General features: G+C 67.9%; 53 protein-coding genes and 1 pseudogene (2 of these 54 only partly in view). 24 read left to right on the forward strand and 30 right to left on the reverse strand.

Annotated features, from left to right (window positions below; translation table 11 throughout):
• The 3 genes from HMJ39_RS03475 to aceF form a co-directional block, all read left to right on the forward strand.
• Positions 1-529: the 3' portion of a CobD/CbiB family protein gene (locus HMJ39_RS03475; RefSeq protein WP_194296283.1), read on the forward strand. The gene continues 299 nt to the left of window position 1, outside the view; 529 of the gene's 828 nt are visible here — the last part of the coding sequence; its start codon lies beyond the left edge, outside the window; it ends in the stop codon at positions 527-529.
• 177 nt (positions 530-706) lie between these two features.
• Positions 707-3,376, forward strand: a complete 2,670-nt coding sequence (gene aceE, locus HMJ39_RS03480; RefSeq protein ID WP_194296284.1) for a pyruvate dehydrogenase (acetyl-transferring), homodimeric type — start codon at positions 707-709, stop codon at positions 3,374-3,376.
• Positions 3,377-3,396: 20 nt separating this feature from the next.
• A complete protein-coding gene (gene aceF / locus HMJ39_RS03485; protein ID WP_194296285.1) occupies positions 3,397-5,118 on the forward strand; it encodes a dihydrolipoyllysine-residue acetyltransferase in 1,722 nt (573 codons plus the stop codon).
• A 156-nt stretch (positions 5,119-5,274) separates the two neighbouring features.
• On the opposite strand, the gene HMJ39_RS03490 is transcribed toward aceF, so the two are convergent.
• The 3 genes from HMJ39_RS03490 to HMJ39_RS03500 all read right to left on the reverse strand — a co-directional run bounded on the left by HMJ39_RS03490 (position 5,275) and on the right by HMJ39_RS03500 (position 7,904).
• Positions 5,275-5,610: a periplasmic heavy metal sensor gene (locus HMJ39_RS03490; protein WP_194296286.1), complete on the reverse strand. Its 336-nt coding sequence runs from the start codon at positions 5,608-5,610 to the stop codon at positions 5,275-5,277.
• Positions 5,611-5,762: 152 nt separating this feature from the next.
• Positions 5,763-6,446, reverse strand: coding sequence for a response regulator (locus HMJ39_RS03495; protein WP_161383454.1), 684 nt, complete (start codon positions 6,444-6,446; stop codon positions 5,763-5,765).
• A gap of 24 nt (positions 6,447-6,470) precedes the next feature.
• On the reverse strand, positions 6,471-7,904 hold the full coding sequence (locus tag HMJ39_RS03500) for an ATP-binding protein (RefSeq protein WP_256245254.1): 1,434 nt from the start codon (positions 7,902-7,904) through the stop codon (positions 6,471-6,473).
• 127 nt (positions 7,905-8,031) lie between these two features.
• Here HMJ39_RS03500 and HMJ39_RS03505 point away from each other — a divergent pair, with 127 nt between their 5' ends.
• On the forward strand, positions 8,032-8,607 hold the full coding sequence (locus HMJ39_RS03505) for a cob(I)yrinic acid a,c-diamide adenosyltransferase (protein WP_194296287.1): 576 nt from the start codon (positions 8,032-8,034) through the stop codon (positions 8,605-8,607).
• Between the two features lie 6 nt (positions 8,608-8,613).
• Here the strand turns inward: HMJ39_RS03505 and HMJ39_RS03510 are convergent, their stop codons facing one another.
• Entirely contained in the window at positions 8,614-9,486 is an 873-nt protein-coding gene (locus tag HMJ39_RS03510; RefSeq protein ID WP_194296288.1) for a ketopantoate reductase family protein, read from the reverse strand.
• A 111-nt stretch (positions 9,487-9,597) separates the two neighbouring features.
• On the opposite strand from HMJ39_RS03510, the gene HMJ39_RS03515 reads away from it, so the two are divergent.
• Positions 9,598-10,935, forward strand: a complete 1,338-nt coding sequence (locus tag HMJ39_RS03515; protein ID WP_228462134.1) for an AmpG family muropeptide MFS transporter — start codon at positions 9,598-9,600, stop codon at positions 10,933-10,935.
• Positions 10,936-10,971: 36 nt separating this feature from the next.
• Here the strand turns inward: HMJ39_RS03515 and HMJ39_RS03520 are convergent, their stop codons facing one another.
• Both HMJ39_RS03520 and HMJ39_RS03525 read right to left on the reverse strand, forming a co-directional pair.
• Positions 10,972-11,292, reverse strand: a complete 321-nt coding sequence (locus tag HMJ39_RS03520) for an MGMT family protein (RefSeq protein ID WP_194296289.1) — start codon at positions 11,290-11,292, stop codon at positions 10,972-10,974.
• Positions 11,293-11,373: 81 nt separating this feature from the next.
• Positions 11,374-12,135, reverse strand: coding sequence for an SDR family oxidoreductase (locus HMJ39_RS03525; RefSeq protein WP_194296290.1), 762 nt, complete (start codon positions 12,133-12,135; stop codon positions 11,374-11,376).
• Positions 12,136-12,386: 251 nt separating this feature from the next.
• Here HMJ39_RS03525 and HMJ39_RS03530 point away from each other — a divergent pair, with 251 nt between their 5' ends.
• Positions 12,387-12,677: a co-chaperone GroES gene (locus HMJ39_RS03530; RefSeq protein ID WP_161383459.1), complete on the forward strand. Its 291-nt coding sequence runs from the start codon at positions 12,387-12,389 to the stop codon at positions 12,675-12,677.
• An 89-nt stretch (positions 12,678-12,766) separates the two neighbouring features.
• Positions 12,767-14,416, forward strand: a complete 1,650-nt coding sequence (groL, locus tag HMJ39_RS03535; protein ID WP_194296291.1) for a chaperonin GroEL — start codon at positions 12,767-12,769, stop codon at positions 14,414-14,416.
• Positions 14,417-14,505: 89 nt separating this feature from the next.
• Here groL and HMJ39_RS03540 read toward each other — a convergent pair whose 3' ends face one another.
• A complete protein-coding gene (locus HMJ39_RS03540; RefSeq protein ID WP_194296292.1) occupies positions 14,506-15,963 on the reverse strand; it encodes an SLC13 family permease in 1,458 nt (485 codons plus the stop codon).
• A gap of 117 nt (positions 15,964-16,080) precedes the next feature.
• Here HMJ39_RS03540 and rrtA point away from each other — a divergent pair, with 117 nt between their 5' ends.
• From rrtA to rimI, 3 genes are read left to right on the forward strand one after another with little or no spacing between them, the layout of a single operon-like run.
• The gene (gene rrtA, locus HMJ39_RS03545) at positions 16,081-16,686 is read left to right on the forward strand and encodes a rhombosortase (protein WP_194296293.1); all 606 of its coding nucleotides are present in this window, start codon (positions 16,081-16,083) and stop codon (positions 16,684-16,686) included.
• Between the two features lie 43 nt (positions 16,687-16,729).
• Positions 16,730-17,590 carry a hypothetical protein gene (locus tag HMJ39_RS03550; protein ID WP_194296294.1) on the forward strand — a complete coding sequence of 287 codons (861 nt, stop codon included), beginning with the start codon at positions 16,730-16,732 and terminating at the stop codon, positions 17,588-17,590.
• Positions 17,590-18,090, forward strand: coding sequence for a ribosomal protein S18-alanine N-acetyltransferase (gene rimI / locus HMJ39_RS03555; RefSeq protein ID WP_161386077.1), 501 nt, complete (start codon positions 17,590-17,592; stop codon positions 18,088-18,090). The genes HMJ39_RS03550 and rimI overlap by 1 nt, the downstream gene beginning before the upstream one ends.
• Positions 18,091-18,357: 267 nt before the next feature.
• Here the strand turns inward: rimI and HMJ39_RS03560 are convergent, their stop codons facing one another.
• From HMJ39_RS03560 to flgA, 5 genes are all read right to left on the reverse strand, one after another.
• Complete coding sequence (locus HMJ39_RS03560; protein ID WP_194296295.1) at positions 18,358-18,783, reverse strand: hypothetical protein; 426 nt, start codon at positions 18,781-18,783, stop codon at positions 18,358-18,360.
• A 75-nt stretch (positions 18,784-18,858) separates the two neighbouring features.
• Positions 18,859-20,103, reverse strand: coding sequence for an EAL and HDOD domain-containing protein (locus tag HMJ39_RS03565; RefSeq protein ID WP_194296296.1), 1,245 nt, complete (start codon positions 20,101-20,103; stop codon positions 18,859-18,861).
• A 48-nt stretch (positions 20,104-20,151) separates the two neighbouring features.
• Positions 20,152-20,601 (reverse strand): flagella synthesis protein FlgN, encoded by a 450-nt coding sequence (locus HMJ39_RS03570; RefSeq protein ID WP_194296297.1) that lies wholly within the window; start codon positions 20,599-20,601, stop codon positions 20,152-20,154.
• A 1-nt stretch (position 20,602) separates the two neighbouring features.
• The gene (gene flgM / locus HMJ39_RS03575) at positions 20,603-20,881 is read right to left on the reverse strand and encodes a flagellar biosynthesis anti-sigma factor FlgM (protein ID WP_161386073.1); all 279 of its coding nucleotides are present in this window, start codon (positions 20,879-20,881) and stop codon (positions 20,603-20,605) included.
• A gap of 86 nt (positions 20,882-20,967) precedes the next feature.
• Positions 20,968-21,687, reverse strand: a complete 720-nt coding sequence (flgA, locus tag HMJ39_RS03580; RefSeq protein WP_194296298.1) for a flagellar basal body P-ring formation chaperone FlgA — start codon at positions 21,685-21,687, stop codon at positions 20,968-20,970.
• A 172-nt stretch (positions 21,688-21,859) separates the two neighbouring features.
• Here flgA and flgB point away from each other — a divergent pair, with 172 nt between their 5' ends.
• The 11 genes from flgB to flgL all read left to right on the forward strand — a co-directional run bounded on the left by flgB (position 21,860) and on the right by flgL (position 32,023).
• Positions 21,860-22,267, forward strand: coding sequence for a flagellar basal body rod protein FlgB (gene flgB / locus HMJ39_RS03585; protein ID WP_194296299.1), 408 nt, complete (start codon positions 21,860-21,862; stop codon positions 22,265-22,267).
• An 18-nt stretch (positions 22,268-22,285) separates the two neighbouring features.
• Entirely contained in the window at positions 22,286-22,690 is a 405-nt protein-coding gene (gene flgC / locus HMJ39_RS03590) for a flagellar basal body rod protein FlgC (protein WP_161386070.1), read from the forward strand.
• The gene (flgD, locus tag HMJ39_RS03595) at positions 22,690-23,376 is read left to right on the forward strand and encodes a flagellar hook assembly protein FlgD (protein ID WP_194296300.1); all 687 of its coding nucleotides are present in this window, start codon (positions 22,690-22,692) and stop codon (positions 23,374-23,376) included. Before flgC ends, flgD begins: the two co-directional genes overlap by 1 nt.
• A gap of 26 nt (positions 23,377-23,402) precedes the next feature.
• A complete protein-coding gene (gene flgE, locus HMJ39_RS03600; RefSeq protein WP_194296301.1) occupies positions 23,403-24,593 on the forward strand; it encodes a flagellar hook protein FlgE in 1,191 nt (396 codons plus the stop codon).
• A 15-nt stretch (positions 24,594-24,608) separates the two neighbouring features.
• The gene (locus HMJ39_RS03605) at positions 24,609-25,349 is read left to right on the forward strand and encodes a flagellar basal body rod protein FlgF (protein WP_194296302.1); all 741 of its coding nucleotides are present in this window, start codon (positions 24,609-24,611) and stop codon (positions 25,347-25,349) included.
• Positions 25,350-25,358: 9 nt separating this feature from the next.
• Positions 25,359-26,141, forward strand: coding sequence for a flagellar basal-body rod protein FlgG (gene flgG / locus HMJ39_RS03610; RefSeq protein ID WP_194296303.1), 783 nt, complete (start codon positions 25,359-25,361; stop codon positions 26,139-26,141).
• Between the two features lie 19 nt (positions 26,142-26,160).
• Positions 26,161-26,838, forward strand: a complete 678-nt coding sequence (locus HMJ39_RS03615) for a flagellar basal body L-ring protein FlgH (protein WP_194296304.1) — start codon at positions 26,161-26,163, stop codon at positions 26,836-26,838.
• A gap of 18 nt (positions 26,839-26,856) precedes the next feature.
• Positions 26,857-27,978: a flagellar basal body P-ring protein FlgI gene (locus tag HMJ39_RS03620; RefSeq protein WP_194296305.1), complete on the forward strand. Its 1,122-nt coding sequence runs from the start codon at positions 26,857-26,859 to the stop codon at positions 27,976-27,978.
• Positions 27,978-28,976: a flagellar assembly peptidoglycan hydrolase FlgJ gene (gene flgJ, locus HMJ39_RS03625; RefSeq protein ID WP_194296306.1), complete on the forward strand. Its 999-nt coding sequence runs from the start codon at positions 27,978-27,980 to the stop codon at positions 28,974-28,976. Before HMJ39_RS03620 ends, flgJ begins: the two co-directional genes overlap by 1 nt.
• A gap of 192 nt (positions 28,977-29,168) precedes the next feature.
• On the forward strand, positions 29,169-30,788 hold the full coding sequence (gene flgK, locus HMJ39_RS03630) for a flagellar hook-associated protein FlgK (RefSeq protein ID WP_194296307.1): 1,620 nt from the start codon (positions 29,169-29,171) through the stop codon (positions 30,786-30,788).
• Between the two features lie 23 nt (positions 30,789-30,811).
• A complete protein-coding gene (flgL, locus tag HMJ39_RS03635) occupies positions 30,812-32,023 on the forward strand; it encodes a flagellar hook-associated protein FlgL (RefSeq protein WP_194296308.1) in 1,212 nt (403 codons plus the stop codon).
• 21 nt (positions 32,024-32,044) lie between these two features.
• On the opposite strand, the gene fliR is transcribed toward flgL, so the two are convergent.
• The 13 genes from fliR to fliF all read right to left on the reverse strand — a co-directional run bounded on the left by fliR (position 32,045) and on the right by fliF (position 42,990).
• The gene (gene fliR / locus HMJ39_RS03640; protein ID WP_194296309.1) at positions 32,045-32,824 is read right to left on the reverse strand and encodes a flagellar biosynthetic protein FliR; all 780 of its coding nucleotides are present in this window, start codon (positions 32,822-32,824) and stop codon (positions 32,045-32,047) included.
• The gene (gene fliQ / locus HMJ39_RS03645) at positions 32,821-33,090 is read right to left on the reverse strand and encodes a flagellar biosynthesis protein FliQ (RefSeq protein ID WP_194296310.1); all 270 of its coding nucleotides are present in this window, start codon (positions 33,088-33,090) and stop codon (positions 32,821-32,823) included. Before fliQ ends, fliR begins: the two co-directional genes overlap by 4 nt.
• Positions 33,087-33,791 (reverse strand): flagellar type III secretion system pore protein FliP, encoded by a 705-nt coding sequence (gene fliP, locus HMJ39_RS03650; RefSeq protein WP_407645790.1) that lies wholly within the window; start codon positions 33,789-33,791, stop codon positions 33,087-33,089. The genes fliQ and fliP overlap by 4 nt, the downstream gene beginning before the upstream one ends.
• A gap of 44 nt (positions 33,792-33,835) precedes the next feature.
• Positions 33,836-34,243 carry a flagellar biosynthetic protein FliO gene (gene fliO / locus HMJ39_RS03655; protein WP_194296311.1) on the reverse strand — a complete coding sequence of 136 codons (408 nt, stop codon included), beginning with the start codon at positions 34,241-34,243 and terminating at the stop codon, positions 33,836-33,838.
• The gene (gene fliN, locus HMJ39_RS03660) at positions 34,240-34,707 is read right to left on the reverse strand and encodes a flagellar motor switch protein FliN (RefSeq protein ID WP_194296312.1); all 468 of its coding nucleotides are present in this window, start codon (positions 34,705-34,707) and stop codon (positions 34,240-34,242) included. Before fliN ends, fliO begins: the two co-directional genes overlap by 4 nt.
• On the reverse strand, positions 34,700-35,722 hold the full coding sequence (gene fliM, locus HMJ39_RS03665) for a flagellar motor switch protein FliM (protein WP_194296313.1): 1,023 nt from the start codon (positions 35,720-35,722) through the stop codon (positions 34,700-34,702). Before fliM ends, fliN begins: the two co-directional genes overlap by 8 nt.
• 12 nt (positions 35,723-35,734) lie before the next feature.
• Positions 35,735-36,217, reverse strand: a complete 483-nt coding sequence (locus HMJ39_RS03670; RefSeq protein ID WP_194296314.1) for a flagellar basal body-associated FliL family protein — start codon at positions 36,215-36,217, stop codon at positions 35,735-35,737.
• Between the two features lie 332 nt (positions 36,218-36,549).
• Entirely contained in the window at positions 36,550-37,719 is a 1,170-nt protein-coding gene (locus tag HMJ39_RS19015) for a flagellar hook-length control protein FliK (RefSeq protein WP_194296315.1), read from the reverse strand.
• Between the two features lie 22 nt (positions 37,720-37,741).
• A complete protein-coding gene (gene fliJ / locus HMJ39_RS03680; RefSeq protein WP_194296316.1) occupies positions 37,742-38,191 on the reverse strand; it encodes a flagellar export protein FliJ in 450 nt (149 codons plus the stop codon).
• 1 nt (position 38,192) lies between these two features.
• Positions 38,193-39,566, reverse strand: coding sequence for a flagellar protein export ATPase FliI (gene fliI, locus HMJ39_RS03685; RefSeq protein WP_194296317.1), 1,374 nt, complete (start codon positions 39,564-39,566; stop codon positions 38,193-38,195).
• Positions 39,563-40,303, reverse strand: a complete 741-nt coding sequence (gene fliH, locus HMJ39_RS03690; RefSeq protein ID WP_194296318.1) for a flagellar assembly protein FliH — start codon at positions 40,301-40,303, stop codon at positions 39,563-39,565. The genes fliI and fliH overlap by 4 nt, the downstream gene beginning before the upstream one ends.
• Entirely contained in the window at positions 40,296-41,291 is a 996-nt protein-coding gene (gene fliG, locus HMJ39_RS03695; protein WP_194296319.1) for a flagellar motor switch protein FliG, read from the reverse strand. Before fliG ends, fliH begins: the two co-directional genes overlap by 8 nt.
• Positions 41,284-42,990: a flagellar basal-body MS-ring/collar protein FliF gene (gene fliF / locus HMJ39_RS03700; protein ID WP_194296320.1), complete on the reverse strand. Its 1,707-nt coding sequence runs from the start codon at positions 42,988-42,990 to the stop codon at positions 41,284-41,286. Before fliF ends, fliG begins: the two co-directional genes overlap by 8 nt.
• 241 nt (positions 42,991-43,231) lie before the next feature.
• Between fliF and fliE the strand changes: the two genes are divergently transcribed.
• Complete coding sequence (fliE, locus tag HMJ39_RS03705; RefSeq protein WP_194296321.1) at positions 43,232-43,570, forward strand: flagellar hook-basal body complex protein FliE; 339 nt, start codon at positions 43,232-43,234, stop codon at positions 43,568-43,570.
• A 24-nt stretch (positions 43,571-43,594) separates the two neighbouring features.
• Here fliE and HMJ39_RS03710 read toward each other — a convergent pair whose 3' ends face one another.
• The 5 genes and pseudogenes from HMJ39_RS03710 to HMJ39_RS03725 form a co-directional block, all read right to left on the reverse strand.
• The gene (locus HMJ39_RS03710; RefSeq protein WP_194296322.1) at positions 43,595-43,963 is read right to left on the reverse strand and encodes a flagellar protein FlaG; all 369 of its coding nucleotides are present in this window, start codon (positions 43,961-43,963) and stop codon (positions 43,595-43,597) included.
• Positions 43,964-44,040: 77 nt separating this feature from the next.
• Positions 44,041-47,463 (reverse strand): O-linked N-acetylglucosamine transferase family protein, encoded by a 3,423-nt coding sequence (locus HMJ39_RS03715; RefSeq protein WP_194296323.1) that lies wholly within the window; start codon positions 47,461-47,463, stop codon positions 44,041-44,043.
• Between the two features lie 51 nt (positions 47,464-47,514).
• Positions 47,515-50,592 (reverse strand): sulfotransferase, encoded by a 3,078-nt coding sequence (locus HMJ39_RS03720; protein ID WP_228462136.1) that lies wholly within the window; start codon positions 50,590-50,592, stop codon positions 47,515-47,517.
• Positions 50,593-50,697: 105 nt separating this feature from the next.
• Positions 50,698-51,078: pseudogene (locus tag HMJ39_RS19190) on the reverse strand (tetratricopeptide repeat protein); the annotation flags it as partial.
• 177 nt (positions 51,079-51,255) lie between these two features.
• The gene (locus HMJ39_RS03725) at positions 51,256-52,386 is read right to left on the reverse strand and encodes a FliC/FljB family flagellin (protein ID WP_194296325.1); all 1,131 of its coding nucleotides are present in this window, start codon (positions 52,384-52,386) and stop codon (positions 51,256-51,258) included.
• Between the two features lie 220 nt (positions 52,387-52,606).
• Between HMJ39_RS03725 and HMJ39_RS03730 the strand changes: the two genes are divergently transcribed.
• Both HMJ39_RS03730 and fliD read left to right on the forward strand, forming a co-directional pair.
• A complete protein-coding gene (locus tag HMJ39_RS03730; protein ID WP_194296326.1) occupies positions 52,607-54,271 on the forward strand; it encodes an HD domain-containing phosphohydrolase in 1,665 nt (554 codons plus the stop codon).
• Between the two features lie 180 nt (positions 54,272-54,451).
• Positions 54,452-55,385, forward strand: partial view of a flagellar filament capping protein FliD gene (gene fliD / locus HMJ39_RS03735; RefSeq protein ID WP_194296327.1) — the 5' portion only. 416 nt of this gene lie beyond the right edge of the window; 934 of the gene's 1,350 nt are visible here — the first part of the coding sequence; its start codon is at positions 54,452-54,454; its stop codon lies beyond the right edge, outside the window.

The raw sequence follows: 55,385 nt of genomic DNA on the forward strand, positions 1-55,385 counted from the left end.
CCGCATGAACGACCGCGAGGCCCTGGCCCGGGGCGCCGACGACGCCTTCGGCCTGGCCGCCGGGGAATGCGACGCGGCCTGGTTCGCCGACCTGGAGCGATGCGTGCTAAGGCGCGCCGCCCTGCTGTTCGCGGTGGTGTTCTGGGTCTCGGTGCTGGGGTTCGGCGCGGCGTTGCTGCTGGTACTGAACCGGGCCTGGCTGGCGCGCAATCCGGACGGCGGCGATTGGGCGCGCAGCCTGGACGCCGCCCTGTGCTGGATTCCGGCGCGCCTGACCACCCTGGCCCTGGCGCTGGTGGGGCATTTCGGCGCGGTGATCGACGCCGCCGGCGGCCGCCTGTGGCGCCTGGACGACGGCGGCGCTCTGCTGGCGGCGGTGGCGGAAGCGGGCCTGGAGCGGGAAACCGCCCCGGACGAGGACCGCTTCCAACACGGCGTGGACCGGCTGGAGGCCCTGCAGGGCCTGCTGCTGCGGGCCCTGGCCGTGTGGCTGATCCTGTCCGCCCTGTGGACTCTGCTGGCGGCCTGAAGTGAGCCGCCGGGCGGAGCCATCCTGTTGCAATTTCCCGCCCCTGGCCGCGTGGCCGGTCAGTCACACTAGCTGTTAGTATAGCGAAACGGCCTATTTACCCCGGCCGTTTTTCTTACCCATGTCGGCGTGGCGATCCCGCGCCGGCCTTGGCAACGCGATAAAGGACGCACGCCCATGCAGAAAAGAAACTTCTTCGACGATGTCGATCCGGCGGAAACGCGGGAGTGGCTCGAGGCACTGGAGTCGGTGCTCGAGCGGGAGGGGCCGGAGCGGGCCACCTGGCTGCTGGAAACCCTCACCAACGAAGCCCAGGAACAGGGCGCGATCCGGACCCACCTGAACACCCCCTACCTGAACACCATCGCCCCCAAGGACGAAGCGCCGATTCCCGGTGATATCTACATGGAACGCCGTATCCGTTCCCTGATTCGCTGGAACGCGCTGGCCATGGTGGCCAAGGCCAACATGAACGACGACGAACTGGGCGGGCACATCGCCAGCTTCGCGTCCTCGGCCACGCTCTACGACATCGGTTTCAGCCATTTCTTCCACGCCCCCCACGACGACAACCCCGGTGACCTGGTCTACTACCAGGGCCACTCGGCGCCGGGTATCTATGCGCGGGCCTATTTGGAAGGGCGCATCAGCGAGGACCAGATGGACAACTTCCGCCGCGAAGTGGACGGCGAGGGTTTGTCCTCCTACCCCCACCCCTGGCTGATGCCGGATTTCTGGCAGTTCCCCACCGTATCCATGGGGCTCGGCCCGATGCAGGCCATCTACCAGGCCTACGTCATGAAGTATCTGCAGAACCGGGAGCTGATCCCCGACCGCAAACGCAAGGTCTGGGCGTTCCTCGGCGACGGCGAGATGGACGAGCCGGAATCCCTGGGCGCGCTGTCCATGGCCGGCCGCGAGCAGCTCGACAACCTGGTGTTCGTGGTCAACTGCAACCTGCAGCGCCTGGATGGTCCGGTGCGCGGCAACGGCAAGATCATCCAGGAGCTGGAAAGCCTGTTCCGAGGCGCCGGCTGGAACGTGATCAAGGTGGTCTGGGGCCGGCTCTGGGACCCGCTGCTGGAGAAGGATTCCGAGGGCCTGCTGCGCCGCCGCATGGAAGAAGCGGTGGACGGTGAATACCAGGCCTACAAGAAAGAGGGCGGCGCCTACACCCGCGAGCACTTCTTCGGCAAATACCCGGAGCTGAAGAAGATGGTCGAGCACATGAGCGACGAGGACGTGTACCGCCTCAACCGGGGCGGCCACGACCCGTTCAAGGTGTACGCGGCGTACCATCAGGCGGTGAACAGCGACAAGCCCACGGTGATCCTGGCGAAAACCGTGAAGGGCTACGCCACCGGCGCCGGCGAGGCGGTCAACAAGGCGCACCAGATGAAGAAAATGGATCTGGACAGCCTCAAGGAATTCCGCGACCGCTTCGATATTCCCCTCGACGACGAGCAGCTCAAGGAGCTGCCGTATTACCACCCGGGCGCCGATTCCCCGGAAATGCGCTACATGAACGAGCAGCGCGAGAAACTGGGCGGCTACATGCCGGTGCGCCGGCGCGAGGCCAGCCAGTCGCTGACCGTGCCGGAGCTGGACATCTTCCAGAACTTCCTGGAAGGCAGCGGCGAGCGCGAACTGTCCACCACCATGGCGTTCGTGCGCATGCTCAGCGCCCTGATCAAGGACAAGAACGTGGGCAAGCGCGTGGTGCCCATCGTCCCCGACGAAGCCCGCACCTTCGGCATGGAAGGCATGTTCCGGCAGCTCGGCATCTACTCTTCTAAGGGCCAGCAGTACGAGCCCGAGGACTCCGGTCAGATGATGTTCTACCGGGAAGACAAGAAAGGGCAGATCCTCGAGGAAGGCATCAACGAGGCCGGCGCCATGAGCGCCTGGATCGCCGCCGCCACCAGCTACAGCGTGCACGATTTCACGCTGATCCCGTTCTTCATCTACTACTCCATGTTCGGCTTCCAGCGCACCGGCGACTTCTGGTGGGCCGCCGGCGACAGCCAGGCGCGCGGCTTCCTGCTGGGCGGCACCGCCGGGCGCACCACGCTCAACGGCGAGGGCCTGCAGCACCAGGACGGCCACAGCCACGTACTGGCCAGCACCGTGCCCAACTGCGTGAGCTACGATCCCACCTACGCCTACGAGCTGGCGGTGATCCTGCAGGACGGTCTGCGCCGCATGTATCAGGACCATGAGAACGTCTACTACTACCTCACCCTGATGAACGAGAACTACCAGCACGGGGCCATGCCCAAGGGCGCCGAGGAAGGCATCCGCAAGGGCATGTACCTGCTGCGCGAAGGCAAGGGCAAGAGTGGCAAGAAGGCCAAGCGCGTGCAGCTGCTCGGTTCCGGCACCATCCTGCGCGAAGTGGAAGCGGCCGCCGAGCTGCTGCGCGAGGACTTCGGCGTGGCCGCCGACGTGTGGAGCGTGACCAGCTTCAACGAACTGCGCCGCGAGGGCCTGCGCGCCGACCGCGACCGCATGCTCAAGCCGGACATGAAGGTGGCTCCCACCTGGGTGGAACAGTGCCTGGACAAGCGCCAGGGCCCGGTAATCGCCTCCACCGACTACATCAAGGCCTACGCCGACCAGATCCGTCCCTGGGTAAAAGCGCCCTACACGGTGCTCGGCACCGACGGGTACGGCCGCAGCGATTCCCGCGCCAAGCTGCGCAGCTTCTTCGAAGTGGATCGCTACTTCGTGACCCTGGCGGCGCTCAGCGCGCTGCGCGATCAGGGCGAAGTGGACGCCGCCACCGTCAAGGAGGCGATCAAGAAATACGGCATTGATCCGGAAAAACCCTATCCGGTGACGCACTGAACTCTCAGAAGGAGTGACCTGTGAGCAAGGAAACCATCCGGGTACCCGATGTCGGCAGCAGTGATCCTGTTGACGTCATCGAGGTATCCGTCAAGAAAGGCGACACCGTCGAGGCCGAAGACACCATCGTGGTGCTGGAATCCGACAAGGCGTCGCTGGAAGTGCCCTGCCCGAAGGCGGGCACGGTGCTGGAATTGAAAGTGAAAGCCGGGGATCAGGTAAAGGAGGGCGACCCGCTCCTGGACCTGGACGTGGCCGGTGACGACGCCGCCGACGACGACGGCACGCCATCCGACGAGGCCGACAGCGACACCGCTGATAATGCCTCCACCGATGACGCCGTCGAAGACGAGGCCGCCGACCAGGCCACCGACCAAGCCGCCGACAATGCCCCGGCCGCCAAGGGCGGTACCCGCACCGTGCCGGCGCCGGACCTGGGCGACATCGACGAAGCGGAGATCATCGAGATCAACGTGGCCGAGGGCGACAGCGTCGAGGCCGAGCAGACCATCCTGGTGATCGAATCCGACAAGGCGTCCCTGGAAGTCCCCTGCCCGGAAGCAGGCACGGTGAAGAAGCTGCTGGTGAAGGTGGGCGACAAGATCGGCACCGGCACCGACCTGATGGAGCTGGAAACCGCCGGCGGCGGTGAAGGCGCCTCCGACCAGGGCTCTGCCAGCAAGGGGGCCTCCAACAAGGGCTCGTCGGAGAAATCCGCCTCGAAGGAGCAGGGTGACTCGAAACCAGCCCGTTCCCGGCAATCCGACCTGGACCAGAAACCCTCGCAAGCCGACCGGCAGAGCGCCGCGCCGGAAACGCCGGAGCGGGTAGAAGGCAAGCCCTCCAGTTCCGTGCACGCCGGTCCGGCGGTGCGCAAGCTGGCCCGGGAAACCGGCATCGACCTGGCCGACGTGGCGCCCAGCGGGCCCAAGGACCGCATCCTCAAGGAAGACGTGCACGCGCTGATCAAGCAGCGGCTGGAGAACCCGCCCGCCGCCGGCGGCGCCGGCATGCCGGACCTGCCGGAGATCGACTTCAGCGAGTTCGGTCCGGTGGAGCGCCAGGAGCTCAACAAGCTGCGCAAGGTGGCGGCGAAAAACCTGCACCGCAGTTGGGTCACCATCCCCCACGTGACCCAGTTCGACGAGGCGGACATCACCGAGCTGGAAGCCTTCCGCAAGAGCCAGAACAAGGCGCTGGAGAAGGAGGGCGTCAAGCTCACCATGCTGGCCTTCCTGGTCAAGGCCTGCGCCAACGCGCTGCGGGAATTCCCGCGCTTCAACAGCTCCCTGGAAGTGAGCGGCGAAGCCCTGATCATGAAGGACTACGTGCACATCGGCATCGCCGTGGACACGCCCAATGGTCTGGTGGTGCCGGTGATCCGCGACGCCGACAAGAAGGGGCTCAAGGACATCGCCCTGGAAATGGGCGAGCTGGCCGCCAAGGCCCGGGACCGCAAGCTGTCACCGGCGGACATGAAGGGCGCCACCTTCAGCATCTCGTCGCTGGGCGGTATCGGCGGCACCGCCTTTACCCCCATCGTCAACTGGCCGGAAGTGGCGATTCTGGGCGTCAGCCGCTCCGACACCAAACCGGTGTGGGACGGCCAGGCGTTCCAGCCGCGCCTGACGCTGCCGCTGTCGCTGTCCTACGATCACCGCGTGATCGACGGCGCTGATGCGGCGCGTTTCACCAGCTACCTGAGCCAGCTGTTGAGCGATATGCGGCGCGCGTTGCTGTAAACCCCAATCGCGACTGAAGTCGCTCCTACGGAGCCATGTAGGAGCGACTGGGCGGCACCCCGCTTCAGTCGCGAAAAGGCACCCGCGAGGTACCCGCCACAAAAAAGCCCCGGCCTTTTTAGGTCGGGGCTTTTTCGTTCCGCGCGGGGGGGGGAATCAGCGCTGGTCGCGGCGCTCCTTCCACTTGTCCTTGCGGGCTTCCCATTTTTCCTGGCGCTGCTCGCGCAGCTGTTCCGCCTTGGCGCGCTGCTCCTCGGTGAGCACGCCGTCGATGCGTTGGCGGGTTTCGTCGTGCAGGTCACGCATCTTCTCGCCCTGTTCCTCGAAGATGGTTTCCAGCCGCGCACGCTGGTCGTCGGTGAGATCCAGTTGGCGGCTCATGTGCTCCACCATCCGCTCCGGCTGCGGGCCGCGGGGCGGCTCGGCGGCGGCGGTACCGGCCAGGGTGGCGCCGGTGAGCAGAACCAGGGCGAGGGTCGTGGCTTTCTTCATGGTCAACCTCCTTGAGGGTCGCTGTTCCAGGCCGGCCGTTTGCCGGCGTTGAAACCAGTGTCGCCCGGGAATGTGCACCCAGGATGCACGAACCATGGAAACATCGCCGTTGAGGTGCCTATCATCAGATCGCGACTGGGCGGCACCCCGCTTCAGTCGCGATCCTCAGGCGTCTGCAACCGGTACCCCACCCCGTAGACGCTGCCGATCCAGTCATGGTCGCCGTCCAGCCCCTCGCTGAGTTTGCGGCGCAGCTTGCGGATATGGCTGTCGATGGTGCGGTCGGACACCACCCGGTGATCCGGGTAGATCACGTCCATGAGCTGGTCCCGGCTCCAGATCCGCCCGGGCTGGCGGGCCAGGGTGGCGAGCAGCTCGAACTCGATGGCGGTGAGCGCCACCCGGGTTTCGCCGTGTACCGCTTCGAAGCGGTGGCGGTCCAGGGTCAGGCCGGCCTCCCGATCCCGGGGTTCGCCCCGGGCGCGGCGCAGCACCGCCTTGACCCGGGCCACCACCTCCCGGGGGCTGAACGGCTTGCAGATGTAGTCGTCGGCGCCGATTTCCAGGCCCAGCAGGCGGTCCACTTCCTCCACCCGGGCGGTGATCATCAGCACCGGTACCTCGGAGAAGCGGCGGATCGCCTTGCACACCTCCATGCCGTCGCCGTCCGGCAGCATCAGGTCCAGCAGCACGGCGTCGAAGTGCCCCTCGCGCACCCGCCGTTCCGCCTCCACCGCGCTGGCGGTGTGCTCCGGCTGGAAATGGCTGTGGCGCAGGTAGTCGGCCAGCAGCTCGGCAAGCCGGGGCTCGTCCTCCACGATCAGAATGTTCGCCATAGGGCCTTCCTCCGGTTGATGCCGCTATGTCCGGCGTGGCAGGCGCACGATGATGCGCAGGCCACCGAGCGGGCTGTGCAGCGCCTCGATCGTGCCGCCATGGGCCTCCACGATGCGCTGGCCAATGGCCAGCCCCAGCCCCGCGCCGCCGGTGTCCCGGTTGCGTGAGCTTTCCACCCGGTAAAGGTGATCGAACAGGCGCGGCAGCGCCTCGTCGGGCACGCCGGGGGCGCTGTCGTCCAGGGTCAGCCGCCACTGGTCGCCGTCGGCGTCCAGCACCAGCCGCGCCCGGCCGCCTTCATCGGTGTATTTGAGGCTGTTCTGCAGCAGGTTGTCCAACAACTGCCGCAACCGCACCGGGTCGCCGCTGATCGGCGCCGGCGGCAGGGTGGTGTCCAGCGTCACGCCGCGCCGTTCCAGGGCCGGGCGCACCGCGTCCAGGGCGTCCTCGCAGAGGCTGTCCAGATCCAGCGGGCGGAAGTGATAGCGCAGATTGCCGGCGTCGGCCAGGGCCAGGTCGTGCAGGTCGTTGACCAGGTGGGTGAGCTGGCGCACCTGGGCTTCCAGGGCCGCCACGCCTTCCTGGTTGAGCGGGCGCACGCCGTCCACCATGGCTTCCAGCTCGCCCTGCAGCACCGACAACGGCGTGCGCAGCTCGTGGGCGATGTCCGAGAACCAGCGCTGGCGGGCCTGGCGGCCCTGATCGAGACGCTCGCCCAGGCTGTTCACGTGATGAATCAGCTCGCCCAGCTCGTCGCGGCGCTGGCTGGTCAGCCGCGCCTGGTACTCGCCCTCGCGCAGGCGCCGGGTATGGCGGGTGAGGGCGGTCACCGGCGCCACCAGGTGGCGCGCCAGCAACCAGGACACCAGCAGCGACAGCACCAGGCCGACCACCGCCATGGTCGCCATGAAGCGCAGCAGGCGCTCCTGGAAGCGGCGGTCCAGCTTGTCGCGGATCGCCTCCTGATCCGGGTAGGCCAGCCAGCCCACCAGGTCGCCGCCGGCGTGGATCGGCACCCGCTGGCTCAGGCGCGAGGGCGGCGGCGGACCCAGCAGCGGGCGCTTGTCCGGGGCCAGCAGGGTGAGGTGGCGGGGCGCGTCCGGGCGCTTGCCCTCGCCGCGCTCGCGGCGTGTCTCGCGGTCCCCGGCCAGCCAGTACAGCCGGCCCAGCAGGCGTGGCTCCTCAAGCAGGAAACGCCAGCTGCCGCGCTGGGCGTAGAGCACGCCCAGGTGCTCCGCCAGGCGCTCCACCTGGGCCTGCTGGCGCTCGTCGATGTATTTGCTGAGGCTGCGCTCGAAGGCGAAGAAAAAGAACCCGCTGGCCGCCAGGATCAGAACCAGGAAGGTGGCCAGGAAGGTCACGAAGAGTTTGTTGCGGATGCCCATGGCGGCGGCGGCCTCACCGGGAGTGAAGCGCCAGTTTACGGGCCCGGCGCCGGCGGACCCAGTGTCTTGCACATTCTTTCAAGATCGGCGCGCGCCGGGTTCGTGGACGGTCCGTCATCGTTGCAACTTTTGACTTTCAACCGCCGCGTCCCCCGGTTCTAATGAGGCCCTGACTGCAAGCCAATCCGGACGGTGACCCATGAGCGACCAAAGCGACAACGGCAAGACCCGCATCAACCGGGTGATCACGCGCAGCGGCGATGACGGCCGCACCGGCCTGGCGGACGGCTCCCGGGTGGCCAAGGACCACCCCCGGATCCGGGCCCTGGGCAGCCTGGACGAGCTCAACAGCGCCCTGGGCGTGCTGCGCGCCCGGGACCTGGATCCGGACCTGGACGGCCTGCTGGAAACCGTGCAGCAGCTGATGTTCGATCTGGGCGGCGAGCTGGCGGTGCCGGGCACCGTGACCCTCACCGAGGAAGACCTGGTGGAGGTGGAGTCCCAGGCCGATACCCTCAACGCGGAGCTGCCGCCGCTGCGCGAATTCGTGTTGCCCGGTGGCCATCCGTCGGCGGCCTGGTGCCACCACTGCCGCACCCTGGCGCGCCGCGCCGAGCGCGACCTGGTGGCCCTGGCCGCCACCGATGACGGCGTCAATCCGGAGAGCCGGGCGGTGCTCAACCGCCTCGGCGACCTGCTGTTCGTGATGGCCAGGCTGATCAACCAGCGCACCGAAACCCCGGAACCTCAATGGGTGCGGCGCGGCGAGCGGTAGCAACCGCTAGGGTTGGCGGGCGCGGACGGCGGCGACGATGGCCCGGTGGGCGGGCAGGTCCAGGCCCAGCGCATCCGCCTGGCGCAGCAGCCAGCCGTTGATCGCCTCGATCTCGGTGATCGCGCCGCGCTGCATGTCGGCGCGCATGGACGAGGTGTTGCCGGCGGTGGCGCGCATCACCGCCGCCACCTGGGCCCGGGAATCGCCGGGCCAGGCCGGGTCCAGGGCGCGCAGCAGGGTGTCCGCCTCGTCCGCCAGCCGTGCCGCCCGGGCCGCCAGATCCGGATCGTCCAGCAGAAGCCCGTTGGCCACGTCATGGAGCCCGGTGAGCGGGTTGATCACCGCGTTGGCCACCAGCTTGCGCCACTGCCGCGGGCGGATCGGCGCCGCCCACTCCAGGCCCGGCCAGGCCGCCGCCAGAGCCGGAAACCAGGCCGGCGCCGGCCCCGCCGTGGCGCGGCCCATCCAGGTGTCGTTCTCCGCCACCACCCGATGTTCCGGGTGACGCCCCTTCACCGCCGAGGTGGTCACCACCTCGATCAGATCGGCGCCGGCGGGCAGCAGGCCGTCCAGGCTGCCCAGGCCGTTCTGCAGGCGCAGCACGGTAACGTCCGGCGCCAGCGACAGGCCTTCCAGGGCGGCGGCGGACCAGGGCGCCTTGCAGGCCACCACCAGGTGGCGGATCGGCGTCGCCGGGGCGGCCGGGATGTCCAGGTCGCGCGGCGCGCGCCCGTCCTCGAAGGTGAGCGTCTTGCGCCGTCCGTCGCCGCGCGCCAGCGCCACCGGAAAACCGGCGGCGCGCAGGTAGAAGGCGGCCAGGGTGCCCATGTTGCCGGCCCCGGTGAGGTGCCAGGCGGGAGTGTCGTGGTGGCTGGTCATGGCGACATGCTAGGCGTTGCCGGGCGGCGGCGCCATTCCGGTTGTGCGCGGGCCGGTTGTGCGCGGGCGGCGAAACCCGGACCATGAGCGCTTTGATGGGACGGAGCCCCGATGCCTGATTTGCGTGATTCCCTGTGGACCGCCTGGCGGCTGTACAGCCACCCCCGGGTGGTGGTCATGCTGTTCCTGGGCTTCTCCGCCGGGTTGCCCTATCTGCTGGTGTTTTCCACCCTGTCCGCCTGGCTGGCGGACGCGGACGTGGACCGGGCCGCCATCGGCTATTTCAGCTGGGTGGGCATCATGTTTTCCATCAAGGTGTTCTGGGCACCGGTGGTGGACCGCCTCAAGCTGCCCCTGCTGGGGCGCGCCCTGGGCCAGCGGCGCAGCTGGCTGCTGCTCGCCCAGATCGGCATCGGCCTGTCCCTGGCGGCCATGGCGCTGGTGGAACCGGTGGGGCACCTGGAGCGCTTCGCGCAACTGGCCCTGCTGGTGGCGTTCTGCTCCGCCACCCAGGACATCTGCATCGACGCCTACCGCATCGATTCCGCCGACGACTCCTTCCAGGGCGCCATGGCGGCCACCTACATCCTCGGCTACCGGGTGGCCATGCTGGTGGCCGGCGCCGGCGCCTTCTACATCGCCAGCTACGATTCCTGGAACGGTGCCTACCACGTCATGGCCTGGCTGATGGCCGTGGGCGTGGTCACCACCCTGATCATCCGCGAACCGGACACGCCGCCGCGCCAGAGCTTTGGCCGGCATCCGGCGCAATGGCTGGAAACCGCCCTGATCGCGCCGTTCCGGGATCTCCTCAAGCGCTACGGCACCCTGGCCCTGGGGTTGCTGGCCCTGGTGGCGATCTACCGCATCAGCGACATCACCATGGGGGTGATGGCCAACCCCTTCTACCTGGACATCGGCTACACCAAGAACGAAATCGCCACGGTGGCCAAGTTCTTCGGCTTCTTCATGACCATTCTGGGTTCCGCCGTGGGCGGCCTGGCGGTGCTGCGCTGGGGGCTGGGACGCTCGATGCTGGTGGGGGCGGTGGGCGTGGCGCTCACCAACCTGCTGTTCGCGGTGATGGCCACCTATTCGCCGGTGACCCAGGTGGTGGTGGAGCCCGAGCAGGTGCGCTGGGCGGCCCTGGCCTGGCTGGCGGCGGTGATCAGCGCCGACAATTTGTTCGGCGGCTTCGCCAACGTGGCGCTGATCGCCTTCATGTCCAGCCTCACCAACCGCAACTTCAGCGCCACCCAGTTCGCCCTGTTCAGCTCCCTGATGACCCTGCCGGGCAAGTTCATCGGTGGCTTCTCCGGGGAGGTGGTGAAGGCCGCCGGCTATCCGCTGTTCTTCAACTACGCGGCATTGCTCGGCGTGCCCGGCATTCTGCTGGTGCTGTGGTGGTTGCGGCGGGGGCGCGCGGCGCCGGACCAGGATCGCGGCTGAAGGGAATCGCGATGCTGGAGGCGGCGTTCGCCACCGTCAGCGCCGGCGATCCTCTCCGGGCGCCCAGAAGCAACGCTTCGGCACCCGGTTGCCGACCACCGCCACTCCTTCCTCGGCGAGCCGGCGCAGCTGGACCTCGCCGCTGGGCGTGCCCGCCAGGGGCAGGCCGCCGTCGCCGCGAATCACCCGGTGCCAGGGCAGGGCGGAGCCCGCCGGCAGCGTGCTCATCAGCCGCCCCACGAACCTCGCGTGGCGGGGCCAGCCCGCCTGCCGCGCCACCTGGCCATAGCTGGCCACACGGCCCGCCGGGATGGCGCCGACGATCTGGTACACCGCGTCTCGGAATTCGGCGTTCATAACACCCGCTCCAATGCGCGAGCCGCTCCCCGGCGCTTGGCCGTGGCAGCGGCTTCAGCCGCGATCACGCACGGCGCGCCGTTAGCGCAGGCCGCCGTCGGTCTCGATCACGCGGCCGGTGAAGTAGTCGTTCTCGAAGATGAAGCGCACCGAGCGGGCGATGTGCTCCGGCTCGCCGAGGCGCTTGAGCGGCACGCCGGCCACCAGGCGGTCCCGGGCTTCCGGCTTCATGGCGGCGATCATGTCGGTATTGATGGTGCCCGGTGCCACCACCCCGGTGCGGATATTGTGGCGGGCCAGTTCCCGGGCCCACACCTCGGCCATGGCCACCACCCCGGCCTTGGCGGCGGCGTAGTTGGTCTGCCCGAAGCTGCCCTGGCGGGCGATGGAGGAGATGTTGACGATCACACCCTCGTCCACGCCGCCTTCCAGCATGCGGCGCGCCGCCTCCCGGCCGCACAGGAACACGCCGGTCAGGTTCACGTCGATCACCGCCTGCCACTGCTGCAGGCTCATGGTGGATTGCACCTCGCCGTCCTTGTACTTGATCAGCAGGCCGTCGCGGGTGATGCCGGCGTTGTTGACCAGGCCGTGAACGGCGCTGAAGTCCGCCGCCACCTCGTCGAACAGGGCGGTCACCTCGTCCTCCCGGGCCACGTTGGCCAGGTAGCTCTTGGCCTCGCCGCCGGCGCCCTCGCAGCGGGCCACGGTGTCGCGCAGGTCCTCTTCGTTGAGGTCCACGCAGGCGATGCGCGCGCCCTGGCCGGCCAGATTCTCGGCGATGGCGCGGCCCAGCCCGCGGCCGGCGCCGGTGACCACCACTACTTTGTCATTGAGATCCATGGGTCGCTCCTTGTCGAAGAAAACCCGGAGTATGCCCACCGGACCGGGCCGGGCCAATGACACAAGCTTCCCTTGAAACCCGCCTTCACGTCCCCATCTCGCTGGACACGGTGCTAGGGCGGCATTTCCCGCCCGCGCCTATTGACTGACAAGTCGCGGTAACTATGATTAGCACTCAAACCGTGAGAGTGCTAATCCGGTTCTCGGGTAATCCCGCTAACCTTTGATTACGACCTTGGAGAATGGAGACCATGAAAATCCGTCCTTTGCATGATCGCGTGCTGGTGCGCCGCGAGGAGGAAGAAACCAAGACCGCCGGCGGTATCGTGCTGCCGGGTTCCGCCGCCGAGAAGCCGTCCCGTGGCGAAGTGATCGCCGCCGGCAACGGCAAGATCCAGGACAGCGGCGAAGTGCGCCCCCTGGATGTGAAGGTAGGCGACAAGGTGATCTTCGGTCAGTACTCCGGCAACACCGTCAAGGTGGAAGGCGAAGAGCTGCTGATCATGAGCGAAGCCGAGATTCTGGCCGTTATTGAAGGCTGATCGGCCGCCAAGGCAAGGCCGCCGGGCTCGTTCCGGTCGTGCCGTAACCATTGGCACCGGTAACAACGAATTTGCAGAGGTAACACACAATGGCGAAAGAAGTATTGTTCCGTGACTCCGCCCGCCAGCGCATGGCCAAGGGCGTGAACACCCTGGCCGACGCGGTCAAGGTGACCCTGGGCCCGAAAGGCCGCAACGTGGTGCTGGAGAAATCCTTCGGCGCGCCCACCATCACCAAGGACGGCGTGTCCGTGGCCAAGGAAATCGAACTGGAAGACAAGTTCGAGAACATGGGCGCCCAGCTGGTGAAGGAAGTGGCTTCCAAGGCCAACGACGAAGCCGGTGACGGCACCACCACCGCCACCGTGCTGGCCCAGTCCATCGTCAACGAAGGTCTGAAGGCGGTCGCCGCCGGCATGAACCCGATGGACCTCAAGCGCGGCATCGACAAAGCCACCGACGCCGTGGTCGAGCAGCTCAAGTCCCTGTCCACCCCGTGTGACAACACCAAGAGCATCGAGCAGGTGGGCACCATCTCCGCCAACTCCGACAAGTCCGTGGGTGAAATCATCGCCCAGGCAATGGAGAAGGTCGGTCAGGAAGGCGTGATCACCGTCGAGGAAGGCCAGGCGCTGATCAACGAGCTGGAAGTCGTGGAAGGCATGCAGTTCGACCGCGGCTACCTGAGCCCGTACTTCATCAACAACAACGAGAAGATGCAGGTGGAACTCGAGGACCCCTACATCCTGCTCGTTGACAAAAAGATCTCCAACATCCGCGAACTGCTGCCGGTGCTGGAGAACGTGGCCAAGGCCGGTCGTCCGCTGATGATCATCGCCGAGGACATCGAAGGCGAAGCGCTGGCCACCCTGGTGGTCAACAACATGCGCGGCATCATCAAGTGCGCCGCCGTGAAAGCGCCGGGCTTCGGTGACCGCCGCAAGGCCATGCTGCAGGACATCGCCATCCTCACCGGCGGTACCGTGATTTCCGAGGAAGTGGGCCTGAGCCTGGAGAACGTGTCCCTGGAGGACCTGGGCTCCGCCAAGAAGGTCAACATCGACAAGGAAAACACCACCGTGGTGGGCGGTAAAGGCGAGCAGGGCGACATCGACGCCCGCGTCGAGCAGATCCGCAAGGAAATCGACAACTCCTCCTCCGACTACGACCGCGAGAAGCTGCAAGAGCGCGTGGCCAAGCTGGCCGGCGGCGTGGCCGTGATCAAGATCGGCGCCGCCACCGAAGTGGAGATGAAGGAGAAGAAAGCCCGCGTCGATGACGCCCTGCACGCCACCCGCGCGGCCGTTGAAGAAGGCGTGGTGCCCGGCGGCGGCGTCGCCCTGGTGCGCGCCCTGACCAGCATCGGCGACCTGAAAGGCGACAACGAAGAGCAGAACGCCGGCATCGCGCTGGTGATCCGCGCTCTCGAAGCGCCGCTGCGTCAGATCGTCCACAACGCCGGCGGCGAGCCGTCCGTGGTGGTGCAGGAAGTGCGCAACGGTTCCGGCAACTACGGCTACAACGCCGCCAGCGGCGAGTATGGCGACATGCTGGAAATGGGTATCCTGGACCCCGCCAAGGTAACCCGCTCCGCGCTGCAGGCGGCGGCGTCCATCGCCGGCCTGATGATCACCACCGAAGCCATGGTGGCCGACAAGCCGGAAGAAAACGGCGGCGCCGGTGGCGCTCCGGACATGGGCGGCATGGGCGGTATGGGTGGCATGGGCGGCATGATGTAAGCCTCCCGGTCATACCGACCCCCTATAAAAAAACCCCGCTTCGGCGGGGTTTTTTTATGTCTGCCCGCTCGTGCGGGGGAGGCCGGTGTCTACATCAGCTTCATCAGGGGCAGCGCCAGCAGGGTGATCAGCACCACGCCGATCAGGTTGAGCACCAGGCCGGCGCGGATCATCGACTGGATGCGCATGTGGCCGGCGGCGAACACGATGGCGTTGGGCGGCGTGGCCACCGGCATCATGAAGGCGCAGCTGGCGGCCACCGCCGCCGGGATGGTGGTGAGCAGCGGCGAGATGTCCTGGGACACCGCCAGGGCGCCCAGCAGCGGCAGGAAGGCCGCCGCCGTGGCGGTGTTGGAGGTCACCTCGGTGAGGAACAGGATCACCAGCACCACCAGGCCCACGATCATCAGGATCGGGAAGCCCTGCAGCACCTGCAACTGCTCGGCGATCCATTTCGCCAGGCCGGAACCGGAAATCGCCGCCGCCAGGGACAGGCCGCCGCCGAACAGCAGCAGCACGCCCCAGGGCAGATCCCGGGCGCTTTCCCAGGTGAGCAGCCGCTCCCCCTTGCCGTCGCCGCTGGGCGCCAGGAACATGAGCAGGCCGGCGGTGATGGCGATGCCGGTGTCGCTGAGCCAGGTCAGACCCAGGTGGCTGCTCAGGAACGGCCGGCCGATCCAGGCCAGGGCGGCGAGCACGAAGATCGCCGCCACCCGTTTCTCGGCGCTGGAAATGGTGCCCATCTTCGCCAGCTCCTGGTCGATCAGCGCGCCGCTGTCGCCGCCGTTGTCCAGCTTGAAGCCGCCGCGCGTCAGCCACCACCAGGCCACCAGCATCATGGAAACACTGATCGGCACGCCCACGATCATCCACTGGGCGAAGCCCAGTTCGATGCCCTGGTTGTCGTGCAGGTACCCGGCCAGCAGGGAATTGGGCGGCGTGCCGATCAGGGTGGCCACGCCGCCGATGCTGGCGGAGTAGGCGATGGCCAGCAGCAGGGCGGTGGCGTAGCGGTTCACCTCGCGGCGGTCGCCGCCGCCGTCGTCCAGCAGGCTGATCACCGACATGCCGATGGGCAGCATCATGATCGCCGTGGCGGTGTTCGACACCCACATGCTGAGGAAACCGGTGGCGATCATGAAGCCGCCGATCTGGCGGCGCGGTTGCGTCCCCACCACGCGCAGCACGTGCAGGGCCAGCCGCCGGTGCAGATGCCAGTGCTGCATGGCCAGACCCAGCAGGAAACCGCCGAAGAACAGGAACACCACCGGGTTGGCGTAGGCGGCGGCGGTGGTGGACATGTCGGTGATGCCCAGCGCCGGCGACAGCGCCAGCGGCAGCAGGGCGGTGGCGGGAATCGGCAGCGCCTCGGTGGCCCACCAGGTGGCCATCAACAGGGCCAGTCCCACGCAGGCCCAGGCCGGATCCGGCAGGCCCGCCGGCGGCGGCGCCACCAGGGTGATGATCAGCCACAGGGGGCCGAGCCACAGGCCGATCACGGCGGCGCGCCCGGGTCGGGTAACGGAGGAGGAAGACGGAGAGGACATGGCGTCTCGGCGATTGTTGTGCGTGGATGGCGCGGGGCACCGGGAAGGGCGCTATTTTAACCAAGGTGGGGCCGGCGCGCAGTGGGCAATTCCGGGCCGCCGGCGTATGCTGCGCCCATGAAAGCCCGCGACCCCAAGCTGTTCATCCACGCCGCCGCCTTTGCCGCCCTGGTCCTGATCCTGGGCCTGGCCCATGCCTGGGTCAATGCGACCTTGCGCTATGATCGCGCGGCGCTTGAGGCGGGTCAGATTTGGCGTCTGTTCAGCGCCCACCTGGTCCATCTGAACCACTGGCACACCCTGATGAACCTGGCCGGCCTGGGGCTGATCCTGTTCTTCTTCCGTGACTTGCTGGACCGCCGCCGGTTCTGGCTGTGGTTCCTGGTCAGCGCGCCCCTGGTGAGCCTGGCCATGTTCGTGCTGGACCCGGGGCTGGACTGGTACGTGGGTCTGTCCGGCCTGCTGCAGGGGCTGCTGGTGTACTGCCTGGTGATCGGCTGGCGCGGCAACCCGGTGCTGCATTCCGTGGTGCTGGCGCTGGTGGTGGGCCGCCTGATCTGGGAGCAGATGCCGGGCTATGATCTGGATTACCTGCGCGCCTGGATCCACGGCCGGGTCTACGTGAACGCCCATCTGTACGGCGCCCTTGCCGGGGCCTTGTTGGCCGTGGCCCAGGGGCTGGCGGCCCGGTTTGGTCGTCCCGCGATACAGCCGCGGGCGTGAATTTGCTAAGCTGCGCGTCATCCGTGTTTTCACCGAGCCGACCATGAACGAAGCGCAACGCCAAAGCTATTTGCGGGCCCTGGGACTGACCCCCTGGGTGGCGCTGACGCCCCTGCCCGGCGCGGCGCCCAGCGAAACGCTGGACTGGGACGCGGAAACCGACGGCCAGCCGGCGCCAGTGGCCGACGCGGTGCCCGCCTCCGTGGTGCCCAGGCCGGCCACGGCCCCTTCGGCGCCGCCGGGGGAAGAGCCCTCAGCGGTAGGTGAAGGTAAAAAGCCCTCAGCGGGAGGTGAAGGTAGAGAGCCCTCAGCGGGGGGTAGAGAGCCCTCAGCGCGCGAGGAACAGCCTTCGCGGCCGGTGCAAGAACCGCCGCCCGGGCAGGCGTCACCGCCCCGGGAAGAGGCGCGGGTGGCGGAGACTCAGGGGACGTTCACGGAGGGCGGCGGTCGAGCGGATGTTCTGGTATTCACCCTGGAAGTGCACCTGGCCGGCGACACCTGGGTGGTGTTCCAGCAGGAGGACCCCAGTGCCCCGGAACTGGGGCGTCACGCCGGCACCCTGGCCGGTTCCCTGCTGGCGGTATTCGGCGCCGGCCGGGAGCGGCCGCGCCGTTTCTATTGCCCGCTGGCCGGGCAGCCCACCGGCGCCGGAGAAGCGGCCCAGGCGCTGCGCGCCTTCGTCGCCGGCCTGGCCCGCCGACAGGGCGGCGAGCGGGTGCTGATGTGCCTGGACGACAACCTGGCCGGCGCGCTGTTCGAGCAACCGCGCTATCAACCGTTCCAGCTCGGTGACCTGCCGGCGCTGGTGGTGAGCAGCCTGGAGGAAATGCTCGCCGAGCCGGTGCGCCACAAGCGTGACAGCTGGCGGGCCATGGTGACCGAGGGGTTCGGCGGGCGCGGCTGATGGTGGGAGCGGTGAGCAATGCCCGGGCGGACGGCCCGGCCGGCGCCCGGCTGCGCGCCCTGACCAGCGCCGACCTGGACCGGGTGCAGGCCATCGAGGAGGCCAGCCAGGTCACTCCCTGGAGCCCGGGCAATTTCCGCGACTGCCTGCGTAGCGGTTATCGCTGCCAGGTGGCCACCGTGGACGGCGTGCCGGTGGCCTTCATGATTCTTTCCAGCGTGCTCGACGAATGTCACCTGCTCAACATTGCCGTGGCCCCGGCCTGGCAGCGCCGCGGGCTGGCCCGCTGGATGCTGCGCCGGGCCCTGGCGGCCGCCGAGGCGGAGGACATGTCGGTGATGTTCCTGGAGGTGCGTGCCGGCAACCATGGCGCCCAGCGTCTGTATCGGGAGCTGGGGTTCGAGGAAACGGGGCGCCGCAAGGGCTACTACCGTACCCGGGCGGAGGCCCGGGAGGACGCGGTGCTGATGATGGTGGAGATCGCCGGCTGCCATAAGTAAGGCTGTTCGCGCGTTAGTGGAGAACCCTCCATCGTGGCCGCGTCCCGGTGTGGTCCCCCTTTCCGGGAACGCCGCGAGTACGTCCCTGTAGGCTCCCTTTCGAACGTCCTGTTCTCAAGGGTCCCGGAAAGGGGGACCACACCGGGACGCTCCGAGGTAGCGTCTCGCGCGGCTCCGTAGGTGGGGGTTGGGTAGGAGCGACTTCAGTCGCGATGAAGGTGGTACGGCGGTTGATCGCGACTGAAGCGGAACGCCGGCCGGGCGGCGCTACCGTTCCGGGCGCGGGATGCGCCAGCCTTCGTCGGTGCGGCGCAGGTCCAGGCGGCGTTCCTGGTTGAAGGTGTCGCCTTCCTCGAAATCGCCGAATTCCACCCGGACCGCCGCCAGCGCCATGACCATGGCGAAGCGGTCCATGGCGTCGCGCTCCTCGTCGTTTTTCACCGTCTGACTGTATTCGGACAGGCCCTGGCGGGCTTCCATGGTGTAGCGCACGTCCAGGGTGAGCTGGTCGTCGTTGTCCTGGGGGTAGGCCTCGAGGATCTCCACCTCGGTGACGGTGAACAGCCCGTCCAGGTGGGCCCGTTGCAGTTCCTGCTCCAGGGCGTCACGGATCACGCCGTCGTCGGGTGTGTCGCCGCAGGCGACCAGCAGGGCGGACAGGATCAGCAGAGGGGCGAGAAAAAGCGCGCGCATGGGGCATCCTTGTTATCGATTATTGGATTCCGGTGGCGCGCTACTGTAGCACGGGCGTTCACCGCCCGTCCCCGGTCAGTCCGGGGACATGGCCTGCTGCACCTGGCGGGCCCAGGCGACGCTGTGCCGGTAGGCCACTTCGTAATAGCGGCGGTCGCCGAGCAGGCGCAGGGCGTCGAAGCGGCCCGCCTGGTAGGCTTCCACCTCGGTGAGGATTTCGCCGAGGCCGCCGGCGCGTTGCAGCAGGGCGGCCTTGACGTCCTGGCTCAGGGGCACCTGTTCCATCAGTTCCGGCATGCCGATGTCGAGCAGGGCGTCCAGCTGCGAGAGCAGCCCGACGATGAAGTGGTCCACCGGGTTGGCCCGGTCGCACAGTTCCGAGAGCGCCTCGCACATGCGCCCGCGCACCAGCATGTCCCGGGTCAGGGCCTCGGGTTTTTCCGGGGCGCCCTCCACCAGGAACAGGTTCGCCCAGCGGCGGATTTCGTCCAGCCCGAGCAGGGCGATGGCGTGGGAAATGGAGTTCACCTCCCGGCGCAGGCCCATGGCGGCGGAGTTCACCGTGCGCAGGATGCGCCAGGTGAGCTGGGCGTCCTTGATGGCGATTTCCTCCAGCCGCGCCGGGGAGGCGTCCGGGCTGTGCAGCTCCGAGAGCAGTTGCAGCAAAAGGAGCTTGTTGCCGGCGATTTTCTTGCCTTTCACCGGCTCCGGGGCGCGCAGGAAGTCGCCCTGGTAATAGTCGAAACCCAGCTCCACGCAATGGCGGAAGGCGCCCCGATCGTCGAGCCGGTCGGCGAGCATTTCCACGCCATGGCGGCGCAGCCGCTCGGCGGCGCGGCGCACGCCGTCACGGTCCAGCTGGCGGGTGTTGACCTTGACGATGTGCACCACGTCCAGCAGCACGTCCAGTTCGTCATCGTCCGGGTCGTAATCTGCCAGGGCCAGGCGGTAGCCGCGTCGGGCCAGGCCGCGCAGGCGTTCCACCAGGTCCGAGGTCAGCAGCAGGTCGCCGGGAATTTCCAGGATGTACTGTTTCTTCGGCAGGGCGGTGAGCTGGGGCGCCAGCACCACTTCCTCGGACACCCGCAGGAAGGTGGGCACCGCTTCCACGCGGCCGTTCTGGAACAGCGACGCATAGGTGCCCAGGATCACCGGCGAGGAGTGTTCCAGGTCGGACAGGGAGGCGCCCTGGTCGCCGCCGTTCTGCTCCAGCAGCAGTTGGATGGCGGCCACGTCCTGGCCTCGGTTGTACACCGGCCGGCAGGCCAGCAAGACGTCGATTTTTTCGTCCTCGTCGAGGATATCCCGGGTTTTCGTCACGGATTGGTGTTCCTGTGATGAATGTGGCTTGCCGCGGGGCGGCGCGGTTCAGGCGCGCTGGTCAACGCGCCCGCCGCCGGCCCTTGCCTGGCCGTCGGGGCCGTACAGGCCGCGTCCGGCCCATTCCCGCAGCCCGTTTAGAAGGCGCTGGTTGCTTTCCATGCGCACTCCGATCAGTACGCCGTTGGTGCGATTCAGTTCGGCGGCCCGTTGCGCGGTGGCCTGGAGGGTCGCCCACAGGTCGGCGCAACCGGCCTGGCGGGCGGCCCGGCGGTCGCCTTCCCGGTCATCGCGGTAGCCCAGGCGGCGCTGCACTTCCCGGCGGCGGCGCTCGAAATCGTCCAGCGCCGCCAGGCAGGCCTGCTTGCGTTCCGCCAGGCGGCCCAGTTCGGCGCCGTCCACCTCCCCGGCGGCCAGCAGCGCCCGTTCGCGCTCCAGCAAATCCACCAGTTCGTCGAGGCGCTCACCGTGGCGCTGCAAATGGGCCGCCAGGCTCATTTCAGCGGTCCTCGCCAAGCAGGTCCTGGACGCTCTGGATCAGGCCGTCGGCGATGCGGTCGGCGCGGATTTCCAGGCGGCCTTCGGCGATCGCCTGGCGCACTTCCTCCACCCGGGCCTGGTCGATGTCCTGGCCGTCGCCGGTGGGCGCGCGCAGATGCGCCACTTCACCGGCGCTGGCGGCGTCCGGTCGCTGGCCGTCGGTGCCGACCTTTTCGCCGGCCTTGCCCTGATTCACCGTTCCCGGCGGATACAGGTGGGAAACGTTATCGATTTTCAAGGGAAACCCTCCATCACGCTGTCATCCCGGAGTATCGGCCCCGCCATGGGGAACTTTAGTCCCAATCCGTGATGACGGTCCCATTTTCAATAGCTTACCCGCGCCTCGCCGGGGCCGGTGACCCGCGCCGTGACCACCTCACGGTTGGGCAGGCGCACCCGCACCGGGCCGCCCAGGGCCGCTTCGTCCAGGGCGTGGCCCTCCCGGGTAATGCGGAAGCCGTCACCGCCGGCCACCAGGGTCACGGTCTGGCGCCGCGCCACCAGGGGCGGCTTGCGAATCTGATGGGCGCGGGGCACCTGGCCGGCGGCCAGGGCGCGGCGCGCCTCGCGGCCCAGCAGGGCCTGTTTGTCCAGCACCGCCTGGTCCGGCAGCGCCGCCAGGTCGCCGTGGCGGCGTTCCAGGGCGCCGTCGTCGATCACGGTGCCGGCTTCCAGGCGCCGGGCGGTGACCCAGTAATCGCCGATCACCGACACCCGGGCGCGCCGGTAGCGCACCGTGGCGCCCCCGTCATCGCAATGAACCCCCACCGTGACCCGACCCGCCAGGGGCTGTTCCCGGCCCGGCATGAACGGGCGCGGCGAAGGGCAGGGTGGCATGGCGGCGGTGGCCGGCGCCACGGTGACCGAGACCCGGCCGTCCAGCCCGGCGGCGCGCTCTTCCAGATAGGCCTGGACCCGCGTCGCCACGGCGTCGTCCGCCGGGGCATCGTCCAGCGGGGCGCCCGGGGCGGCGGGCACCAGCAGCAGGCCGGCGAGCAGCGCGGCGAGCCGGCGCGGGCCCCGTTGAAGGCATCGGGCGTTCATGATCCGGGTGCTCCCTTCGCGTTTCCGTATCGCGTTTTCATACCGGCATTCTAAGGAGCCCGTCACCCGGGCGATGAATCGAAATGGGGCCGAAACCGTGTCCTGTTCACGCCTTTGCCGTGACCCCATCCTGGTTAGTCTGCCATCGACCGTATTTTCGTGGAGTTTCGGCATGATCGACCGGCTCGCCGCCGCCCTGAACTACGACCAGGAGGCGCTTGGACTGCGCCACCAGCGTCAACAGGTGCTGGCCAACAACATCGCCAACGCGGATACCCCCCACTACAAGGCCCGCGATTTTGACTTCGGCCGGGAGTTGTCCCGCGCCATGGACAATGGCGCCAGCGGCGGCCTGGCCTTGCGCACCACCGCCGCCGGGCATATTCCCGCCCAGAGCCACGGCCGCGACGTGGGGGATCTGCTCTACCGGGTACCGGCCCAGCCCAGCCTGGACGGCAACACTGTGGACATGGATGTGGAACGGGTGCAATTCGCCGACAACGCGGTGCGCTACCAGGCCGCGCTCACCATGCTCAACGGCCGTATTCAGGGCCTTAAATCCGCCATGCAGTCCGAATAAGGGCGCCAGGAGATTCTCATGTCCATGTTTTCGCTTTTCGATATTTCCGGCTCCGCCATGGCGGCCCAGTCGCAACGCATGAACGTCACCGCCAGCAACCTGGCCAACGCCGACAGCGTGGCCGGCCCGGATGGCGAGGCCTACCGCGCCAAGCAGGTGATGTTCGAGGCGCGCGGGCAGGAAGGCGGCATCGGCGGGGTGTCGGTGCGCGGCGTGGTGGAGGACGACGCCCCCATGCGCCAGGAATACCGCCCCCACCATCCGCTCGCCGATGACCAGGGCTACGTGACCATGCCCAACGTGGAGCCGGTCCACGAGATGGTCAACATGATCTCCGCGTCGCGTTCCTACCAGGCCAACGTGGAAGTGCTGAACACCGGCAAGCAACTGATGATCAAGACCCTGACCCTGGGAGAAAACTGATGCCCTCGACCATTGATTCCGGCGTTATGAACGCGATCAACGGCAGCGCCGGCGCCGCTCGCGCGGCGGCCGCCTCCGGCGGCGGCGCCGATCTGCAGGACAGCTTCATGACCCTGCTGGTGACCCAGCTGCGCAACCAGGACCCCATGAACCCCATGGAAAACGCCGAGATGACCTCGCAGCTGGCGCAGATCAACACCGTCAGCGGCATTCAGGACCTCAACGCCACCCTGGAATCGATCACCGGCCAGATCGACGCCGGCCAGGCGATCCAGGCCTCCGGCCTGATCGGCAAGGGCGTGCTGGTGCCCGGCCAGCGGGTGCTGGTGGGCGAGGACGGCAGCACCACGCCGTTCGGCGTGGAACTGGAGCAATCCGCCGACGAAGTGAACATCACCATCCGCAACGAAAGCGGCGAGGTGGTGCGTCGCTTCGAGAGCTTCGCCATGGACGCCGGGGTGGAATCCTTCACCTGGAACGGCGAGATGGACAACGGTGAAACCGCGCCCAAGGGCGCCTACACCGTGTCGGTGGAGGCCAGCGCCGATGGCGAGAGCCTGGACACCGTGCAACTCAACTATGCCCTGGTGAACGGCGTCAGCCTGGACCAGGAAGGGGCGCCGCGTCTGGATCTGGGCGGCATTTCCGAACAAGTGACTCTGGCGGATATCCGCCAGATTCTCTGACCCGAACAACCTCGAGGAGCAATCAGATGGGTTTTTCACAGGCACTCAGTGGTCTTAATTCCGCCGCCATCAACCTGGACGTGGTGGGCAACAACATCGCCAACTCCCAGACCGTGGGTTTCAAGGGTGCCAGCACCCAGTTCGCCGACGTCTACACCGGCGCCATGGCCGGCCAGGGCGTGCGCGTGGCCGCGGTGTTGCAGGACTTCTCCAACGGCACCCTGGAATCCACCGGCCGCAACCTGGACCTGGCCATTAACGGCGGCGGGTTCTTCCGCTTTCAGCAAGGCGAGGAGATCGTCTATTCCCGCAACGGCCAGCTCAGCCTGACGAGCGACGGCTATCTGGAAAACGCCCAGGGCGCGCGCCTCACCGGCTTCCCCGCCGGCGTCGGCACCGGCGGCCAGCCGGAAACCCTGCAGGTGCCGGCCGGCGCCATGGCCGCCGTGGCCACCACCGCGGTGCAGGGCTCCTTCCAGATGGACGCCACCGCCGACACCATCGACCGTGGCACCACGCCCTTCGACGCCACCGACGGCGACACCTACTCCTACGCCAACACCGGCACCGCCTACGATTCCCTGGGCGTGCAGCACACCATGACCACCTACTTCACCAAGACCGCCGACAACACCTGGGAAGTGCGCGTGGCCCTGGACGGCAGCGCCGACGCCACCAACGTCGGTGAGCTGGTGTTCGACGGCAACGGCGTGCTCGACGAAACGGCCAGTACCTTGCCGACCTATGCCTTCACCCCGGGTGGCGGCGCCGACCCGATGAACTTCGACATCGACTTCGACGGCACCACCCAGTTCGGCAATGGCTTCGCCATGGACACCCTGACCCAGAACGGCTCCGCCGCCGGCTCCCTGGTGGGCATCACCTTCGATGAAACCGGCAACATCATCGGCAACTATTCCAACGAGAAATCCCAGGCGCTGGGCACCATCGCCCTGGCCAACTTCCGCAACCCGGAAGGTCTGGAGATGGCCGGCGACAACGCCTGGGTGGAAACCGGCACCTCCGGTCAGCCGTTGCTGGGCCTGGCCGGGGAAGGTCAGTTCGGTGGCCTGGAATCCGGCACCATCGAGAAATCCAACGTGGACCTGACCTCGGAACTGGTGGACCTGATCGTCGCCCAGCGCAACTACCAGGCCAACACCCAGACCATCAAGGTGCAGGACGAGGTGCTGCAAAGCGCCGTGAACCTGCGCTGATAGGGAGCCGCCACGATGGATCGCATCCTCTACACCGCCATGAGCGGCGCCAAGCAGACCATGGACCGCCAGGCGGTGGTCAGCAACAACCTGGCCAACGTCTCCACCGCCGGCTTCCGGGGCCAGTTGCACGCCCTGCGCGCGGTGCCGGTGCAGGGTGACGCGGCGCTGCCCACCCGCGCCTCGGTGGTCGCCGCCACCCCGGGGTCGGACTTCTCCGCCGGCCCCATGAACGCCACCGGCCGCGACCTGGACGTGGCCCTGCAGGGCAATGCCTGGCTGGCGGTGCAGAGCGAGGACGGCGGCGAGGCCTACACCCGGCGCGGCGATCTGCAGGTGGACGGCGACGGCGTGCTCAACAGCGCCGGCCGCCCGGTGATTGGCGAGGGCGGCCCGATCGTGGTGCCCCTGGGCGCCCAGGTGTCCATGGGCGCCGACGGCACCCTGAGCGCCATTGGCCCCGGCCAGGATCCGGACGCCCTGGTGCGCGTTGGCCGGGTGAAGATGGTGGACGGCACCGACGCCGGCCTGACCCGGGGGCAGGACGGCCTGTTCCGTCCCGCCGACGGCGGCCAGCTGGCCCTGGATGAGGAAGCGCGAATGATCTCCGGCGCCCTGGAGGGCAGCAACGTGAGCGCCATCGACAGCATGGTGGCGATGATCGACAACGGTCGCCGCTACGAAATGCAGATGAAGGTGATCCAAAGCGCCGATGAAAACGACCAGCGGGCCAACAGCCTGCTGTCGATCAACTGAGGAAATCTCATGATCAAATCACTCTGGACCGCGAAAACCGGCCTTGAATCCCAGCAGGTGAAGATGGACGTGATCGCCAACAACCTGGCGAACGTCAGCACCAATGGCTTCAAGAAATCCCGCGCCGTGTTCGAGGACCTGCTGTACCAGAACCTGCGGCAACCCGGCGGCGCCAACGACGTACAGAACTCGCTGCCCTCGGGCATGCAGGTGGGCTCCGGCGTGCGCCCGGTGGCCACCGAGCGTCTGCACAGCCAGGGCGGGCTGGAGAACACCGGCAACTCCCGGGATCTGGCCATCAACGGCAAGGGCTTCTTCCAGGTGCGCATGCCCGACGGCAACGTGGCCTTCACCCGGGACGGCAGCTTCCAGCTCGACCAGAACGGCCAGATGGTCACCTCCAGCGGCTACCCCCTGGAACCGGCGGTGATGATTCCGGAGAACGCCCTGGAAATCACCGTCGGCAAGGACGGCCTGGTGTCGGTCACCGAACCGGGCTCCAGCGAAAGCGTGGAGGTGGGCCAGCTCACCGTGTCCACCTTCGTCAATCCGGCCGGCCTGGAAAGCATCGGCGAGAACCTCTACCTGGAGACCACCAGCTCCGGCCTGCGCACCGAAAGCATGCCCGGCATGAACGGCGCCGGCAGCCTGTACCACAAGTACGTGGAGACCTCCAACGTCAACGTGGTGGAGGAAATGGTCAACATGATCCAGACCCAGCGCGCCTACGAAATCAACAGCAAGGCGGTGCAAACCTCCGACGAAATGCTGTCGCGGCTGACGCAGCTGTAACGGACCCCGGGAGAGCCTGATGAACGTCGTGCCGCGCCGTGCCGTGACCGCCCTGGTTGCCGCCGTCCTGTCCCTGGCCGGCTGCGCCCAGCTGCCGCAACCCTCGGTGGTGGGCGAGCAGGAGAAGGTGGCGATTGCGCAACCGCCGCCGCCGGAACCCAATGGCTCGCTGTTCCAGGCCCGGCGCGGCTACCGGCCGCTGTTCGAGGACCGGCGCCCGGTGATGGTGGGCGATGTGCTCACCGTGCTGGTCGACGAACAGGTCAGCGCCTCGAAAAGCTCGCAGAGCAATGCCGACCGCAACGGCTCCGCCACGCTCACCCCCACGGCGGTGCCCAAGGGGCTGGAGGATCTCAGTGACTACGGCTTCGACCTGGCCGGGGAGAACACCTTCCAGGGCGGCGGCGGTTCCCAGGCGCGCAACACCTTCACCGGCACCATCACGGTGACGGTGCTGGAGATCCTCGGCAACGGCAACCTGCGGGTGCGCGGCGAGAAGCAGATCCTGATCAACCAGGGCACCGAATTCATCCGCTTCTCCGGCGTGGTGGACCCCCGGGAGATCAGCGTCGGCAACCGGGTCACCTCCACCCAGGTGGCGGACGCGCGCATCGAGTACGTGGGCGACGGCTACATCAACGAAGCGCAGCACATGGGCTGGCTGCAGCGCTTCTTCCTGAACATTTCCCCCTTCTGACGGCGAGGCGCAGGGACCATGGCATCTTTCCCGGAATTCGTGCGGCGCGCCGCCCTCCTGCTGGCGCTGGCGGCCCTGTCGGTGGCGGCGCCGCTGCGCGCCGAGCCGCTCCGCGAGCTGGCGGATTTCGCCGGCGTGCGCGACAACGTGCTGGTGGGCTACGGCCTGGTGGTGGGGCTCGACGGCAGCGGTGACCAGACCATGCAGACGCCGTTCACCACCCAGAGCCTGCGCAACATGTTCAGCCAGCTCGGCATCACCATTCCCGAGGGCACCAACATGCAGCTGCGCAACGTGGCCGGGGTGATGGTGACCGCCAACCTGCCGCCTTTCGCCGCCCCGGGCCAGCGCCTGGATGTGGTGGTGTCGTCCATCGGCAACGCCCGCAGCCTGCGCGGCGGCACCCTGCTGATGACCCCGCTCAAGGGCGCCGACGGCGCCACCTACGCCCTGGCCCAGGGCAACCTGCTGGTGGGCGGCGCCGGCGCGGAGGCCGGCGGCAGCAGCGTGCAGATCAACCAGCAGGCCAGCGGCCGCATCGCCAACGGCGCCCTGGTGGAGCGGGAAGTGCCCCTGGCCCTGGGCGAAGCCAACGGCGTGCTGGAACTGCAGCTCAAGGAGGCCGACTTCGGCACCGCCGAGCGGGCGGTGCGCGCCATCAACAGCGAATTCGGCCGGCCCGTGGCCAGCGCCGCCAACGGCCGCACCATCCGCCTGCAAGGGCCCACCACCGCCAATGACCGGGTCAGCTTCATGGCGCGGGTGGAGCGGGTCTACGTGACGCCCACGGAAGCACCGGCCAAGGTGGTGATCAACGCCCGCACCGGGTCCGTGGTGCTCAACGGTCGCGTCACCCTGAAACCGGCGGCGGTGGCCCACGGCAACCTGTCCGTGGTGATCGACACCAGCTTCGGTGTCAGCCAGCCGGCCCCGTTCGGTGACGGCGACACCGCCGTGGTGCCGGACAGCGACATCTCCATCAGCCAGCAGCGCGGCGTTCTGCGCGTGGTGGAAGGCGCCGACCTGATGCAGGTGGTGGACGCCCTCAATGCCCTGGGCGCCACCCCCCAGGACCTGATGTCCATTCTCGAAGCGCTCAAGGCCGCCGGCGCCCTGCGCGCGGAACTGGAGATTCTGTGATGAACGGCGACGTCACGCGGGGCGACTTCGCCCTCGATGTACAGGGCCTGGACCGGCTCAAGCGCGGCGCCGCCCGGGACCCCGGCGGCGCCCTGCGGGAAACCGCCGAGCAGTTCGAATCGTTGTTTCTGCACCGCATGATCAAGGCCATGCGCGACGCCGTGCCCCGCGCCGACCTGCTCGACAGCAGCCAGACCCGCTTCTATGAATCCCTGTTCGACCAGCAGCTCTCCCAGCATCTGGCCGGGCGCGGCGTGGGTCTGGCGGACCAGCTGGTGGCCCAGCTTTCCGATCGCGCCGGCATTCCCAGGGGCACGCCCCGGGCGCTGCCCGGCGTGTCGCGGGCCGAGAACGGCGCGGCCACGGCGCCGGCCACCGACGGGGCAGCGACCGGGCGCGACACCGGCGCCAGCGACCGCGCCGATCGCTCCACGCGCGCCGAAGCACCCCGGCCGCCGCTGCTGGCGGCGGCCAACCCGCCGGCCACCCCGAAAGCCTTCGTCGACCAGCTGGCCGGCCCGGCCCGGGACGCCGAGCGCCGCACCGGCGTCCCGGCGCCGCTGATCCTGGCCCAGGCGGCCCTGGAAACCGGCTGGGGCCGCCACCGCATCACCACCGAGGACGGCGCCGACAGCCATAACCTGTTCGCCATCAAGGCCGGCGCCGGCTGGCAAGGCAAGACCACCGACGTTACCACACACGAATACATCGACGGCCAGAGGGTCAAGCGCGTGGAACGCTTCCGGGTCTACGATTCCTATCAGGAGGCGTTCGCCGACCATGGTCGTCTGCTTACCGGCAACGGCCGCTACGCCGGCGTGCTGCGTGCCGGCAGCGCCGACCAGGCCGCCCGCGCCCTGCAGGACGGCGGCTACGCCACCGACCCGGCCTACGCGGACAAGCTGGTGGCGGTGATGGACCGCATCGGGGGCATCACCACGCAGCGGCTGGCCAGCATGCCGCCCGGTCGCTCCCGCCATGATCGATTGGCACCGTAGGAGCGACTTTAGTCGCGATCATCGCCGTGCCAGCTTCATCGCGACTGAAGCGCAACGCCGCCACCGCTACGGAGCCGCCCGTGACGCTACCTCGAAGCGTCCCGGCTGGAGAGCACGCACTAAAAGCCCGATGAACCTAAAGAAAACCCGCCCGCCGCCGATAACGGGCATAACGGTTAAAGGAAGGCGACCATGAGTCTTTTCTCCATCGGTCTGAGCGGCCTGAACGCCGCCCAGAACGCGCTCAACACCACCAGCAACAACATCAGCAACGTCTACACGCCCGGCTACAACCGGGAGCTGACCCTGCTCGGCGAGCGCAACGTGAGCGGCGGCGTCCAGGTTAACGACATCCAGCGCCAGTACGACCAGTACGTGGCCGGCCAGCTCAACGCCGCCAACAGCAAGGCCAGCGCCCTGGCCAGCTACCACACCCAGATCAGCCAGATCGACAACCTGCTGGCGGACCGGGAAGCGGGCCTGGCGCCGCTGATGCAGAACTTCTTCTCCTCCCTGGAGGATCTGGCCTCCACGCCCTCGGACCCGGCCGCCCGCCAGGGCGTGATGGGCTCCGCCGATACCCTGGCGGCCCAGTTCCGCGCCTTCGATGGCTATTTGCAGGACATGCAGGACGGTCTGGACGGCAAGCTCCGCGACGAGGTTACCCAGATCAACAACGGCGCCGAGCAGATCGCCAACCTGAACCGGGAAATCGCCCTGGCCAAGGCCAAGAACGGCGAAGCCCCGAACAGCATGCTCAACCAGCGCGACAAGCTGGTGGCGGACCTCAACGAACGGCTCGACGTCACCCTGACGATCCAGGAAAGCGGCACCTACAACCTGTCCATCGGCAATGGCCAGCCCATCGTCGCCGGCTCGCGCAGCTTCTCGCTGACCACCCAGCCCTCCGCCGAGGACCCCACCCGCACGGTGATCGGTTACAACGATTCCGCCGGCAACCAGGTGGAGCTGGATCAGGATTCCCTGAGCGGCGGTGCCCTGGGCGGCATGCTCACCTTCCGCAACGAGAGCCTGGACAAAACCCAGAACCAGCTGGGCCGCCTGGCGGTGTCCCTGGCCACCGCCCTGAACGACCAGCACCAGGCCGGCACCGACCTGAACGGCGATCCCGGCCAGGCCCTGTTCGACGTGGGCCAGCCCCGTGCCTTCGTGAATGACCGCAACACCGGTGGCGCCAGCATCAGCGCCGCCTACGGCGACGTGGACCAGCTCACCGCCAGCGACTACGACCTGGTGGTGACCGACGCCGGCGCCGGGGAATTCAAGGTCACCCGCCGCGACACCGGCGAGAGCTTCACCGCCACCCTGGACGCCAGCGGCGAGATGGCCATCGGCGGTACCGTGGTCAGCATCGGCAACGCCGGCACCCTGGTGGACGGCGACCGCTTTCAGCTGCAGCCCACCCGCCAGGCCGCCGGCGGCCTGCAAAACCGCATCCATGAAGCCGGCCTGATCGCCGCCGGCCAGGGTGGTGGCAGCGGCGACAACGAAAACGCCCTGGCCATGCAGGACCTCCAGGACGCCCTGCTGGTGGGCGGCAGCGCCACCCTTAACGGCGCCTACGCCTCCATGGTGGGCGAGGTGGGCAACCGCACCAACATCGTCCAGGTGAACCTGGAAGCCCAGCAGGGCCTCAGCGAACAACTCAGAGCGGTGCAGCAGTCCGAGTCCGGGGTCAACCTGGATGAGGAAGCCGCCAACCTGATCCGTTACCAGCAGTTTTATCAGGCCAACGCCAAGGTGATTCAGACCGGCTCCACCATCATGGACGCCATTCTGGGTCTGCGCTAAGCGCCAGCGCCGGGAGATCGAAGATGCGCATCAGCACCGTCACCATGTACGAACAGAGCCTCACCGCCTTGAACAACCAGCAGGGTGAGTTCACCCGCGTGGGGCAACAGATCGCCACCGGTCGCCGGGTGGTCAACCCCTCCGATGATCCCCAGGCCGCCTCCCGGGCGGTGCAGGTGTCCCAGTCCCTGGCCGTTACCCAGCAGTACGCCGACGCCCGGGTCAGCGCCCGCAACGCCCTGTCCCAGGAAGAGAGCGTGCTCAACAGCGTCGGCGACGCCATCGCCAGCGCCAAGACGCAGATCATCCGCGCTTCCAGCGATACCCTCAGCGACGCCGACCGGGACTCCGTGGCCAGCGACCTGCGCGGCATCTACGAAACCCTGATCGGCCAGGCCAACGCCACCGACGGCAACGGCCGCCACCTGTTCGGCGGCTACCAGGATGCCAGCGAGCCGTTCGTGCGCGCCGCCGACGGCAGCGTCAGCTACGTGGGCGACACCAATGTCCGCGAACAGCGCATCGATGCCTCGCGCAAGATGCCGGTCAGCGACAACGGCGAGACCATTTTCCAGAGCGTGCACGGTAGCGCCGGCTACGTGGCCGAGGCCGCCGACGGCAATGCCGGCGACGTCACCTTCAATGGCCCGCGCATCGTCGATGAAAGCGACCCGGCCTTCGGCAACGCCTTCCAGATCGAATTCCAGGTGAGCGCCGGCGCCACCACCTACACCGTCAACGGCGGCGCCCCGCAGCCCTACGAGGACGGCGCGCCGATCACCACCGGTGGCCTGTCGATAACCCTGGAGGGCACCCCGGCGGACGGCGACAGCCTGACCATGGACCGCGCCGCCAACATGAACACCGACCTCTTCAAGACCTTCGAGAAGGCCCTGGCGGTGCTCGAGCAACCGGCCGGCACCGACGCCGAGAAGGCGGCCCGGGACAATACCCTGAGCACGGTGATGCGCGAGCTGGACAACAGCCTGGACAATGTACTCACCGTGCGCGCCTCGGTGGGCGCCCGGCTCAATGAACTGGACGTGGTGGACGCGGTGGGCGGCAACCGCAAGCTCAACTACACCGAGAATCTGTCCAACCTGATTGGCGATCTCAGCGATCCGGCCACCTTCGCCGAGGTGGTGTCCGAGTACAGCCTGCGTCAGGTGAGTCTGGAAGCGGCCCGCAAGGCGTTCGTGGACATCAAGGGCACCAGCCTGTTCGATCGTCTGTGATGATCGCGACTTCAGTCGCGATCAGGCCAGCGCTGCCACCAACTGTTCCAGGAACCCCAGCCCCTGCCCGAACAACCCCTGCAGGAACCGCCCGAAGTCGGTCATCAACACCAGCAGCAGAAACAGCCCCAGGGTCAGGGAAGTGGGAAAGCCCACGGAGAACACGGTGAGCTGGGGCGCCGAGCGATTGAGAATCCCCAGGGACAGATTGACGATCAGCAACGGCGCCACCAGCGGCAAGGCCAGCAGCAAGCCGGACACGAAAATGGTGCCGCCGTAGCGCACCAGCATTTCAAAGGCGCCCGGGTTCAGTCCCAGGGTGTCGATGGGCAGGGTGCGGAAACTGGAGGCCAGGGTGTCGATCACCATCAGGTGGCCGTTCACCGCCAGGAACATGAGCAGGGTGATCATGTAGAACAGCCGCGACAGGATCATGGTGTTGACCCCGTCCGGCGTCACGAAGGTGGCGAACGCCAGCCCCATCTGCAGACCGATGAATTCCCCCGCCGCCTGCACCGCGGTGAACATGACCCGCAGGGCCAGCCCCATGGCCACCCCGATCAGGGTTTGCTCCACCATGATGCCCAGGCCCGCCCAGGACCACACCGGCGCCGTCGGCATGGGCGGCAGCACGGGCGCCACCACCACGCTGATCAGCACCGCCAGGCCCACCTTCACCTGGCGCGGCACGGCGCTGTGGCCGAGCAGCGGCGCCGCCATGAAAAACGCGGAGAGCCGCATGAACGGCCAGAGAAAGGCGGTCAGCCAGGCGTGCAGCTGATCGAAGGAAATCCCGATCATTGCACCAGGAACGGAATGTTCTGAAACAGGGTGCGGGTGAAGTCGGTGATCAGACTCAGCAGCCAGGGGCCGGTGATCACCACCACGGCGAACACACCCAGGATCTTGGGAATGAACGACAGCGTCATCTCGTTGATCTGGGTGGCGGCCTGGAACAGGCTCACCAACAGGCCGATGGCCAGCGCCGTGATCAGCAGCGGCGCGCCCAGGTAGAGCGTGGTCATCATCGCCTGGTAGGCGATCGACATAACGGTTTCGGGAGTCATACGAAGAAACTCTGCGCCAGGGAACCGATGATCAACTGCCAACCGTCCACCAACACGAACAGCATCAGCTTGAAAGGCAGGGAAATCGTGGCCGGCGGCACCATCATCATGCCCAGGGCCATGAGCACGCTGGCCACCACCAGATCGATGATCAGAAACGGAATGAAGATGGTGAAGCCGATCTGAAAAGCGGTCTTCAATTCGCTGGTGACGAACGCCGGCAGCAGCACCCGCAGGGGCAGATCCTCCGGACCCTGCAGCGGGCCGGTTTCCGCCAGCCGGGCGAACAGAGCGATGTCCGGCTCCCGGGTCTGGCCGAGCATGAATTCGCGGAACGGCTGCACGCCCCGTTCGGCGAATTCGGCGAATTCGATGTCACCCTGTTCCAACGGCACCCAGGCGTCGTCGTAGACCTGGTTGAACACCGGCGACATGACGAAGAAGGTGAGAAACAGGGTCAGCCCCAGCAGTACCTGGTTGGGCGGCGCCGCCTGGGTGCCCATGGCGGTGCGCAGCAGGCTGAGCACGATGATGATGCGCGTGAAGCAGGTCATCATCAGCAGAATGGCGGGGAGGAACGCCAGGCTGCTGAGCAGCAACAGCGTCTGCAGCTTGATCGACCACTCCTGGCCGCCGCCGGCGGTGGGTTCGGTGACGATGCCGGGCAGGACCGCCTGGCTCCAGGCCAGGCCCGGCAGCAGGCCCGCCGCCAGGATCAGCCAGGGCAGGGCGCGCCGCGCCGCCGTCACGGCCGGCCTCCGCCGAGGTTCTGTTTCAGGGCCTGGGCGAAGCGGGTGGCGAAGCGCTCCCCGTCCGCGATGCTGTCCACCGGCGGGTTTTCCGGGGCCGGGCTTTGGTGGAGGCGGGTGACCTGGCCGCCGCCCACGCCCAGCACCAGCCGGGTGCCGTCCACGTCGACGATCACCACCCGCTCCTTGGCGCCCACCGCCTTGCTGGCCACCACCCGCAGCAGACGCGGGTCCTGCCCCTGGCCCGGGCCGAGACGGCGCAGCAGCCAGCCGAACAGCAGGATCACCGCCACCAGCAGCACCAGCACCAGGGCGGTCTTGCCCAGGGCGGCCAGGCCGATCATGGCCTCGCCGCCGCCGTTGACGGCCTGCAGGGCGGCTTGGCGGGCGGTGTCGTTGCTCATCGGTTCAGCTTCTGCACGCGCTCGGAGGGCGTGACGATCTCGGTGATGCGGATGCCGTACTTGTCCTCCACCACCACCACCTCACCCTGGGCCACCAGATAGCCGTTGATGAGAATGTCCATGGGCTCGCCGGCCAGGCCGTCAAGCTCGATCACCGAGCCCTGGGCCAGCTCCAGCAGCTGCTTGATGGTGATGCGGGTGCGGCCCAGTTCCACGCTCAGCTTCACCGGGATGTCCATGATCATTTCCAGATCACGGGCGTCGCCGCCGCTTTCACCGCCGTCCAGGGGCTTGAACACCTGGTCGCCGGCGGCCTGGGCGTCATTCTCGCTGGCGCGCTGCTCGGCCAGGGCGTCCGCCCAGGGATCCGCGTCGTCGCCGCCGGCGTCGGCCTGCTGCTCGGCCAGGGCCTTGTCCCAGTCGTCGTCGCTGGCGTTGTGATCGGGTTTGTTGGGGTCACTCATGGTCGGGGTCCTTGCTCTTCACGAAACCGGCGGCGGTGGCCGTGTGGGCATTGGCGTGGTCGATCACCCGCGACACGCGCAGCGCACGCTGCTGGTCACGGCTGCCGTACTCGCATTCCAGCACCGGCACGCCGTCCACGCGGGCGGTGACGGTGTCGGGCAATTCAATCGGCAGTACATCGCCGGGGTTGAGGTTCATCACCTCGGAGATGCGGCTGGACACGGTGACGAACTCCGCCACCAGTTCCACCTCGGATTGGCGAATCTCGCCGGCCATGCGCTGGCTCCAGGCGTAATCGCCGCTGTCGTGGCCGTCCAACACCGGGTTGTTGAGCTGTTCGCGCAGTGGCTCGATCATCGAGTAGGGCATGCACACCTGGAAATCGCTGGCCAGGTTGCCCACTTCCAGGTGGAAGGTGGTGTTGACGATGATCTCGTTGGGCGAGTTGGTGATGTTGGCGAACTTGGCCTGGATCTCCGAACGCAGGTAGCTGATGTCCAGGGCGTACACCGATTTCCAGGCGTCCTGGTAGGCGTCGATGGCGAGCCGCAGGATGCGCTGGATGATGCGCTGCTCGGTGTTGGTGAATTCACGGCCCTCGGATTTGGTCACGAAGCGGCCGTCGCCACCGAACAGGTTGTCCACCACCATGAACACCAGGCTCGGCGGGAACACCATCAGGCCGGTGCCGCGCAGCGGCTTCATGGCGATCAGGTTGAGGTTGGTGGGCACCGGCAGGTTGCGGGCGAAATCCTTGAAACTCTGATAGCGCACGGAATCCACGGTGATGTCGGCGCTGCGCCGGATCAGGTTGAACAGGCTGACGCGGAACTGACGCGCGAACCGTTCGTTGATGATGTCCAGGCTGTGCAGCCGCTCGCGGATCACCCGGTGCTGGGACGCCGGGTCGTAGGGGCGCAGGCGCGGCTCCCCGGCCGGCGACTCTTCTTCCTCGCCGGGGCCGTTGAGCAGCGCGTCGATTTCTTCCTGGGAAAGCAGGTCGTCTTGTGACATGGGCCGGCCCCGTTACTGCACGATGAACTCGGTGAACAGGACATTCTGAACCGCCAGATCCGGTTGCGAGGCGGTCAGCGGCTCCTCGAAGCTGGCCAGCACCTGGCGGGCCAGGGAGCGCTTGCCCTCCACCGTGGCGGCGGTTTCCGAATCCTGTCCGGAAAGCAGCATCAGCAGACGGCTGCGCAGTTGCGGCAGATGTTCCAGCAGGTAGTCCTCGGTGGTGGCGTCGGCGACTTCCAGGGACAGGCCCACGTAGAGCAGCCGCTGGCCGCACAGTTCACCCTGCAGATTGACGGTGAACGGGTCCAGGCTCACCACCCGGGTGGGCTGTGGCGCGGGCTCGCTCGCGGCCTGGGCCTTTTCCTGGGCGGTGTCGCCATCGTCCTTGCCGAGCAGAAGGTAAAGATTGACCGCCACCAGGGCGGCCACCAGGACCGCCATCAGGGCGATCAGCGCGCCCAGTTTGCGTGACCGTTTCGGAGAATCTGCCATTGCCGGGAATGTCCTTACCTGAGCTGTGAGTGTCTTGGGGGGAGTATGCCGGGGTGGTGCCCGGGCGCATGGGGAGAAAAGCGCCTGATAAAGGGCTTATTTTCGGTTCGTGGTGTTTTAACGGGGTGGTGGTTGCCCTCCATCAGGGCCGCGACGAGACGCTTCGAGGTGGCGTCACGCGCGGCTCCGTGGTGCGCTGACGGTTGGATTGTGCTGTAGGAGCGACTTCAGTCGCGATGGGTTCTGGCACCGCCATTGATCGCGACCGAAGCGGAACGCCGCCCGGTCGGTCCCACGGTGCCGTGGCCACCGCGCCTCGCTACCACGCGCCGTCAGGCGTAGAGATCCACGCCGCTGGTGGGCAGCACGGTGGTGGCGCGGGTGGGTTCGGCGCCGGTCGCGGCGGCGTCGTCACCGGCGTCGGCGAGGGCCGGGGCGCCGTTGGGCTGGCCGTCACCGGTCTGCTCGTTGAACTGCTGCCGGGGCTGGTCGCCCACCATGGCTTCCCCCAGGGCGATGCCCTGTTCCGCCAGGGCGTCGCGCAATTGCGGGATGGCCTGTTCCACGGCGCCGCGCACCGGCGCATGGCTGGAGAAGAAGTGCGCCTGGGCGCCGTGATCGTCCAGCTTCAGCGATACGCTCAACGGCCCCAGGTCGCGGGGGTTGAGGTGCAGTTCCATGTGCTGGTCGCCGCGCCGGGCCAGGCTCACCACCTGTTGCCCCAGGTCCTGCCCCCAGCCGGAGGCGGCCACCGGGGTCTGCACCGTGGCGGTGGGCGTGGCCGGTGAGGCGGCCGCCGGCGAGGCGGTCGGGCCGGACAGCGGCGAGGCGGTGGGCGAGGCGGGTTCGGCGCCGGACGTAATCCGGGTGGCGGTCCGTTCCGCCTCCACCATGGCGGGCGCCGCCGGGGCGGCCGTCGCCTCGCCGCTGTTCAGGGGCGCGGGCCGGGTGCCGGCGGCGGGGGGCTGGCCGTTGGCCTCGCCGTTCCCGGATGCCGCCTGGCGGGCCAGGGCGGCGGCGGCTGGGTCGGCGCCGGCGTCACGGCGGGTGCCGGCCAGGGTCGGGGCGTCGGAGTCCGCGCTGGCGGTGGTCGGCGCCGGGGTCGGCGCGGGGCCGCCGGCCAGGGCCACCAGGCCTTCCGGTGCCGGGCCGTCCGGGGCGTCGGCGTCCGCCGCCGGGGCCGGTGTTTCGCCTTCCCCGGCGGTGGCCTGCCCGGAGGTCCGGCCCGGCGCCAGCAGCGCGGCGGCGTCGCCGGCCAGCAAGCCAAGAGGCAGGAGCGAGGGCGTGGTGGCCGGCGGCGCGACCATCGCCTTGCCGCCGTCGCCGGTGCCCGCGCCGCCGCCCAGCAGGGTCAGGCCGGCGGTGGCCTGGTCGCCGGGGGCGGCCTTGGCCAGGGCCGCTTCCAGGGTGCCCTGGAAACCGCCGGCGGCGGGGGTGTCACCGCCGCTGGCCTTGGCGCCGGCGCCGGTGGGGCGGAGATTGATCAATGCACTGATGTCCATGGTAACTCCTTGCGACGCGGGGTCAGCCGGAACGGGGCCGGCGGGCCAGGGCGTGGGTGGTCATTTCGTCGTTGTCGCGGCGCTCGCGGCGCGCGTCCCGGGTACGGGCCTCCCGGGCCCGGCGGCTGGCCAGGGTGTCATAGGACGCCAGCCGCCGCTGGCGCTGGTCCAGTTGATCGCGGCTCGCGTTGACCCGCGCGCTCTGTTGCTCCAGGGCCTTGCGGGCGTGGTCGATGGCGTCGTCCAGGGAGCGGATGAAGCGCCGGTAGTTGTCCAGGCTGGTGGCGTCGATGCCGGCGTGCATGGCGTCCTGGAGCTGGCGCCGGTACTCGGCGCGGTACTGTTCCAGCGCGCGCAGCTGGTCGGCGCTGTGCTGCTGGCCGCGGCGTTCCTCGGCCAGCACCCGGCCGGCGTTGTCGCGGGCTTCGCGGCTTTGGTCGATGAGCGTATCGAGAGGGTTGGAAGCGGTCATGTCAGGTGTCTCCCATCAGGGCGTCCAGGGCCCGTCGTGAGTTCTCGATGTCGGCGCGTTCGCCGATCGCCTGTTGCAGAAAACCTTCCATCTCCGGGTACAGCCGTACCGCCCGGTCCAACAGCGGGTCGTTGCCGGGGCTGTAGGCGCCCACGCTGATCAGGTCGCGGTTGCGCTGGTAGCGGGAGAACAGCTGCTTGAAGCGCTGCGCCAGCCGCCACTGGTGATCGTCGACGATGTGGTTCATGGCGCGGCTGATCGAGGCTTCGATGTCGATGGCCGGGTAGTGGCCGGCTTCGGCCAGATCCCGGGACAGCACCACATGGCCGTCGAGGATGGCGCGGGCGGCGTCGGCGATTGGGTCCTGCTGGTCGTCGCCTTCGGTGAGCACGGTGTAGAAAGCGGTGATCGAGCCGCCGCCGGCCTCGCCGTTGCCGGCGCGCTCCACCAGACCGGGCAGCTTGGCGAACACCGAGGGCGGGTAGCCCTTGGTGGCCGGCGGCTCGCCGATGGCCAGGGCGATCTCCCGCTGGGCCATGGCGTAACGGGTCAGTGAATCCATGATCAGCAGCACGTCACGGCCGGTGTCGCGGAAGTACTCCGCCACCCGGGTGGCGTAGGCGGCGCCCTGCAGGCGCTGCAGCGGCGAGGTGTCCGCCGGGGCGGCCACCACCACGGCGCGGCGCCGGCCTTCCTCGCCGAGAATGTTGTCGATGAAGTCCTTCACCTCGCGGCCCCGCTCGCCGATCAGCCCCACCACGATGACGTCGGCGCTGGTGTAGCGGGCCATCATGCCCAGCAGCACGGATTTGCCCACGCCGGAGCCGGCGAACAGGCCCATGCGCTGGCCCCGGCCGATGCTCAGCAGGCTGTTGAGGGCGCGGATGCCCACGTCGATGGACTGCTCGATGGGCGCCCGGGACAGCGGGTTCAGCGGCGGCGCGGTGAGGGTGCCGTGGGGGGCGTCGTCAACGCCGTCGCCGTCGTCCAGGGGCCGGCCGTTGCCGTCCACCACCCGACCGAGCAGATCGTCGCCGAGCGGGAAGCGGCGCGCCCCGGCGCCGTCATGGCCAAGGGGAAACACCCGCGCCCCCGGGGTCAGGCCGCTGATTTCCGCCAGCGGCATCAGGAACAGGTTGTCGCCGGAGAAGCCTACCACCTCCGCTTCGGCGAAGCCGGCGGGTTCGCCGCCGCCGGCGGACAGCTCGATGCGGCAGGCGCTGCCCAGGGGCACGCGCAGGCCCACCGCTTCCAGTACCAGGCCGGCGGCGCGCACCACCCGGCCGCTGGCCTGGTAGGCGGGCACCGTGGCGATCCGGTCGGCGACGCTGTTGAGCGCCGCGCGCCAGCGGGCGTGGTGGGGGGCGGCGCTCATGGCGTGTCGTCTCCCGGGGCCTCGGCGGTGTCCGCGAGGTCGTCGTCGGGGCGGCGCCGGCGGCGTACGCGGCCGGCCACCGCCGCCCAGCGGCTTTCCCAGGTGGCGTCCAGTTCGCCGCTGGGGCTGGTGACCCGGCAGCCGCCCCGGCTGAGCTGATCGTCCGGGTGCAGTTTCCAGCCCGCCGCCGCCAGTTCGGCGTCCAGTTCCCGTTCCACCAGCGCCAGGTCCTCCGGGTGCAGCCACAGCCGGGTCTTGCCGTTGAGGCTGGGTTCGTCGTGGATCAATTCGCGGACCACGGCGAGCACCTGCTCCGGGTGCTCGCGCAGGGCGTCACCGGCCAGTTGCCGGCCGGTGGCCAGGGCCAGGTCCACCAGGTCCTCGGCGACGCCGTCGTCCAGGCTCGCCACCGCCTCACCGAAGTTCCGCGCCAGCGCCGCCAGGGGCGCCAGGGTCTCGGCGCGTTGGCGGGCGGTTTCCTCCTCGCCCTGGCGGCGGCCTTCCTCCAGACCCTGGGCATGGCCGTCGCGGTGGCCTTCCTCGAAGCCGGCCCGGTAACCTTCCTGGCGGGCTTCCTCGCGCACCTTGTCGCGCAGGGCTCGCAGTTCCGACTGGTGGTCGAAGGTGCCATCGTCGTCGTGGTCGACGTCGGTGGCGACCCGGCGCCGGCCGTCGTCGAGCTCGCCCATACGCCACGGGCGCCAGCCGCCGGTTTCGGAATAGCGCGCCTCAGACATAGGCGTCGTCTCCGCCGCTCAGCACGATCTCGCCGTTGTCGGCGAGCCGGCGCACCACCTGAAGGATGGCTTTCTGCTCGTTTTCCACCTGGGACACGCGGATCGGGCCGCTGGCTTCCAGGTCCTCGCGCAGCAGGGTGCTGGCGCGGGTCGACATGTTGCGCAGGAATTTTTCCTTGAGGGCGTCGTCGCAGCCCTTCAGGGCGATCACCAGGGAGTTGCTGTTCACCTCCTTGAGCACCAGCTGAATGCCACGGTCGTCGATGTCGAGCAGGTTCTCGAACAGGAACATCTCGTCGATGATCTTCTGCGCCAGATCCTCGCTGTGGGCGCGCACCGTTTCGATGACTTTTTCCTCGGCGCCGGAGTTCATCAGGTTGAGAATCTCCGCGGCGGTGCGCGCGCCGCCCATCTTGCTGCGTTTCAGGTTCTGGCCGTCGAGCATGCCGCCGAGGACCTCGGTGAGTTCCTGCAGGGCGGCGGGCTGCACGCCGCTGAAGGTGGCGATGCGCAGCACCACGTCGTTGCGCAGCTTGTCGTCGAAGTATTCCAGCACGTCGGCGGCCTGGCGCCGCTCCAGATGCACCAGGATGGTGGCGATGATCTGCGGGTGCTCGTCGCGGATCATTTCCGAGACGATGTTCGCCTCCATCAGGTTGAGCGCGTCGATGCCGGAGTTGGCGCCGCTCTGTTCGAGGATGTCCTCCAGCAGGCTGGAGGCACGCTCGTTGCCCAGCGCCTTGGTGAGCACGGAGCGGATGTGGTCGCTGGAGTAGAGATTGAGGGCGGCGAACTGGTCGGACTCGTCGTAGAAGTCGTCCAGCACCTGGCGCATTTCGTCCTGGGACACATGGCCGAGGGTGGCCATTTCCTGGCTCACGTCCTGCACTTCCCGGGCGGAAAGATGCTTGAAAACTTCGGCGGCGTTGTCTTCATCCAGGGCCAGCAGCAGGATGGCGGCGCGACGGGCGTTGGTCAGTTCAGTCATGACGGTTCATCCAGCTGCGTACGATCATTGCCACCATGGCCGGATCTTCCTGGGCCATATCCTGCAGGTCCTTGAGGTTCTGTTCATGGGCGCTGGAGCGCCGGCGGCGGCGGCGCGGTGGTGCTTGCGGCGGCTCCTCGTCGCGCTCCGGCTGGGCATAGGGGGCGGCGGCCACCGGCGTGGGCGCCGCCTGGGCCGCCGGCGCCGGCCGCTGGTTCTGGTAGCGGCGCAGGATCGGGCGCAGCAGCAGCCAGTACAGCAGCAGCGCGGCGAGGCCCACCAGCAGCCAACGGCCCACGGCCATCAGCAGGCCCTGCCAGAACGGGTCCCGCCACCAGTCCCGTTCGGCGCTGGCCACGGTTTCCTCGGCGAACGGGCTGTTGACCACTTCCAGACCGTCGCCGCGGGCTTCGGAATAGCCCATGGCCTGGCGCACCAGCTGGCGGATGCGCTCCAGGCGCTCCGGGTCCAGGGGCTCGTTGACCGGCTGGCCCTGGTCGTCGACGCCGTCCTGGTAATCCACCACCACCGCCACGGACAGCCGCTGCAGGCGGGCGCGCTGGTGGCGCACGTGGGTGATGTTGCGGTCCACTTCGTAGTTGATCACGCTCTCGCGGCGCAGGCTGCCGGTGGCGTCGGTGTTTTCGGTGTCGGCGTTCTCGCCTTCGTCGTCCTGGGGCGGATTCCGTACCGGCGAGGGCGCGGCGCCCGGGGGCGTGTTGCTGAGCGCGCCGGGCACGCCGGCGGCCAGGGCCCGCTCGCCCTGGTAGTTGCTGTTGAGCTGGCGGCTGCGCACCGCCGCTGGATTGTCGTCCTGGTTGGGGGCGTAGCGTTCGCTGGTTTCCTCGCGGCTGGAGAAATCCACTTCCGCCACCACCTGGGCGCGGACGCTGTCGCGGCCGAGGATCGGCGCCAGAATGCTTTCGATGCGCTCGCGGTAGCCACGCTCCAGCTCGCGCACGTAGTCGAGCTGGGTGCCGTCCAGGCCGGCGCCGCCGCCGTCCGGGCGGGACAGCAGGCGGCCCGCCTGGTCGACCACGGTGACGTCCTCCATGGCCAGCTCCGGCACGCTGCTGGAGACCATGTGGACGATGGCGTTGACCTGGCCTTCGCCCAGGGTGCGCCCGGGCGCCAGGGTCAGCACCACGGACGCCTTGGCCGGTTCGCGGTCGCGGATGAACACCGACGGCTTGGCCATGGACAGATGCACCCGGGCGCTGGACACCGGCCCCAGGGATTCGATGGAACTGGCCAGCTCGCCCTGCAGGCCGCGCTGGAAGTTGACCCGCTCGGCGAACTGGCTGATGCCGAACGCCTGGCGGTCCATGATTTCAAAGCCGGCGTTGCCGCCTTCCGGCAGGCCCTGCTCGGCCAGTTGCAGGCGTAGCCGGTGCACCTGATCGCCGGGCACCAGCAGGGCGCCGCCGCCCTCGGCGAAACGGTAGGGCACGGCGCGGCTTTCCAGTTCGCTGATGATGCGGCCGCCGTCGGCCTCGCTGAGGTTGCTGTACAGCACCCGGTAATCCGGGGCGCTGGCCCACAGCGTCAACGCCGCCACCACCGCGATCACCGCGGCGCCGGCCACCAGCAAAGGCACCAGGGGGTTGGCGCGCAGGCGCGCCCAAAGCTGCTCCACGCCGTTGGCGCCGGCGCGGTCCGTGGCGGCTTGCGAGGCGGGGTTGGAGGCGCCGTTGCTCATGCCGTCCCCCGGATGTAGCGGGTCTGATGCTGAAAGGGCATTGCTGCGTCATCTCTTTATCTGGCTCGACCGCCGGGCGATCCCCGGCCCGGACGGTAATGCGACGCTTGCCATTATCGGCACCGGGCGGCCCGGCAAAGGAAAGAAAAGCCCGGCTTTTTGCCGTCAATTGAGCGCTTGGCGAACGCCTTCCGACTGCTAGTCTTTGCCTACCTTAGCGATGAACCCCTGGGAGTCCCGGATGAGCGCACCGGCCGTATCGCCCGCCATGCAGGCGGCCCTCAACCAGATGCAGGAACTGTCCGCCCAGGCCGGCGCCGGCCCCGCCGGTGAGCGCGTCAACGCCACCGTGGGCAGCGGCGGGTTCGCCGACGCCCTGCAGTCCAGTCTGGAGCGCATCAATCAGTTGCAGATGGAATCCGGCGACAAGGCCCGGGCCTTCCAGGCCGGCGAGCCGGGGGTGGAATTGCACGACGTGATGATCACCGGCCAGAAAGCCAGTGTCGCCTTCGAGATGGGCAAGCAGGTGCGCAACCGGCTGGTAACCGCCTACAAGGACATCATGAACATGCAGGTGTAGGCGCGGCGGGGCTCTGGCCCCCGTTCAGCCGACGTCGCTCAGCAGCAGGCCCTTGATTTCGTCCAGCCGCTGGGCGGCGTTGAGCGCCTCTTCCGGCGGGATCTGACGAATCAGCTCGCCGGTGTCCCGATCCACCAGCCGGATCAGGGTGCGCCCGGAATCGTCGCTGATATCGAACTGCACGCCGTAGCGGCGCAGCACCTCGTTGATTTGTTGCACCGGCTTGACCAGCTCGTTCTGGCTCAGGGCCCGCGCCTCGGCGGCGCTGGTCTGGTCCGCGTCCGGCCGCACGGCCAGTTGCTGAAGCACCTTCTCCACCCGTTGGCGGGCGGCCAGGTAGGAAAACTGCGACGCCTGCGGGGACGAGGCGGAACCGTCGATGGGGTAACTCATGGCGGGGCCTTTGCAATATTCGGCATAGTCTCGACCCTGTTATCGGCCGCTCGGCGCCGGTCTTTAGAAACGGCGGGTCAGGGCGCGTCGAGGGGGTAGCCGAAGTGCGCCATCAGGTCGCCGCACTCTTCGCGCAGGCGCGCCTGCTCCCGCTCGTTGAGGTGCACTCTCGATGGCCCGCGGCGGTCTTCCCCGGCGCCATTCGACACCGCCGGATCATAGGGTTCGCCGAGGAAATCCAGGACGCCGTGCAGAGTGGTCCCGGGGTCGGCGATCAGATCCTCATAGCGCACCAGATACAGGGTTCCCCTTTTTTGCTGGGCCACCAGGGCACGGTTATCGTCGCGCCAGCGGCGCAGGGCGTCCTCGAAGCAACCCGTGCTTTCCTTCAATGACCCGACCACGTCACGGCCGTCTCGGACCATGGCGATGAAGCGCGCCCGGGGAAAGCGGCGGGCGATTTCGTCGATGCGGTGGACATGACGCGGAGTTCTCTCACACAGCAGCGACTTGCCCTGGCGGCGCGCTTCGGCAAGGGCGCGCGGGTATTCCTGTTCCAGGCGCGGGTTGTTGAGGAACCAGTTGGTTTGCCGGGGAATGCTGTGGATGTGGCGATGGGCGCCGAGTCGGGTGGCCATCAGATGGGTGCCGCTGTGGCCACAGCCGACCACGAACACCGTGGGCGCGTCGATGGGCGTGCCCGCCGGGCTCAGTCCGGCGGCATGCAGGTAATGGGTGGCCTGCACCGGGTCCACGGCGTGCAGCAGCCGGTGGGCCAGGTCCTTGATGCCGTGGACGGTATGCAGCAGAAACGCCAGGCGCCGCTTGCGCGCCGCCGGCAGGGCCGCCAGCCGGGCCGGCTCCGGCAGCAGCAGGGCGTCGGCGCGCAGCAGTTCGGAAGCCAGGCGCCCTTCGCCCAGATAGTCCGGCAGATGGCTGCGGTGCTCCGAATTGTGCAGGCGGTAGAGCTGAAAGCCGTTGGCGCCGGCCCAGGCGCACAGGGCGCCCAGGTCCGGCTGGCCCTGGTGGGTGGGCTGGAAGCGCACCCCGGCCTGGATCAGCAGGGTGTCGCGCAGGGTGTCGCCGGCGTGGGCCAACGCCCGCAGGCTGTCGTGGCGCTCGTCGAGCAGCAGCCAGTCCACGCTTGGTAAGCCCTCGATGCGGTTCAGGGCGACGCCGCGAATCGGCAGCTCCGCCAACACCCGGCCGCCGGCGCCGGCGCTGGCGCGGGGTGCCAGGGTGCCGGTGAGGGCCGGGTCCAGACAGGCGCGCAGGGTGGCGGGGCCGCCGTCGCCGAGCACCGCGCCGGGGAAGTACTGGACCTCGTCGCGGTCGCGCAGATCGTCGTCCAGCCCGCGGCCCTCCGGATCGAACAGCAACATCTGGAAGGCGCCCAGGCGGTGCAGCGCCCGGGCCGGGCCGTCCAGCAGGCGGGCGCCGTTGTCCATCACCACCAGGCGACTGTCCAGATCGAACTCGAACTCTTCCTCCGGGCTGGGGGGCTTGCGGCCCGCCTGTGCCAGGGTGCGCGCCGGGGTCAGCGCCGGCGGCGGGGGCGCCAGCCCGTCGTCGAAGCGTGCCCGGCCGGTGTCCTCGAAGGTCAGGGCCGCCGGCGGCAGCCCCTCGCAATGGCGCCGCCAGATGCCACGCAGAGCGGTGTCCAGGGAACGGGCGAAGGCGGCCGCGTCGCACAGCGGCGAGGCCAGCAGGGTGTCGCGCAGCCGCGAGCGGATCACCGCCAGGTTGTCCGGGTCCATGGCCAGCTCCCTGGCCCGATGGTGGTAACCGCGCCAGTCCGTCACCACCAGCTCCGGCAGGCCGGCGTTGACCAGGTGGGTGGCGGCGCGGCGGCCGGCCAGGGCGGGGCCGGGCAGGGTGATCACCGGCACCCCCATGAGCAGGGCCTCGCAGGTGGTCAGGCCGGCGGAACAGGGCCAGGGATCCAGGGCGATGTCGACGCGGTTGTAGGTCTCCAGAGAATCGGTGTGTTTGCGCGGGCGCTCCAGAAACAGGCGTTCAGCCTCGATACCGTGGTCGGCGAACGTCGCCTGGACGCGTTCACGGAAAGCGGCGTCCTCGAACTGCATGCCCTTGAGCAGCAGCCGGCTGTCCGCCACCTCTTTCATCAGTCGCGCCCAACGGGCGATCACGATGTGGTTGATGAGCGCCGGGTCGGCCAGACAGCCAAACGTGATGAAGCCGTTGGCCCGCGCCGGCAGCGGGCCCACCGGCGGGGCGCCGGAGGGCGCTTCGTAACAGAGCGCGCCGTGGGGCAGCCGGATCAGTTTTTCCCGGAACGCCGGGTCCTGGCCCGGCGGGGTGCGTAGCGGGTCGCTGATCAGGTAATCCATGGCATCCACGCCGGTGGTGTTCACCAGGCCGCCCACCCATTTGACGATCAATGGCGCCGGTTCGTTGGCCACCACCGCCAGGCGGTGGCCGTCGGCGTGGCCGTTGAGATCAATCAGGATGTCCACCTGGTCCTCGCGGATGCGTGTTTCCAGGCAGTCGTCGGACAGGCCGTCGGTGGCGTGCCAGGCATGGCACAGCCGCCGCAGCCGCTCGGAAACCGGGTCGTCCCGATCCTGACCGGCGTAGGCGATCAGTCGGAACTCATCGGCGGGCAGCTGTTCCAGGACGGCGGTGACGGTGCGCCCCACCGGATGGTCGTGCAGCCCGGCGGAGAGCAGGCCCAGGGTGAGCCGCCGGTCCGGTTCCGACGCCCGCCGGCGTGGCCGGCCGGCGCCGTGCCGTGTGGAAAAGGCACGCCGCCACTGGTCCACGTGGCGGGCCAGGTCATCGGCGTCCAGGTCCGGGTGGCGGTGGGCGAGCAACAGCCGGCTGGAGGCGATGGCCGGATCGTCCGGGCGCAGCTCCAGGGCCCGCCGGGCCAGGCGTCCGGCGTCGTCGAGCAGGCCGAAGGCACCGTGTAATGTGGCCGACAGATAGAGATAGTCCGGGTTGTCCGGGGCCATGCGCAGCAGTGCCCGGCAGTCCTCCAGCGCGCCGCGCACCCGGCCCAGGGCGAAGCCGATGCGCAGGCGCAGATAGAGAAGGTCCGGGCGCCGGGGCGCCAGTTCCACCGCCTGGTCGATGAGGATTCTTGCGCGCGGGCCTTCGTTCTTTTCCAGGTAAACCCGGGCCAGCAGGGCATGGGCGTTGACGTGATCCGGGGCGCGGCGAAGGGTGCGCTCCAGCCAGCCGCGCGCCTCGTTCCAGCGGCCCATCTGATGATGGGCCTTGCCGATCAGATACAGGGTCTGCACGGCCATGCCGTCCAGTTGGTAGGAGCGCGTCAGCGCCGCCAGCCCCTCGCTGTTGCGCCCCTGACACAGCGCCGCCGCCCCCAGCCATTGCCAGGCACGGGCGTTGTCCGGATTGCGACGGGTGAGCGCCAGGGCGATCTTGCGGGCGCTCTGGAAGTCACCGGTCCCGAACGCGGCGGTGAAGCTGCGCGCTCGGGAGTCGGTGGGGGGCCGGGGGGTATCTTGGGGTGCCATTGAAAAAGAATGTCGGCCCCGGCGCGGGAAACTTGAGAAGGAGGTTCCGGATCAAGCGCCCGTTTCGCCGCCGGGACCAGGAAGCAAGGGCCGGGCACCAGTGGCCCGGACCGCGTCGAAGTGATAGCCGAAGTGCGCCATCAGGTCGCCGCACTGGTCGTGTAGATAGGCCAGTTCCTGGTCGTCCAGGTGGCCCCGCCATTGCCCGCGGCGGTCATGCAGTGGCTGACTCATCTGCCAGGAACGGCGTAGCAGGTGGTTATGTTCGCCGAGGCCATCGGTGTCGCGGGCGTCGCGTACGCCGAACCATTGGTAATCCTTTTTATGGAATTCAAGCACGGCCGGGTCGTAGGGTTCACCGAGAAATTCCAGGACCGAACGCAGGGTGGCCTCGGGATCTTCAATCAGGTCTTCGTAGCGCACCAGATGCAGGTTGTCACGCTGCTGTTGAGCCAGCAGCGCCCGATTGTCATCGCGCCAACGGTGGACGCCGTCCTGGAAGGAGCCGCTGCGTTTTTTCAGGGACCAGGCGACATCGCGACCGTCCCGGATCATGGCGACAAAACGCGCCTGGGGGAAGCGGCGTGCGATCTCGTCGATACGATAAAGGTGCCTGGGGGTTTTCTCGCACAGCATGCGCTTGCCTCCACTTCGTGCTTCGGCAAGCGCCACCGGGTATTCCTGTTCCAGCCTTGGATTATCCAGAAACCAGTAGGTCTCACGCGGGATGCAATGGATATGGCCATGAGCCCCCAGCATGGACGCCATCAGGGTGGTGCCGCTATGGCCGCAGCCGACCACGAACGCCGTGGGGTCGTCGAACGGTGCCGCCGCCGGGCTGATGCCGGTGCCATGCAGATAGCGGGTGGCCGAGACCGGATCCACTTCATCAAGCAGGCGGTGGGTCAGGTCCTGGATGCCGTAAACGGTATGCAGCAAAAAGGCCAGCCGCCGCTTTCGATTCGTATCCAGAGCCGTGAGACGCGATGGTTGGGGTAGGAATAGCAGGTCCGTGGCGGCCAGCTCGGAGCCTTGATGGCCGGCACCCAGGGGCTCGGGAAGGTGGCTGTGAAAATGTTCGTTGTTGAGGCGGTAAAGATGGAAGCCGTTGGCCTCCGCCGCCTGGATCAGCGCGGCGAGACCAGGCTGGCCCTGGTGGCCGGGGCGCAGCCGTACCCGCGCCTGGATCAGCAGGGCCTTGGCCAGCAGGTCGCCACCGTGGCGCAGCACCGCCAGGCTGTCGTTGCGGTCGTCCAGCAGTAGCCAGTCCAGCGAGGGCAGCCCTTCGATGGCGCCCAGCGCCACGGTTTGCACCGGCAGTTCGGCGAGCACCCGGGTGTCGCCGAGTGGCTTCAGGGTGGCGCTTTGCGTTGGGTCCAGGCAGGCGTAATGGGTGGCCGGCTGGCCATCGCCCAGGGTGACGCTGGCGAAGTACTGGAAGCCGTTGCCTTCCGCCGGTCGGCGTTCCGAGTGTTGGCCGAGCGGGTCGAACACCAGCAGCTCGAAGGCGTCCAGTTTGAGCAGGGAGTCGGCGGTGCCGGTTTCCAGCAGACAGCCGCCGTTGTCCAGGGCGATCACCTTGCCGGTGAAGTCGAACTCGAAGTGCCCGGCCGCCGGTTCCGCCCGGTCCGCGGCGCTTACAAGGGTAGGCCCGGAGGCCGGGAATGGTTCGATCCGGTCGCCGTCTTCGAAGCGGGCGGTGCCGTCACCGTCGAAGGTCAGCGCCGCCGGTGGTTGTTGCCGGCAATGGCGTTGCCAGATGCCGCGCAGGGCGGTGGTCAGGTGGCCCGCGAAACGCCGCGCGTCGCATACCGGTGAGCGCATCAGGGTGTCACGCAGGTTACCGCGGATGGTGGCCAGGCTGTTGAGGTCGCCGGCTAACTCCCGGGCGCGGGCCCGGTAGGCGTCCCAGCTGTCCACCACCAGTTCCGGTAGCCCGGCGTTGACCAGATGGGTGGCGGCGTGGCGGCCGGCGAAAGTGGGGCCGGGCAGGGTGATGACCGGCACGCCCATGAGCAGGGCCTCGCAGGTGGTCAGACCGCCGGAGTAGGGCCAAGGATCCAGGGCAATGTCGATGCGGTTGTAGGTGTCCAGAAAGGCGGCGTGCTTGTCCGGGCCTTCCATCAGAATCCGGTCGCGTTCGATGCCGGCCTGTTCGAAGCGCTCCCACACCCGGTCGCGGAACGCCGGGTCGCCGTACTGGGCGCTGCGCAGCAGTAACTGGCTGCCGGACACCTGGTGCAACAGGGTGGCCCACTCACGGATCAGTTCATCGTTGAGCTTGGCCGGGTTGTTCAGGCAGCCGAAGGTCAGGCGGCCCTGGCTCAGCGCCGGCGAATCCCCCACCGGCGGCGCGTAGTCCGGCGGCGAATAGCAGATGTAGTCGTCCGGCAAGCGGATCAGTTTCTCGTAGTAGCGCTCGTCGACGCCCGGCGGCGTTTCCACGCCGTCGCTGATCAGGTAGTCGATCGCGTCCAGGCCGGTGGTGTTCACCAGCCCGCCCACCCATTTGACGATCAGTGGCGCCGGTTCCCGGGCGATCAGACGCAGGCGGTTGCCGTCGGTGTGGCCGCTCAGGTCGATCAGGATATCGACCCGGTCCTCGCGCAGACGTGCTTCAAGAATGTCGTCGGAATAACCCTGCATTCGGTGCCATCGGGTGCACAGACGCCGCAGACGCTGGGTAATGTGATCCTCGGTATCGTTGGTGGAGTAGGCGATCAGTTGGAAAGCGTCCGATGGCAATTGCTCCAGGGCGGAGGTGATCATCTGACCCACCGGGTGGCCGCGCAATCCAGCGGAAAGCAGGCCAATGTTGATAAGACGGTGTGGGGCGCGCCCAGTGTCAGGCCGCGTGGGGCGCTCCGGTGGGGAAAAGTGATCATGCCAGCGCCGGATCACGCCGGCGATATCCTCCCCGCTCAGGGCCGGGTTGTAGTGCGCGTTGAAGACTTGGTTGGAGAAAGCCTCCAAGTAGTCTGGTTTCAATGCCAGGGCGCGTTCGTAGTATTTCTCGGCCTCGTCGAACAGCCCCATTTCACAGTACTTCACCGCCACCAGATTGAGGTATTCAGGGTTGCGGTTGTCCAGCGCCAGTAGCCGCTCGCAGTCCTCCAGCACGTACGCCATCTTGCGCGCCATCGAGTGGATGGTAATTGATTGCGTGAGGATAAAAGGATTGTCCGGTGCCAGCCTGCGCGCTTCGCGGATGGTTTGCAGCGCGCCATCGGTGTCCCGAATGGCAAGACGGATACGGGCGTACTCCGCATGTGCAAGTGCGTGCCCAGCGTCCAGGCTCAGTGCCCGTTGCAACTGCTCCTCGGCCGCTTCCCAGTGCTTAAGCGCTCGGTGGGCGGTGCCGGCCAAATACGCTATGTGGGCGTCATGTGGCGCAATCCGGATTGCTTCCGCCAGGGACTCCAGTGCCTTGGCGGGCATGCCCAGTTCCATGAAACAGGCTCCCAAAGCCCGCCAGGAGAACGCTTCTTTAGGGTGATAAGTCACGAGCGAACGGGCGTGTTTCTCGGCGGCATGGAAATCCCGGTGGCGCCAAGCATGCTGGTAAGCCTGCCTGGTGCGCGCGAAGCGGCTGTGGGTTGGGGTTTTGACTGACATAGCGGCCTCGTGCGGTCTGCTGGCGGGTTGCGTTGCGGTCAGGCTAGCAGCGGTTGGTTGGCGCCAAAAGGGGGATTAAACGGGCTTTTCAGCGGCTTTTCCGGCACGCATGAAAAAGGCCCCGGGAAGGGGCCTTGATGGGAAGCCGGGGCACGGCGTGCCCCGTGGTCCCGATGGTTAACCCAGCAGGGACAGAACGCCCTGGGGAACCTGGTTGGCCTGGGCCAGAACGGAGGTGCCGGCCTGCTGCAGGATCTGCGCGCGGGTCATGTTGGACACTTCCACCGCGTAGTCGGCGTCCTCGATCCGGGAGCGGGCCGCGGACAGGTTGGTTTCCGTGGTGCTCAGATTATTGATCGCGGAATCAAAGCGGTTCTGCATGGCACCCAGCTCGGAGCGCAGGCTGTCCACATCACTGAGCGCGGAATCGAGGCCGGAGAGCGGCGTATCCGATTTCTGGCCCAGCGCCGCGGTTTTGTCTACCGTCACGGTGATGGTGGCATCGTCAGCGGTGCCATTGCTGTCGCCATCGCTGAGAGCTTTGATGTCACTCACGGCAAACACATCACCAGAAGACGTTTCGGTCACGAACTGATTGCCATCGCTGTCGGTTTGAAGCGTACCGGTCACGGCGTTGCCTTCGCTGTCCTGGATAGTGATCGAGTCGGCGAGCGTGCCGCTGGCAGGACCGCCGGTATCATAAGTGATGGTGTCGCCGGTATCGGAGGCTGTGAGAGTAAAGCTGCCGGTGGCGTCCACATCGGTCAGAGAACCGGCATAGCCGTTCACGTTGAAGGTATCCAGGTTCAGCGTCTCGGCGTTGATCTCCTTGAGATTCATGGTGATCTGTTCGCCGTCGTTGGCGCCCACCTGGATGGAGAACTTGTTGTCCTCTGCCAGAACCTTCACGCCGTTGAAGTTAGTCTCTCCGGAAATGCGGTCGATCTCCGACAGGCGCTGGTCGATTTCGTCCTGGATGGAGTTCAGGTCGCTCTGGGAGTTGGTGTCGTTCTGGGCTTGAACGGTCAGCTCACGGATGCGCTGCAGGTTGTCGTTCACCTGGTTGAGGGCGCCTTCCGCGGTCTGGGCCACGGAGATGCCGTCGTTGGCGTTGCGCTGAGCCTGCGCCAGACCGGTGGTCTGGGCGGTCATGCGGTTGGCGATGGCCTGGCCGGCGGCGTCGTCGGCGGCGCTGTTGATGCGCAGGCCGGAGGACAGGCGCTCCATGGAAGTTTGCAGGGCGCTCTGGGATTTGCCCAGGTTCTGCTGGCCGATCATGGCCGTGATGTTGGTATTGATGACTGACATAGCGATGTCCTTCTCTGGTTTTCACCGTTTGGATTGAGAGCAACGGCGCGGGCCGTTACCCCGTTTTTCGGCGGCGGCGGCCCGGGCTTTAGGGTTGGGTACAAAAAAAGGTTCACCGCGTCTGGCCGGACTCCGGCGAGGACCCCTGAAAAACTTGCATATAAAGGGGGCGGGTGGAAAGCCGATACACTGGGCCAGGTACGATTCGAGGACGTTTCCAATGACTGCACCCCCCGACACCTTCGAACGGGTCGAGCATCCCGCCCGCATTGAGGAACTGCTGAACAATCTGCTCCGCCCGGGCGGAGTGGCGCTTTCGCTGGAGGGGCGCGACGGCGACCCCTTACCAGTGGTACTCGTGTCCTACGAGCGTGAGCGCTCCCTGCTGCTGGACGTCACCACGCTTGGCGATCGTATCGGCAAGCTGCGTCGCGGCATGGGCTTCCGGCTGGTCGGACAGGGCGATGGCGGTATGGTACGCACGCCGGTATTAAAGGCCACGCGCGTCCACGAAGAGGAGGGGCGGCAATGGTTGCACTGTGCCTATCCCGCGCGACTGGAGTGGCAGCAGCGGCGGGACGCGTTCCGTGCGGAGCTGCGTCTGGGCATGCAGGCGTCGGTTCTGGTTCGCGACCAGGAGAGTAACCTGTCCGCCCTGGGGGATCTTCGCGATCTGTCGTTGACCGGTTGTCGGGCGGAGTTGGCGGCCAGCGGACTGAATGCTGATCTGGAAAAGGATCAGAGGCTGGATCTGGAAATCACTTTCCCCGATGGCAGCCTTTTCCGGATCGGGGCCCGGCTCCGCCATCTGAGCGCCGATCCTGCCCGTGGCACGGTTGGCGTGGGCTTCGAGTTCGATGCGCTGGATGTGGCCCAGGAACGGCGGCTGTGGTTCATGGTGCGCGAGGCGGAACGGGAGGCGGCGCGGGTGGCTGGCGGGGACCGGACCCATCTGGCCGCCTCGTCCCTGTTCCGGGCGGCGGCACCGGCTCCATTGAGAGCCCCGGTCGGCTCGCAGTTTCCCTCGGTGCCCATGGTGGACAGGCTGGCGCCCTGCGCCGCCTGGTTGGGCAACCAGATGCTGGCCCTGCGTCAGGGGGAACACATCGACCCGGTGCAGCTTTCCCGCCAGGCGGAGCGTCTGCTGGATTTGCATGAAGAGGACCGCGAGGCGCTGCTGTTCGCGTCTCGCTGCCTGGCGGACGAGCCGTTGCTGGTCCGCCACGGTTTGGGAGTGGCGGTGCACTTGCTGGACTTCGCGCGCGCCCAGTCCATGCCTCACGCCCTGTGCAAGGCGCTGGCCGCGGCGGCCATGGTGCATGATCTGGGCAAGGCTTTGCTGCCTCGGGAATTGCTGGCCTTGCCGGTGCTGGACGCGCGCCAGCATCGCTGGCTGCAGGGGCATGTGCCGATGTTGCTGCAGCGCATTGACCGGTGCGGCTGGTTGTCCACGCCGGTGGTGGAAGCCGTGGTGCGCGACATCAACGAGCGCCTGGATGGCAGTGGCTACCCGAATCACCGTGGCGGCGCCGACCTCAGCGAATTGGCCCGGCTTGCGTCGGTGGTGGATGTGGTGGACATCCTGTCCCGCCAGCGCCCCGGGCGCGAGCCTTGGAGTACCGAGGACATCCATGCCTGGCTGGAGCGCAACAGCGCGCGGTTCGATCCGCAATGGGTGGCGCGTTATCGGGCCCATTTCGGGCGTTGGCCAGTAGGCTGCCTGGTGCGTTACGCGGACGGTCTCCTGGGGCGCGTGGCCGCCCTGGACGAGCGGGGCCTGCCGTCGCGGGTGCGTCTGCGCGCCGAGGACGGCGGCTGGCTGGACGGCGAGGCACTGGCCCGGCACGGCGAGCCGGAAGCCACCGTGCCGGCGCCGGCGGACTGATTCGCCCAAGCCGGGTTCCCACCTTGGCGCCGTGGCCCACACGGCGCCGATTTCCCCTAAAGTCCCGCCCGAATACGCCGATAGCCTGGAAAAGCGAACCTTGCCGGGCTTTATTCCGCCGCTACCGGGGCGACTGGTCCGGTGACAATACTCCCCGGTGAACACAGGAAGCACAGAAAGATGGCCTCAATCTCATCGCTGGGTATCGGTTCCGGGCTCGACCTCAACGGCCTGCTGGATCAGTTGGAAGCGTCCGAGCGCCAGCAGCTGACGCCGATCGTCCAGAAACAGCAAAGTCACCAGGCGAAGATCTCCGCCTACGGCCGGCTGGAAAGCGCGCTCACCGGTTTTCAGGACGCGGTGGCCAAGCTTGCCGACGGCAAGCAGTTCGAGGCGGTGAAAAATGAAGTCACCGGCGATGCGCTGGGTGCCACCCTGGGCGACGACGCGCTCACCGGCAATTATGATCTGGAAGTGGCCCGGCGTGCGCGGGGCTACAGCATCGCCACCCAGGGCATCGGCGCCGCCGATGAACGGCTGGGTGCTGGCGCGCTGAACATCGCCCTTGCCAATGGCGACACTCTGAACGTGGAGGTCGGTGAGAAGCAGAGCACGCTGGAAGGTATCCGCGACGCCATCAACGACGCTGGCGGCGGGGTGCAGGCGGCGTTGATGAATGATGGCGGCGACACTCCCTACCGGCTGGTGCTGTCCTCCACGGAAACCGGCACCGAGGCGGCCATCGACGAAGTCACCTTCAGCGGTGGCCTGGGCGATGCCCTGGCGCTGGACCAGAATTCCGAAGTGCCGGCGCTGAACGCCAAGCTCACGGTCAATGGCATTGAGGTGATCAGTCAAAGCAACCAGGTAGAGGGCGCCATTCAGGGCGTCACGCTCAATCTTCGCGAAACCGGTACCGCCACTCTGGACGTGACGCGTGACGGCGCCGGCATCAAGAAAGCGGTAAAGGACTTCGCCGAGGCCTACAACACCCTGCAAGAAACCCTCGATACCTTGACCCGCTTTAATCAGGAAACCGGCGAGAGTGGGGCCCTGCTGGGCGATGCCACCCTGCGGGGCATCGAATCCCGGCTGCGCTCGGTGATCAGCGGCG

The organism is Alloalcanivorax profundimaris, assembly GCF_015265435.1.
Classification (GTDB): Bacteria; Pseudomonadota; Gammaproteobacteria; order Pseudomonadales; family Alcanivoracaceae; genus Alloalcanivorax; species Alloalcanivorax profundimaris.

What these genes read in the sequence shown, in the direction of transcription:
- aceE (WP_194296284.1), top strand. Translation starts at nt 707, where the DNA reads ATGCAGAAAAGAAACTTCTTCGACGATGTCGATCCGGCGGAAACGCGG.
- HMJ39_RS03490 (WP_194296286.1), bottom strand. Translation starts at nt 5,610, where the DNA reads ATGAAGAAAGCCACGACCCTCGCCCTGGTTCTGCTCACCGGCGCCACC.
- HMJ39_RS03495 (WP_161383454.1), bottom strand. Translation starts at nt 6,446, where the DNA reads ATGGCGAACATTCTGATCGTGGAGGACGAGCCCCGGCTTGCCGAGCTG.
- HMJ39_RS03505 (WP_194296287.1), top strand. Translation starts at nt 8,032, where the DNA reads ATGAGCGACCAAAGCGACAACGGCAAGACCCGCATCAACCGGGTGATC.
- HMJ39_RS03510 (WP_194296288.1), bottom strand. Translation starts at nt 9,486, where the DNA reads ATGACCAGCCACCACGACACTCCCGCCTGGCACCTCACCGGGGCCGGC.
- HMJ39_RS03515 (WP_228462134.1), top strand. Translation starts at nt 9,598, where the DNA reads ATGCCTGATTTGCGTGATTCCCTGTGGACCGCCTGGCGGCTGTACAGC.
- HMJ39_RS03520 (WP_194296289.1), bottom strand. Translation starts at nt 11,292, where the DNA reads ATGAACGCCGAATTCCGAGACGCGGTGTACCAGATCGTCGGCGCCATC.
- HMJ39_RS03525 (WP_194296290.1), bottom strand. Translation starts at nt 12,135, where the DNA reads ATGGATCTCAATGACAAAGTAGTGGTGGTCACCGGCGCCGGCCGCGGG.
- HMJ39_RS03530 (WP_161383459.1), top strand. Translation starts at nt 12,387, where the DNA reads ATGAAAATCCGTCCTTTGCATGATCGCGTGCTGGTGCGCCGCGAGGAG.
- groL (WP_194296291.1), top strand. Translation starts at nt 12,767, where the DNA reads ATGGCGAAAGAAGTATTGTTCCGTGACTCCGCCCGCCAGCGCATGGCC.
- HMJ39_RS03540 (WP_194296292.1), bottom strand. Translation starts at nt 15,963, where the DNA reads ATGTCCTCTCCGTCTTCCTCCTCCGTTACCCGACCCGGGCGCGCCGCC.
- rrtA (WP_194296293.1), top strand. Translation starts at nt 16,081, where the DNA reads ATGAAAGCCCGCGACCCCAAGCTGTTCATCCACGCCGCCGCCTTTGCC.
- HMJ39_RS03550 (WP_194296294.1), top strand. Translation starts at nt 16,730, where the DNA reads ATGAACGAAGCGCAACGCCAAAGCTATTTGCGGGCCCTGGGACTGACC.
- rimI (WP_161386077.1), top strand. Translation starts at nt 17,590, where the DNA reads ATGGTGGGAGCGGTGAGCAATGCCCGGGCGGACGGCCCGGCCGGCGCC.
- HMJ39_RS03560 (WP_194296295.1), bottom strand. Translation starts at nt 18,783, where the DNA reads ATGCGCGCGCTTTTTCTCGCCCCTCTGCTGATCCTGTCCGCCCTGCTG.
- HMJ39_RS03570 (WP_194296297.1), bottom strand. Translation starts at nt 20,601, where the DNA reads ATGAGCCTGGCGGCCCATTTGCAGCGCCACGGTGAGCGCCTCGACGAA.
- flgA (WP_194296298.1), bottom strand. Translation starts at nt 21,687, where the DNA reads ATGAACGCCCGATGCCTTCAACGGGGCCCGCGCCGGCTCGCCGCGCTG.
- flgB (WP_194296299.1), top strand. Translation starts at nt 21,860, where the DNA reads ATGATCGACCGGCTCGCCGCCGCCCTGAACTACGACCAGGAGGCGCTT.
- flgC (WP_161386070.1), top strand. Translation starts at nt 22,286, where the DNA reads ATGTCCATGTTTTCGCTTTTCGATATTTCCGGCTCCGCCATGGCGGCC.
- flgD (WP_194296300.1), top strand. Translation starts at nt 22,690, where the DNA reads ATGCCCTCGACCATTGATTCCGGCGTTATGAACGCGATCAACGGCAGC.
- flgE (WP_194296301.1), top strand. Translation starts at nt 23,403, where the DNA reads ATGGGTTTTTCACAGGCACTCAGTGGTCTTAATTCCGCCGCCATCAAC.
- HMJ39_RS03605 (WP_194296302.1), top strand. Translation starts at nt 24,609, where the DNA reads ATGGATCGCATCCTCTACACCGCCATGAGCGGCGCCAAGCAGACCATG.
- flgG (WP_194296303.1), top strand. Translation starts at nt 25,359, where the DNA reads ATGATCAAATCACTCTGGACCGCGAAAACCGGCCTTGAATCCCAGCAG.
- HMJ39_RS03615 (WP_194296304.1), top strand. Translation starts at nt 26,161, where the DNA reads ATGAACGTCGTGCCGCGCCGTGCCGTGACCGCCCTGGTTGCCGCCGTC.
- HMJ39_RS03620 (WP_194296305.1), top strand. Translation starts at nt 26,857, where the DNA reads ATGGCATCTTTCCCGGAATTCGTGCGGCGCGCCGCCCTCCTGCTGGCG.
- flgJ (WP_194296306.1), top strand. Translation starts at nt 27,978, where the DNA reads ATGAACGGCGACGTCACGCGGGGCGACTTCGCCCTCGATGTACAGGGC.
- flgK (WP_194296307.1), top strand. Translation starts at nt 29,169, where the DNA reads ATGAGTCTTTTCTCCATCGGTCTGAGCGGCCTGAACGCCGCCCAGAAC.
- flgL (WP_194296308.1), top strand. Translation starts at nt 30,812, where the DNA reads ATGCGCATCAGCACCGTCACCATGTACGAACAGAGCCTCACCGCCTTG.
- fliR (WP_194296309.1), bottom strand. Translation starts at nt 32,824, where the DNA reads ATGATCGGGATTTCCTTCGATCAGCTGCACGCCTGGCTGACCGCCTTT.
- fliQ (WP_194296310.1), bottom strand. Translation starts at nt 33,090, where the DNA reads ATGACTCCCGAAACCGTTATGTCGATCGCCTACCAGGCGATGATGACC.
- fliO (WP_194296311.1), bottom strand. Translation starts at nt 34,243, where the DNA reads ATGAGCAACGACACCGCCCGCCAAGCCGCCCTGCAGGCCGTCAACGGC.
- fliN (WP_194296312.1), bottom strand. Translation starts at nt 34,707, where the DNA reads ATGAGTGACCCCAACAAACCCGATCACAACGCCAGCGACGACGACTGG.
- fliM (WP_194296313.1), bottom strand. Translation starts at nt 35,722, where the DNA reads ATGTCACAAGACGACCTGCTTTCCCAGGAAGAAATCGACGCGCTGCTC.
- HMJ39_RS03670 (WP_194296314.1), bottom strand. Translation starts at nt 36,217, where the DNA reads ATGGCAGATTCTCCGAAACGGTCACGCAAACTGGGCGCGCTGATCGCC.
- HMJ39_RS19015 (WP_194296315.1), bottom strand. Translation starts at nt 37,719, where the DNA reads ATGGACATCAGTGCATTGATCAATCTCCGCCCCACCGGCGCCGGCGCC.
- fliJ (WP_194296316.1), bottom strand. Translation starts at nt 38,191, where the DNA reads ATGACCGCTTCCAACCCTCTCGATACGCTCATCGACCAAAGCCGCGAA.
- fliI (WP_194296317.1), bottom strand. Translation starts at nt 39,566, where the DNA reads ATGAGCGCCGCCCCCCACCACGCCCGCTGGCGCGCGGCGCTCAACAGC.
- fliH (WP_194296318.1), bottom strand. Translation starts at nt 40,303, where the DNA reads ATGTCTGAGGCGCGCTATTCCGAAACCGGCGGCTGGCGCCCGTGGCGT.
- fliG (WP_194296319.1), bottom strand. Translation starts at nt 41,291, where the DNA reads ATGACTGAACTGACCAACGCCCGTCGCGCCGCCATCCTGCTGCTGGCC.
- fliF (WP_194296320.1), bottom strand. Translation starts at nt 42,990, where the DNA reads ATGAGCAACGGCGCCTCCAACCCCGCCTCGCAAGCCGCCACGGACCGC.
- fliE (WP_194296321.1), top strand. Translation starts at nt 43,232, where the DNA reads ATGAGCGCACCGGCCGTATCGCCCGCCATGCAGGCGGCCCTCAACCAG.
- HMJ39_RS03710 (WP_194296322.1), bottom strand. Translation starts at nt 43,963, where the DNA reads ATGAGTTACCCCATCGACGGTTCCGCCTCGTCCCCGCAGGCGTCGCAG.
- HMJ39_RS03715 (WP_194296323.1), bottom strand. Translation starts at nt 47,463, where the DNA reads ATGGCACCCCAAGATACCCCCCGGCCCCCCACCGACTCCCGAGCGCGC.
- HMJ39_RS03720 (WP_228462136.1), bottom strand. Translation starts at nt 50,592, where the DNA reads ATGGCGTACGTGCTGGAGGACTGCGAGCGGCTACTGGCGCTGGACAAC.
- HMJ39_RS03725 (WP_194296325.1), bottom strand. Translation starts at nt 52,386, where the DNA reads ATGTCAGTCATCAATACCAACATCACGGCCATGATCGGCCAGCAGAAC.
- HMJ39_RS03730 (WP_194296326.1), top strand. Translation starts at nt 52,607, where the DNA reads ATGACTGCACCCCCCGACACCTTCGAACGGGTCGAGCATCCCGCCCGC.